The 57,671-nt window shown below is 38.8% G+C and carries 50 protein-coding genes and 2 pseudogenes (2 of these 52 only partly in view); 24 read left to right on the forward strand and 28 right to left on the reverse strand.

Features of this window, described 5'->3' with window-relative positions:
* Positions 1 to 1,022 carry the 5' portion of an NAD(P)/FAD-dependent oxidoreductase gene (locus ACSVDJ_RS18190; RefSeq protein WP_439167794.1) on the reverse strand. The gene continues 28 nt to the left of window position 1, outside the view, so 1,022 of the gene's 1,050 nt are visible here — the first part of the coding sequence; the start codon lies at positions 1,020 to 1,022; its stop codon lies beyond the left edge, outside the window.
* Positions 1,023 to 1,232: 210 nt separating this feature from the next.
* Between ACSVDJ_RS18190 and ACSVDJ_RS18195 the strand changes: the two genes are divergently transcribed.
* The gene (locus ACSVDJ_RS18195) at positions 1,233 to 2,075 is read left to right on the forward strand and encodes an ABC transporter ATP-binding protein (protein WP_439167796.1); all 843 of its coding nucleotides are present in this window, start codon (positions 1,233 to 1,235) and stop codon (positions 2,073 to 2,075) included.
* A gap of 94 nt (positions 2,076 to 2,169) precedes the next feature.
* Here ACSVDJ_RS18195 and ACSVDJ_RS18200 read toward each other — a convergent pair whose 3' ends face one another.
* From ACSVDJ_RS18200 to ACSVDJ_RS18215, 4 genes and pseudogenes are all read right to left on the reverse strand, one after another.
* The gene (locus ACSVDJ_RS18200; RefSeq protein ID WP_439167798.1) at positions 2,170 to 3,243 is read right to left on the reverse strand and encodes a diguanylate cyclase; all 1,074 of its coding nucleotides are present in this window, start codon (positions 3,241 to 3,243) and stop codon (positions 2,170 to 2,172) included.
* A 478-nt stretch (positions 3,244 to 3,721) separates the two neighbouring features.
* Entirely contained in the window at positions 3,722 to 5,173 is a 1,452-nt protein-coding gene (locus ACSVDJ_RS18205; protein WP_439167799.1) for an RNA-guided endonuclease TnpB family protein, read from the reverse strand.
* A gap of 5 nt (positions 5,174 to 5,178) precedes the next feature.
* A pseudogene (tnpA, locus tag ACSVDJ_RS18210) lies at positions 5,179 to 5,388 on the reverse strand (IS200/IS605 family transposase); the annotation flags it as partial.
* Position 5,389: 1 nt separating this feature from the next.
* A complete protein-coding gene (locus tag ACSVDJ_RS18215) occupies positions 5,390 to 5,764 on the reverse strand; it encodes a transposase (RefSeq protein WP_439167801.1) in 375 nt (124 codons plus the stop codon).
* A 472-nt stretch (positions 5,765 to 6,236) separates the two neighbouring features.
* Between ACSVDJ_RS18215 and ACSVDJ_RS18220 the strand changes: the two genes are divergently transcribed.
* A complete protein-coding gene (locus ACSVDJ_RS18220) occupies positions 6,237 to 7,442 on the forward strand; it encodes an MFS transporter (protein ID WP_439167802.1) in 1,206 nt (401 codons plus the stop codon).
* A 231-nt stretch (positions 7,443 to 7,673) separates the two neighbouring features.
* On the opposite strand, the gene ACSVDJ_RS18225 is transcribed toward ACSVDJ_RS18220, so the two are convergent.
* A complete protein-coding gene (locus ACSVDJ_RS18225; RefSeq protein ID WP_439167804.1) occupies positions 7,674 to 8,501 on the reverse strand; it encodes a CPBP family intramembrane glutamic endopeptidase in 828 nt (275 codons plus the stop codon).
* A 322-nt stretch (positions 8,502 to 8,823) separates the two neighbouring features.
* Entirely contained in the window at positions 8,824 to 9,618 is a 795-nt protein-coding gene (locus tag ACSVDJ_RS18230) for a MerR family transcriptional regulator (protein ID WP_439167806.1), read from the reverse strand.
* Positions 9,619 to 9,910: 292 nt separating this feature from the next.
* Between ACSVDJ_RS18230 and ACSVDJ_RS18235 the strand changes: the two genes are divergently transcribed.
* A complete protein-coding gene (locus tag ACSVDJ_RS18235; protein ID WP_439167808.1) occupies positions 9,911 to 10,066 on the forward strand; it encodes a YflJ family protein in 156 nt (51 codons plus the stop codon).
* 80 nt (positions 10,067 to 10,146) lie between these two features.
* Here the strand turns inward: ACSVDJ_RS18235 and ACSVDJ_RS18240 are convergent, their stop codons facing one another.
* The 6 genes from ACSVDJ_RS18240 to ACSVDJ_RS18265 all read right to left on the reverse strand — a co-directional run bounded on the left by ACSVDJ_RS18240 (position 10,147) and on the right by ACSVDJ_RS18265 (position 16,280).
* Entirely contained in the window at positions 10,147 to 11,832 is a 1,686-nt protein-coding gene (locus ACSVDJ_RS18240) for a methyl-accepting chemotaxis protein (RefSeq protein WP_439167809.1), read from the reverse strand.
* A gap of 224 nt (positions 11,833 to 12,056) precedes the next feature.
* The gene (locus tag ACSVDJ_RS18245; RefSeq protein ID WP_518620708.1) at positions 12,057 to 12,971 is read right to left on the reverse strand and encodes a DUF3427 domain-containing protein; all 915 of its coding nucleotides are present in this window, start codon (positions 12,969 to 12,971) and stop codon (positions 12,057 to 12,059) included.
* A gap of 227 nt (positions 12,972 to 13,198) precedes the next feature.
* Positions 13,199 to 14,389: an RNA-guided endonuclease InsQ/TnpB family protein gene (locus ACSVDJ_RS18250; protein WP_439167811.1), complete on the reverse strand. Its 1,191-nt coding sequence runs from the start codon at positions 14,387 to 14,389 to the stop codon at positions 13,199 to 13,201.
* Positions 14,390 to 14,557: 168 nt separating this feature from the next.
* Positions 14,558 to 14,953, reverse strand: a complete 396-nt coding sequence (locus ACSVDJ_RS18255) for a (deoxy)nucleoside triphosphate pyrophosphohydrolase (RefSeq protein WP_439167813.1) — start codon at positions 14,951 to 14,953, stop codon at positions 14,558 to 14,560.
* Positions 14,954 to 14,992: 39 nt separating this feature from the next.
* Complete coding sequence (locus ACSVDJ_RS18260) at positions 14,993 to 15,601, reverse strand: methyltransferase (RefSeq protein ID WP_439167956.1); 609 nt, start codon at positions 15,599 to 15,601, stop codon at positions 14,993 to 14,995.
* Between the two features lie 91 nt (positions 15,602 to 15,692).
* The gene (locus ACSVDJ_RS18265) at positions 15,693 to 16,280 is read right to left on the reverse strand and encodes an NAD(P)H-dependent oxidoreductase (RefSeq protein WP_439167815.1); all 588 of its coding nucleotides are present in this window, start codon (positions 16,278 to 16,280) and stop codon (positions 15,693 to 15,695) included.
* Positions 16,281 to 16,401: 121 nt separating this feature from the next.
* On the opposite strand from ACSVDJ_RS18265, the gene ACSVDJ_RS18270 reads away from it, so the two are divergent.
* Entirely contained in the window at positions 16,402 to 16,830 is a 429-nt protein-coding gene (locus ACSVDJ_RS18270) for a MarR family winged helix-turn-helix transcriptional regulator (protein WP_439167817.1), read from the forward strand.
* Positions 16,831 to 16,880: 50 nt separating this feature from the next.
* On the opposite strand, the gene msrB is transcribed toward ACSVDJ_RS18270, so the two are convergent.
* Complete coding sequence (msrB, locus tag ACSVDJ_RS18275) at positions 16,881 to 17,330, reverse strand: peptide-methionine (R)-S-oxide reductase MsrB (protein ID WP_439167957.1); 450 nt, start codon at positions 17,328 to 17,330, stop codon at positions 16,881 to 16,883.
* Positions 17,316 to 17,837: pseudogene (msrA, locus tag ACSVDJ_RS18280) on the reverse strand (peptide-methionine (S)-S-oxide reductase MsrA); the annotation flags it as partial. The gene msrB and the pseudogene msrA, both read right to left, overlap by 15 nt.
* 195 nt (positions 17,838 to 18,032) lie before the next feature.
* Here msrA and ACSVDJ_RS18285 point away from each other — a divergent pair.
* From ACSVDJ_RS18285 to ACSVDJ_RS18320, 8 genes are all read left to right on the forward strand, one after another.
* Complete coding sequence (locus ACSVDJ_RS18285) at positions 18,033 to 19,391, forward strand: cytochrome ubiquinol oxidase subunit I (RefSeq protein WP_439167819.1); 1,359 nt, start codon at positions 18,033 to 18,035, stop codon at positions 19,389 to 19,391.
* Positions 19,392 to 19,403: 12 nt separating this feature from the next.
* Positions 19,404 to 20,444, forward strand: a complete 1,041-nt coding sequence (locus ACSVDJ_RS18290) for a cytochrome d ubiquinol oxidase subunit II (RefSeq protein WP_439167821.1) — start codon at positions 19,404 to 19,406, stop codon at positions 20,442 to 20,444.
* Positions 20,445 to 20,529: 85 nt separating this feature from the next.
* On the forward strand, positions 20,530 to 21,213 hold the full coding sequence (locus ACSVDJ_RS18295; protein WP_439167959.1) for a response regulator transcription factor: 684 nt from the start codon (positions 20,530 to 20,532) through the stop codon (positions 21,211 to 21,213).
* A gap of 4 nt (positions 21,214 to 21,217) precedes the next feature.
* Positions 21,218 to 22,222, forward strand: coding sequence for a sensor histidine kinase (locus tag ACSVDJ_RS18300; RefSeq protein WP_439167822.1), 1,005 nt, complete (start codon positions 21,218 to 21,220; stop codon positions 22,220 to 22,222).
* A 115-nt stretch (positions 22,223 to 22,337) separates the two neighbouring features.
* On the forward strand, positions 22,338 to 23,099 hold the full coding sequence (locus tag ACSVDJ_RS18305) for an ABC transporter ATP-binding protein (protein ID WP_439167824.1): 762 nt from the start codon (positions 22,338 to 22,340) through the stop codon (positions 23,097 to 23,099).
* The gene (locus ACSVDJ_RS18310) at positions 23,089 to 25,035 is read left to right on the forward strand and encodes an FtsX-like permease family protein (RefSeq protein WP_439167826.1); all 1,947 of its coding nucleotides are present in this window, start codon (positions 23,089 to 23,091) and stop codon (positions 25,033 to 25,035) included. Before ACSVDJ_RS18305 ends, ACSVDJ_RS18310 begins: the two co-directional genes overlap by 11 nt.
* A gap of 269 nt (positions 25,036 to 25,304) precedes the next feature.
* The gene (locus ACSVDJ_RS18315) at positions 25,305 to 26,237 is read left to right on the forward strand and encodes an L-lactate dehydrogenase (RefSeq protein WP_439167828.1); all 933 of its coding nucleotides are present in this window, start codon (positions 25,305 to 25,307) and stop codon (positions 26,235 to 26,237) included.
* A gap of 27 nt (positions 26,238 to 26,264) precedes the next feature.
* On the forward strand, positions 26,265 to 27,836 hold the full coding sequence (locus ACSVDJ_RS18320) for an L-lactate permease (protein ID WP_439167829.1): 1,572 nt from the start codon (positions 26,265 to 26,267) through the stop codon (positions 27,834 to 27,836).
* Between the two features lie 115 nt (positions 27,837 to 27,951).
* Here ACSVDJ_RS18320 and ACSVDJ_RS18325 read toward each other — a convergent pair whose 3' ends face one another.
* On the reverse strand, positions 27,952 to 28,386 hold the full coding sequence (locus ACSVDJ_RS18325) for a DUF6526 family protein (protein ID WP_439167831.1): 435 nt from the start codon (positions 28,384 to 28,386) through the stop codon (positions 27,952 to 27,954).
* A gap of 76 nt (positions 28,387 to 28,462) precedes the next feature.
* Entirely contained in the window at positions 28,463 to 29,374 is a 912-nt protein-coding gene (locus tag ACSVDJ_RS18330; protein ID WP_439167833.1) for a LysR family transcriptional regulator, read from the reverse strand.
* Positions 29,375 to 29,498: 124 nt separating this feature from the next.
* On the opposite strand from ACSVDJ_RS18330, the gene ACSVDJ_RS18335 reads away from it, so the two are divergent.
* Positions 29,499 to 30,545, forward strand: coding sequence for a 2,3-butanediol dehydrogenase (locus ACSVDJ_RS18335; protein WP_439167835.1), 1,047 nt, complete (start codon positions 29,499 to 29,501; stop codon positions 30,543 to 30,545).
* 82 nt (positions 30,546 to 30,627) lie between these two features.
* Positions 30,628 to 31,521: a 3-hydroxyacyl-CoA dehydrogenase gene (locus ACSVDJ_RS18340; RefSeq protein ID WP_439167837.1), complete on the forward strand. Its 894-nt coding sequence runs from the start codon at positions 30,628 to 30,630 to the stop codon at positions 31,519 to 31,521.
* Between the two features lie 144 nt (positions 31,522 to 31,665).
* Here the strand turns inward: ACSVDJ_RS18340 and ACSVDJ_RS18345 are convergent, their stop codons facing one another.
* Entirely contained in the window at positions 31,666 to 33,024 is a 1,359-nt protein-coding gene (locus ACSVDJ_RS18345) for an MATE family efflux transporter (RefSeq protein WP_439167838.1), read from the reverse strand.
* Positions 33,025 to 33,555: 531 nt separating this feature from the next.
* On the opposite strand from ACSVDJ_RS18345, the gene ACSVDJ_RS18350 reads away from it, so the two are divergent.
* Positions 33,556 to 34,488, forward strand: coding sequence for a helix-turn-helix domain-containing protein (locus ACSVDJ_RS18350; protein ID WP_439167839.1), 933 nt, complete (start codon positions 33,556 to 33,558; stop codon positions 34,486 to 34,488).
* 29 nt (positions 34,489 to 34,517) lie between these two features.
* Positions 34,518 to 35,480 carry a helix-turn-helix domain-containing protein gene (locus ACSVDJ_RS18355; protein ID WP_439167840.1) on the forward strand — a complete coding sequence of 321 codons (963 nt, stop codon included), beginning with the start codon at positions 34,518 to 34,520 and terminating at the stop codon, positions 35,478 to 35,480.
* Between the two features lie 64 nt (positions 35,481 to 35,544).
* On the opposite strand, the gene cydC is transcribed toward ACSVDJ_RS18355, so the two are convergent.
* Genes cydC through ACSVDJ_RS18375 form a run of 4 tightly spaced genes read right to left on the reverse strand, consistent with a single transcriptional unit; the run spans position 35,545 to position 41,415 of the window.
* Positions 35,545 to 37,287, reverse strand: coding sequence for a thiol reductant ABC exporter subunit CydC (gene cydC, locus ACSVDJ_RS18360; protein ID WP_439167841.1), 1,743 nt, complete (start codon positions 37,285 to 37,287; stop codon positions 35,545 to 35,547).
* On the reverse strand, positions 37,284 to 39,005 hold the full coding sequence (cydD, locus tag ACSVDJ_RS18365; protein ID WP_439167842.1) for a thiol reductant ABC exporter subunit CydD: 1,722 nt from the start codon (positions 39,003 to 39,005) through the stop codon (positions 37,284 to 37,286). The genes cydC and cydD overlap by 4 nt, the downstream gene beginning before the upstream one ends.
* Positions 39,005 to 40,015 carry a cytochrome d ubiquinol oxidase subunit II gene (gene cydB / locus ACSVDJ_RS18370; protein ID WP_439167843.1) on the reverse strand — a complete coding sequence of 337 codons (1,011 nt, stop codon included), beginning with the start codon at positions 40,013 to 40,015 and terminating at the stop codon, positions 39,005 to 39,007. The genes cydD and cydB overlap by 1 nt, the downstream gene beginning before the upstream one ends.
* On the reverse strand, positions 40,015 to 41,415 hold the full coding sequence (locus ACSVDJ_RS18375; protein WP_439167844.1) for a cytochrome ubiquinol oxidase subunit I: 1,401 nt from the start codon (positions 41,413 to 41,415) through the stop codon (positions 40,015 to 40,017). The genes cydB and ACSVDJ_RS18375 overlap by 1 nt, the downstream gene beginning before the upstream one ends.
* Before the next feature lie 550 nt (positions 41,416 to 41,965).
* Between ACSVDJ_RS18375 and ACSVDJ_RS18380 the strand changes: the two genes are divergently transcribed.
* From ACSVDJ_RS18380 to ACSVDJ_RS18390, 3 genes are read left to right on the forward strand one after another with little or no spacing between them, the layout of a single operon-like run.
* Positions 41,966 to 42,991: a FecCD family ABC transporter permease gene (locus ACSVDJ_RS18380; RefSeq protein ID WP_439167845.1), complete on the forward strand. Its 1,026-nt coding sequence runs from the start codon at positions 41,966 to 41,968 to the stop codon at positions 42,989 to 42,991.
* A complete protein-coding gene (locus tag ACSVDJ_RS18385) occupies positions 42,988 to 43,794 on the forward strand; it encodes an ABC transporter ATP-binding protein (RefSeq protein ID WP_439167846.1) in 807 nt (268 codons plus the stop codon). The genes ACSVDJ_RS18380 and ACSVDJ_RS18385 overlap by 4 nt, the downstream gene beginning before the upstream one ends.
* Positions 43,791 to 44,927, forward strand: coding sequence for an ABC transporter substrate-binding protein (locus ACSVDJ_RS18390; RefSeq protein WP_439167848.1), 1,137 nt, complete (start codon positions 43,791 to 43,793; stop codon positions 44,925 to 44,927). Before ACSVDJ_RS18385 ends, ACSVDJ_RS18390 begins: the two co-directional genes overlap by 4 nt.
* Here the strand turns inward: ACSVDJ_RS18390 and ACSVDJ_RS18395 are convergent.
* Entirely contained in the window at positions 44,924 to 45,796 is an 873-nt protein-coding gene (locus ACSVDJ_RS18395; protein WP_439167850.1) for a LysR family transcriptional regulator, read from the reverse strand. The two genes, ACSVDJ_RS18390 and ACSVDJ_RS18395, sit on opposite strands and share 4 nt — an antisense overlap.
* A 170-nt stretch (positions 45,797 to 45,966) precedes the next feature.
* A complete protein-coding gene (locus tag ACSVDJ_RS18400) occupies positions 45,967 to 47,004 on the reverse strand; it encodes a YeiH family protein (RefSeq protein ID WP_439167851.1) in 1,038 nt (345 codons plus the stop codon).
* Positions 47,005 to 47,129: 125 nt separating this feature from the next.
* On the opposite strand from ACSVDJ_RS18400, the gene ACSVDJ_RS18405 reads away from it, so the two are divergent.
* Positions 47,130 to 48,014: a LysR family transcriptional regulator gene (locus tag ACSVDJ_RS18405; RefSeq protein WP_439167853.1), complete on the forward strand. Its 885-nt coding sequence runs from the start codon at positions 47,130 to 47,132 to the stop codon at positions 48,012 to 48,014.
* Positions 48,015 to 48,118: 104 nt separating this feature from the next.
* On the opposite strand, the gene ACSVDJ_RS18410 is transcribed toward ACSVDJ_RS18405, so the two are convergent.
* Both ACSVDJ_RS18410 and ACSVDJ_RS18415 read right to left on the reverse strand, forming a co-directional pair.
* Positions 48,119 to 48,451: a carboxymuconolactone decarboxylase family protein gene (locus ACSVDJ_RS18410; RefSeq protein WP_439167854.1), complete on the reverse strand. Its 333-nt coding sequence runs from the start codon at positions 48,449 to 48,451 to the stop codon at positions 48,119 to 48,121.
* Entirely contained in the window at positions 48,444 to 48,863 is a 420-nt protein-coding gene (locus ACSVDJ_RS18415) for a tautomerase family protein (RefSeq protein ID WP_439167855.1), read from the reverse strand. Before ACSVDJ_RS18415 ends, ACSVDJ_RS18410 begins: the two co-directional genes overlap by 8 nt.
* A gap of 110 nt (positions 48,864 to 48,973) precedes the next feature.
* On the opposite strand from ACSVDJ_RS18415, the gene ACSVDJ_RS18420 reads away from it, so the two are divergent.
* A complete protein-coding gene (locus ACSVDJ_RS18420) occupies positions 48,974 to 49,849 on the forward strand; it encodes a LysR family transcriptional regulator (RefSeq protein WP_439167856.1) in 876 nt (291 codons plus the stop codon).
* 128 nt (positions 49,850 to 49,977) lie between these two features.
* On the opposite strand, the gene ACSVDJ_RS18425 is transcribed toward ACSVDJ_RS18420, so the two are convergent.
* Positions 49,978 to 50,811: a TetR/AcrR family transcriptional regulator gene (locus ACSVDJ_RS18425; protein WP_439167857.1), complete on the reverse strand. Its 834-nt coding sequence runs from the start codon at positions 50,809 to 50,811 to the stop codon at positions 49,978 to 49,980.
* A gap of 95 nt (positions 50,812 to 50,906) precedes the next feature.
* Here ACSVDJ_RS18425 and ACSVDJ_RS18430 point away from each other — a divergent pair, with 95 nt between their 5' ends.
* Positions 50,907 to 53,990, forward strand: coding sequence for an efflux RND transporter permease subunit (locus ACSVDJ_RS18430; protein ID WP_439167858.1), 3,084 nt, complete (start codon positions 50,907 to 50,909; stop codon positions 53,988 to 53,990).
* A gap of 51 nt (positions 53,991 to 54,041) precedes the next feature.
* Here the strand turns inward: ACSVDJ_RS18430 and ACSVDJ_RS18435 are convergent, their stop codons facing one another.
* Positions 54,042 to 55,508: a protein adenylyltransferase SelO gene (locus ACSVDJ_RS18435; protein WP_439167961.1), complete on the reverse strand. Its 1,467-nt coding sequence runs from the start codon at positions 55,506 to 55,508 to the stop codon at positions 54,042 to 54,044.
* Positions 55,509 to 55,957: 449 nt separating this feature from the next.
* On the opposite strand from ACSVDJ_RS18435, the gene ahpC reads away from it, so the two are divergent.
* Both ahpC and ahpF read left to right on the forward strand, forming a co-directional pair.
* Positions 55,958 to 56,521, forward strand: a complete 564-nt coding sequence (gene ahpC, locus ACSVDJ_RS18440) for an alkyl hydroperoxide reductase subunit C (RefSeq protein WP_439167860.1) — start codon at positions 55,958 to 55,960, stop codon at positions 56,519 to 56,521.
* 13 nt (positions 56,522 to 56,534) lie between these two features.
* On the forward strand, positions 56,535 to 57,671 hold the 5' portion of the coding sequence (gene ahpF / locus ACSVDJ_RS18445; RefSeq protein WP_439167862.1) for an alkyl hydroperoxide reductase subunit F. It continues 393 nt past the right edge of the window; 1,137 of the gene's 1,530 nt are visible here — the first part of the coding sequence; the start codon lies at positions 56,535 to 56,537; its stop codon lies beyond the right edge, outside the window.

A 57,671-nucleotide genomic window follows, 5' to 3' on the forward strand; every position in this document is an offset into this window, starting at 1 on the left:
CTATTCCGCTTTTTAAAAATGTCATTATGTGAAGATACCATGCCTGACTTATTAGCCTCAGGCTCAATCAATTGTTTCGCTTTGTTCACAGCATTCGCCGCATCTTGGAATGCTCCAGCAATTAAATGTAGCTTGCCATCATGCTTCAAAATATCTCCGGCTGCATACAAACCTTCGATCGACGATTCACTGCTCGCATTACCAGCGATAAAATAATTGTCAATTCTTTCAATATCGATTTCACTTTGGTCGAGCAAAGTCGTGTCGCGTTCATATCCATGATTGATAATGACCTCATCAACCGGTAGCAAGACCGTCTCTCCTGTTTGATGATTCGTCAACTCTACCTTTTCAATGACTTCGTGGTTTTCACTAGCGATCAGCTTTGTAATAGCTGTTTGGAAGAAACAAATAGCCGAGCTGTCCATCAGCTGCTTCACTTGCGCCTCATGGCCTGATAACACTTCTTTTCGATAAGTGATATATACTTTTTTAGCGATAGGCTCTAATTCATTGGCCCAATCAATGGCTGAGTTTCCCCCGCCAGAAATGATTACGGTCTTATCTTTAAAACGTTGGAGTGATTTAACCGTATAATTTAAATTGGATACTTCAAACCGCTCTGCGCCTTCTATTTCAAGTTTTTGTGGGTTCAATATTCCTCCACCGACTGCTACAATCACTGTTTTTGAATAATGTTTTTGTCCAGAAGCTGCATGCAATACGAAGATGCCATCCTCATTTTTAGTGATCGACTCTACCTTTTCATTTAACACGATTTCAGGATCAAAAGTTAATCCTTGCTGTACGAGTTGCTCAATCAATTGAGCTCCTGGAATAGGTGTCACCCCGCCCACATCCCAAATCATCTTCTCAGGATACACATGAACTTTTCCACCTAATTGAGGTTGATATTCGATTAACTTCGTCTTCATTTCTCGCAACCCACTGTAAAATGCCGAATACAGTCCAGCAGGCCCTCCACCAATCACCGTTACATCAAATAATTGTTGTTGATCCATTTATATCTGCTCCTTATCATCTAAACGTAATTGATTATCATTATCAACAATAATACTCTTTTCCCTTCTTTTTTACAACTAATATCACTTATCTGAATAAATTTTCTAAAAAAATAAGATTGACACTGATAAATGAGAGAATTATAGTATAAAAAGAAGTGACACTGAAAATCATTATCAAAAAACAATAAAATAAATGGAGGTTATCCAATGGTTCGTCTATATACAACGGACTTAAATATCGGCTATGGTGAACGTCTCATTGTCAAAGACCTTAGCGTAGAAATTCCTGATAAAAAAATTACAACGATCATCGGTTCAAATGGTTGTGGAAAATCAACGCTGTTAAAAGCGATCACTCGTATTATTTCCCATCAATCAGGAACTGTTATTTTAGATGGTGAAAATATAGCTAAAGGAAACACCAAAATCCTCGCCCAAAAAATGGCGATTCTTCCGCAAATGCAGGAAAGCGCTAGCGGATTAACAGTTGGTGAACTGATTTCTTACGGACGTTTCCCCTATCAAAAAGGCTTTGGTCGCCTAACGAAAAAAGATTATGAAGTGATCGATTGGGCACTGGAAGTAACAGGAACAACAGAGTTTAAATCTCGTCCCGTAGACGCCCTATCAGGAGGTCAACGTCAACGCGTTTGGATCGCCATGGCGCTTGCCCAAGAAACCGACATTATTTTTCTTGATGAACCAACCACTTATTTAGATATGGCCCACCAGCTAGAAGTGCTAGAGCTATTACAAAAACTAAATCTAGAACAAGAACGAACCATTATTATGGTGCTGCACGACTTAAACCAAGCGGCTCGATTCGCTGACTATATGATCGCCTTAAAGGACGGAGAAATCATCAAAGCTGGTCATTGTGAAGAAGTAATGAAACGAGACGTGCTTCAAAAAGTATTTAATATTGACGCAGAGATCGGACGCGACCCAAGAACAAGTAAACCAATGTGTATCACGTACAACTTAGTGAAGGATAACGAACGTGAACAAGCTGCTATTGCCGATCTTTCTACTGCTCGTCTTTATGGTTAGTGCTTGTAGCGAAGACTCAAAAAAAACAGCAAATAGAAAACAACAAAAAGTCATTTGAGTCCCGGTGAATAAAGGATTCAAATGACTTTTTGTTTTAAGATACGCATACTAGATTCCGTCCAGTCTGTTTCGCTTCATACAAAGCCTCATCTGCTTGTTTAATCAAATAATCAACATCCGCAGTCGTTTCTGGATAATTAGATAATCCGATAGATATCGTAATAAAGATACTAGATTGATTAGGCAAAACAATCGGCGTTCTTTCTACGGCTAAACGAATTTTTTCTGCAATTTCTTTTGCTTGAAATAACGGACAATCGAGAAGTAAGACAGAGAATTCCTCCCCACCATTGCGATACACTTGATCAAATGATCGAGCATTTTCTTGTAAAACGATCGCCAACTGTTTAAGAACCTCATCTCCCGCTGCATGACCGTACGTATCATTTACTTTTTTGAAGAAGTCAACATCTATGAATAAAACGGATAATCGCTCTCCCTTTGCTACACCGTTTGTCTTGAATTGATTCAAAGTTAAGTCAAATTGACGCACATTATTTAAGCCTGTTAAGTAGTCCATTTTATTCTCTTTCTCCATGTTTTGCACCATCTCATTATATCGATTTAAATACAGGTTAAGAGCGACAATTAATAAGCCCACAGGAATCGAAATACTAGAATGATAGGCCATAATTTTTAAAGCATAAGATAAGTCCGATAAACAAGAAATAGTTAAATATATCATACATAAGGCTGCCACATTCATGACAAAGCTTTTCACATATATACTGTTCCATTTCAGTTTAGTCATCGCAGCAAGCATCACGCCTGTCATTAGTATATTCACCGAGGGGACAATTGCCGCTTCACTTACACCAAATAAAAACAAGCGCCCAACAGCCATCACCACACTTGCCCAAACGGCTGAAATCGGTCCTCCAAACAAAGCAGCAATCATAATAAATAAGTGCCTCAAATCAATAATGATCTCGTTTGAAATGTGAATGGAATAATACATAAGTATAATCCCCATCACCCCCGTTCTATTTCCAACAAATATTTGTTGAACGAGTGGTGAGCGTTGTTTCCTATCCTTTCGCCCTACTAAAAAACCAATAATAAACAAATAAGATATGATAAGCGATGCGTGGAAAACAAGATCCTTCACGATTACACCCCCTTTGTTTCCTTTTGTAAATATAAAATACTATATATCTATTCTATAACAAAACCATATCCTTTTTCCGACAATATTAAACAAATTTCGTCATAATCCAACATTGAGATTTCAACACAAAAAAATGGATGAACCCATTATATCGCTTGGGCTCATCCACTTTCTTTCAAGCTATAGCTTTTATCCCATTTGTCCAATATCAAGAACTTCTATATCCTTCTCTTCGCAATAATTATAATAAAGTTGCAAAGCTTCACGCCAGTTTAACATATACCTGACACTCCCACGAATAAATCCGTGGGGTTCTTGAATACGTGAGATTTCTTAACTACTCTCCCTTCAACCGATGTTGCTGGTTGGGTACAACATAGAAACATGATCTCGTTTCTTCAAGACTTTGACGAACAAGACGACCATTGCCATCCTTAACGTTCGCATCGGCTCATGCCTAAACCGTTGAGTTTTTAACTTATTTCAATCCCATACTTTTAAGAGTGTGGGATTGTTTTTGCAGTTCATTCATGGTTCTTTTGTGATTTTCTAAAAACATATCGAATTCTTTTATACATCTCTCTCTGTCTATTTTTTCTAGCTTCTTATCATCAACCATATTCATTAATAGGAAGGCTGAATATAGATCGCGTTGTACTTTCATACCACCAAGATCATTCCATCTCTTCGCCAGAGGCTTTTTCGTGTAGGTATGATCGAGATGATTGTATTGACTAGCTTTTACTTTCGCTGTATTTACTTTTTTTAATTTCAAGCCATTGTATGCTAACTTTCTTTCCAAACAACTTAAAAACATGGACGGCGCACGATTTGAAAGGGTCCTTCCGAATCTTTTCTTTCTTTTGAATATCCCTTCGCCGTTCTTTTCTGTTTTTTTACTTCTTTTTTGCAACCCTTTAAACGACATGGTTTCCACGAAAAAGGTGTCACCCAAAGCTAATAATTGGTTGGACATGGTTTCATGGTCTTGCTTCCGAATCATTCTGTTCTTGCGATGTAGTTCTCGGTAGGTGTTTCTTAGTTTTCTATATCGCTTAGAGAACACCCATTTTTCTTTATTTCCTTTTTTAATTGTACCGTCGGCATTGAATTTGTGAGGATTCATCACTCGTTTGCTTCTATCCATTTTCCGTTGAATAAGATAGATGTTCCTTTCATAATCAACAACACTTGGAGCTAAAATGGTTAACATCGTTTCTTTTTTTGAACTAACCGCAACCGTAGATGTTCCAATATCAATACCAACACGCCCCACTCCTACTTGTTGTTTTAATCCATTGGAATGATAAGATTGCGGCGGAATGCCTTCTAATACAAGTTGAGCATAGTAGACATATCTCCCTTTGATCATTTCACGTGTAATGCGAACATATTTCACTCGATCTTGTAGTGCTAAATGTGCGTACACATCCCGATTACGAATAATGACAGGAATAGATAACCCTTTCCAAATAATCCTATTTTCCACGAAACGGATACCTGTTTTATTTGATTTCCCTTCTACGGATTTCATTTCACCATACCGCTTAAAATATACTTTTTTCGCTTCTCCAAGCATCACTTTCTTAAATGCTCGAAAAGCTCTTGTGCCTAGTTTTTGACCAGCTTGCGAATCTATATTAGTAGAAAAACGCTGATTCATAGGTGTTAAAAAAGCATGGATGGAATACTCTGTCAAACCAAACAGCGTATTCAACTCAGCGAATAAAACGTTGCGTTCCTTTCCTTTTTTCATCTTTTTGACTTTCTGGTATTTCTTCGATTGTTGCATCGTTCGATAACGCTTATATAATTCATTGACACAAGCGTTGTACATCTTACGAGAAATCTCAAATCGCTGATCTAACGCATCTTCTTGAAACGGTTCTGTTTTTAATCGTAGAGTTAATACATAGCTTGATTTCGCCATCGTATTCACCCCCTTGTTTTTTGACTTTCAACATAATGTCTGATCGTTTCGCTCGATACATTTCTGGCAGTAGAGACAAAATAAGAACGTGTCCACAAGCTTGGCAAATGTTGAAGATGTGGAAATTCCTCTCTCAACTTTTTAGACGTCACTCCTTTAATTTTAGCCATAATATCCGCAGGACTAAGCGTTGGCAAAGCATTTAAAAACATATTGCTATCTTCCTAAGCTAAGTATCAGTTTCCGTCCTTCTAACACGAAGGATTTGTCGACCCATTTAGGAGGAAACACGAATTTTTCTTTGTATGGATATCGGATGGATTTATTTGTTTTTCGCACTTGGCGAACTCCTTCTCGGGCACGCAAAAATTTATGACATACCGCTTGGATCGTCTGACTATGAAGAGGATACAAGCCTTTTAGTTCAGCTTGAAGGTCACTTTTGTTGATCCACTTGTCATAGATCCGGTAATAATATCGAGCCAGTTGCACACAGTCATTCCAAATCGTTCCGCAGATCCGACATATGTGAAATAACTGTTGAAGCGTGGACTGTGGCGCTGAAAAGCCCGTTTTCAATGTTCGATACATGAGATCCCCTTCCTTTGTCATCACTATAAAACGAACGTTTGTTCCTGTCAAGAGCAAATGGAAACTTTCATCCTTTTTTCTTTCGACAAAGTTCGAGGGCAATCAACCAAACGCTTTTCGGCTGTGCCGAACCGAGATTCATCCCCTCTCTACTCGCTGGGCTGTGCCCTTCACGCTCCTTGAGGAAGAGGACTTCTCTCGGGTTATGTTAAAATATGAGCACACTCTGTTAAATGGAGAAAGCGCAAGCGTTCTTATAGACAGCATAGATATCCCCCCCATTCGATTCGGAGTGATTCATAAAAAAGAATTCATTCTTCCTCCTATCTATCATAAGTTTTTAGAAAAATTCAAAACAGAATTGCTAGGAAATTCTTCTTAAACAACGAAAATAATAATCATTTTCAATTAATCCATTTTATAGTATATTTAGATAGGCGAAATAATATATACAGAACGTGAGGACATCACTATGTGGAAAAATAAAAATGTTTGGATTTTATTATGCGGTGAGTTTGTAGCAGGTTTAGGTCTGTGGCTTGGTATTATCGGGAACCTTGAGTTTATGCAAGAGCGAGTCCCTTCTGATTTCTTAAAATCTATTATTTTAGCTGTTGGTCTTCTTGCGGGAATTGCCGTTGGACCGCTGGCTGGCAAAGTCACTGATCAAATTAGCAAAAAGACGGTGATGCTTGTTTCTGGATTTGTTCGTACGATAAGCGTCATTTTCATGTTAATTGCTATTGAAACTGGCTCCGTCTGGTGGATGATCACTTTTTTAGTTTGCACCCAAATTTCCGCCGCTTTCTTCTTCCCAGCACTACAGGCTGCTATTCCTTTAGTCGTAGAAGAAAAGGACTTATTACGACTGAACGGGGTGTATATGAATGTATCTACCCTTTCGAGAATTATAGGAACAGCCGTAGCAGGAATTTTATTAGCGATTATGTCGCTTTCAATGGTATATATCTCTTCCCTCATTGCTTATTTGTTATTATTTGCGTTAACTTTCCTTTTAACATTGGACGAATCGAAAACGGAACAAGGTAGTGTCAAAGAAGAACAGGCGACAGGATCAGGATTTAAAGATGTATTTCCGATCATTAAAGGGCTTCCACTTGTCTTTATGACTCTTATTTTAACGCTCGTTCCTCTCTTATTCGTTGGCGCATTTAATTTAATGGTTATCAATATTAGTGAGATCCAAGATAGCTCTACCATTAAAAGTTGGATTTATACAGCTGAAGGTATCGCCTTTATGCTCGGAGCGTTCTTCGTCAAACAAATTAGTCAGAAGCTGTCACCCTATATGATTCTATTTGTCTTTTCATTTATCATTGGGTTATCACAAATGTTACTGTACTTTGCCCATGTTCCCTTTCTATCCGTGTTGGCCTTTGTTCTATTTGGTTTTGCTGTTGGCTGCTTCTTCCCAACCTCTGCAACCATTTTCCAAACAAGGGTTCCAAAGGACTTCCACGGCAGATTCTTTTCCTTCCGTGGCATGCTCGAACGGGTCATTTTTCAAATTGTCTTACTAATGACAGGATTTCTATTGGACACAATCGGCCTTGAACATATGGTAGTCATCTTCGGTCTATTCTCATTTGCCATGACGACATTCTTTTATATGAGATTTAAACAGATGAAAATAGAGTCACCAGTGGAAAATAACTAAATACAGCTTAATTAAATTATTACTAATAACCTTGATACAAAAATAAGTCTACAGAGCATGTTTTGAAAAAAGATTGATCAAAACATGCTCTTATTTCATGTAATCGATCTATTTATAAAAAATTTGAATAGTTTTATTAAACCTTATTCAACTAACACTTCTGATAGTGGCCGTACTATAGCTGTACAAACCACCACTAAATTATGTACTACTCTCTATTTTTTTAATTGTTCACTGAAGATTATAATCAATAATGTCTATACCTTCCTGTCCATACAATACTTTCTTTGGATTTATAACGATGATTAAGACCGCTACTACTAAATAAAAAGCTGCGTTATACATGATTAAGTCAATTAAATTTCCGTTTATTATGCCAATAAAAAAATTAAAAAATTGATGGATGATGATTGGGATAATTAAATTCTGATTCAAGTTATAAAATGCTGTCATGACGATCTTAGTGGATATAATTGCAATCATAAAGAATAGAATAAATTTGATTAAATCAATACCCAGATACCCGTAAGTAAACCATATAGGTAGATGCCACATCCCCCACCAAAATCCTATGATTATCGAAGCTTTTAATGGCGAATGCTTCTTTTGAAGCTCAATTTGAGCGAAACCTCTCCACCCTAATTCTTCTCCTAGTGGTCCTGCAAGTAAGGTTTTAAAAAAGAAATAGATCAACATTCCCCATGAAGATATAGAAAAAATGGAGTCTACTTCACTATTATTAAATACGAGAAATAAAATCCCTAAAAATAGGAAGGTTTGAATCATAATAGAAGTAAGAATCACAGACAGTTTAAGTTTATTCTTGAATTTATCTTTCACAAATTGGATAAAACTCTGTCCAGGATAGATTTTTTTAAATAATGCTGCAAAAGCAAAGGTTGAGGACCAAGCTGATACACAGAACATTACATCAACGACCCATGCGGGAAATCCTAACATGCTTACGGCTCCTACAAGAAAAAAAAGTGGCAAAAAAATGATATTGGTTAGTACAATAAAACTTGCTACTGGTTTTTTTAGTTGCGTTTCTCTATTCATGTACAATCCCCTCTTCAAACTAAGTATTTCGTAAATATAATAACGCTCAATATTTACTAACACCTTCAGCTTAAACCTAGGGGTTACTCACAGGTCAATACACACCTTCATTATTTTATCCCGCATTAACAGGCTTGTAAGCCCCCTACCTCAACCATGGCAGAAGGAGCACAAACATGTAGGTGGGGGCAACAGCCTATAAACGTCCGATTGGTTCGGACCTACACAATGCCGGTTACAAAGGCGCTGCAACAGGACGTTGCGATTTTAGCCTTTGTTCCTCTCTTCATCCGTGGAGATGAAGCCCCAACGAATTGAAGGTTCACTTTATAGGTGCATAAATTTCTAAAAACACACGTTCAAGCCCATCTTCATAAGTAGTGAGTAATAGATTTATATAAACTAGCCCCAATAGTTCATATCCTTTTTCTATTGCTATTTTTCTCAAATTAGCTTCCACGTTATGATCAATATTTTTTCCGCCAGTTGACCACCTTCCATCCTCAATAACTGTATAAATACATTTTGGATGAGATAGAATTTCACCTTCTATTGCTTGATCATAACCTTCTACTTTTCTTACAATGATGAATTTGTCTTCTAGAATACCTTCTTCATTGAAACATATGACTCTTCTTAAAGATGTGAGAGTCACTGCTTTTTTTAAACTGTCTGTGCTTTCTTTTAGAGTGTCATATGTTTCATATGCAGTAAAATGCTCTATTTCTCCCTTTATTTCTAAGGGCTTCATTTCTTTTACTGTGTATTCTCCTAAGAATTGTTTAATTTTTTCACAATCTTCTTTTACTATCTGAAGCTTTTTTAAAAGACGTTTTTTATATTCTATTTCCTCCAAAACCTCTTGTTCTTTCTCTTCTAATACTGATTTTATTCCCTCTATACTCTTACTTTTTCTTAATTCCTGGATTTTTTTAATTTCAATATCAATTTCTCTATAGAAATTTACCGTTGTTATATCATATATATCAAAATGATTATATTTTCTATACCCATTCTCAATATTTTGTCTAGGCTTCACTAATTCCTTTTCTTCATAAAATTTCAAAGTATCTCTAGATACATCCAAAAATTTCGCAACTTGTCCAATTGTATACATTACACCCTCCTTTATCGTTACTACATAATTCTTTAATCACCACAATCATTATACCAATAAATAGTAGAAACCTCCTTTTTCTTCTCTTTTTTAGATTGTGTATCAGCTAGCAAAAGATCATTGATTTGTCATCCACCTCTTCTAATCCATTTATACAGCAAAGAAACAGGAATCTACGAAGGATCAATTGAAAAAATATATGTAGAGAAATAATCAAATCATCAGCACTTCTTTTATAGCTCCTCCATATATTGTTGTTAACCTGAATGATGGAGGAGGCTTCTACTCACTCATGGCCCATTTATATTCTAAAGGCTGGTTCATCCAACAATTAAAGCAAGCCAATATCACAAAATTAGAAGGTCGTAAACTTGAACAGTACAAAACGCATGTGCTACGCAATCTGTATCTTCAACTAATTGAACAAAATGAAACCAAAACGAAATAAATCCCAAGCACCGTCTAAACTGAAGATGGTGCTTGGGATTTGAGCTTTATGTACACTTTCTTTAGCTTTCTAGTTACTTCTTACACCTTGAATTTACTAACTAACCGTTGTAAATTCTCCGCTCGACTAGACAACGCTTGAGAAGAAGCGGTTATCTCTTCTATTGATGCAAGTTGCTCTTCTGCCGCAGATGCTACTGTTTGTGAATGCATCGACGTCTCACTTGAGATCCCAGTCATGCCCTGCACCGTCGCTGATACCTCTTCAGTGCTTGCTGATACTTCCTGCGCTGTAGCGGCCATTTGTTCAATCTGATCCGCCAACTCATCCATCAATTGCAAAATCTCTTGAAAGTTTACTTCTGTACGCTGAACAATATGTAAACCACCTTTTACCTCTACAGTTACTTGTTCCATCGATTGTTGAGATTGCACCATATCTTTTTGAATATCGATAATTAAATTAGAAATTTGTGCAGACGATTGTTGAGATTGCTCCGCTAGCTTGCGTACTTCCTCCGCTACTACTGCAAAGCCTTTTCCGTGTTCGCCAGCTCTTGCTGCTTCAATTGCCGCATTTAATGCTAGTAAATTGGTTTGCTCTGCAATATCATTAATTGCTTTTGTAATATCTCCAATTTGCTTTGAACGCTCATCTAATGATTGGATAATGTCGCCACTTTCATTGACAGATCGATTAATTGTCTTCATTTGTTCGACAGTCTGACTAACAAGCCCTCCGCCTTCTTTGGCCTTTTGAGCCGTTTGAGAACTTACCTCTGAAATAAAGGAAGCATTCTCTGCAATCGATTGCACTCCTTTACTCACCTCTTCTAAGGCAACAGAGCTTTCTTGAACACTATTCATTGAATGTTCAGCCCCATCAGCCACTTGTTGAATGGACTCAACAATGTTCTCTGTAGCTTTACTCGTTTGCTCTGCACTAGCTGTTAACTGCTCCGATGAAGACGCAAGATGCTCGGAAGTCATCATCACTTCATTCGTCATCTTTTTAAGATTGGCCACCATTTGATTAAAGCTAATGGAGAGACTACTCAATTCATCACCAGCTGCATCATGAACCTCCGCGGTAAAATCACCGCTGCCCGCTTGTTCAAGCGCCACAGTCAAATTGTTCAACCTCGTTTTTATTCTTTTCGTAAACCAATAAGCCACTCCACAGGACAGTATGATCACAACAACTAAGACTGTGGAAAATGCTGTTAAAAATTGAGCTAACACTTCATCAATAATTTGTTGTGAGGCTCCCATATATAAAATACCGACCACTTCATTATTTATATTCTTGAGGGGCATATAAGCCGTTTGATATGTATGTCCAGTTACTTTCGCCGCACCATAATACTCTTCCCCTTGTTTAAGAACCTTCTCGATGACTTCAGGAGTAGCTTTCGTTCCAATGACACGATTGTCTCCATCCATCACATTCGTCGATACGCGTGTATCACCTTGAAAAATTGTAACCGTATCTCCCGTATCTTCACCTATCGGATCAATGACTTCATAATTTTCATTGATCAGTGTCGCTCCTTTATACAACTGATTATTCTTAATTTCCCACTCACCAGTGTACTTGTCATCAATATATCTATAAGCGAGATTTAAATCGCTTTTTGCCTTTTCAACAGCAAACTTTTCAATCCCTTTCGTAATTTGCTGTTTAACAACTATACCCATAACGACTGATAAAGCAAGAATAATTCCAATAATCATCAAGTTAATCTTAGTGCCAAACTTCAACTTCATGTTACAAACCTCCTTAATTACGTGTCCATTCATCAATCAAATAATTAACAATATATTCTTGTACCACATTATACATGAGTATATAAACACTTATACCTAGTTCAAAAGTAATTTTACAAAAATAAAACAATTGAATTCGACAACTATTTTTCAAATATAAAAGAAGCCATCAAAAAGGAATTTCTTCCTCTCTGATGGCTTCTTTACTGGATGTTGTTTCTATTTTATTGCTCCCCACTCTTAATATAATGATAAAGTTGATGTGGCACAGGCTGCTCCAGCACTAAATTCATATGAACGACTGGAATCTCTTTATCGTGCTTATCTTTCATTTTTGTCTGTTCAATGCTTGATGGCTCTGGAATTGCTTTCCCTAAATAATAAAAATCTCGCCCTTCGTCATTATCCTTTTTGACAAACATATGAATATCAATGCCATTTTTCTCTGCTTCTATAATCGTTTGCACTTCTTTTGACTGTAGCGTCCGGTTACTCCTTGTATACCACTTAAACAGATCAGGACTTAAAAACTCGTCTCCATACTTGACACTTGCCTCAATCTCATCCTGCTTATGATACGTAACGAATATAATGCAAGACTGATACTTCGTTTTATAGCCATACACTGTAGAACTTTCGTCGTTTTCCCAGCTTAATAACTTACAAGCATCTTTTCGGGAATACTTTTCATACAAGGTGAATGCTTCCTCACTGCGGTACTTTTTAGTATTTTCCAGTCCACACTTAATAATATCTTTAACCATTTCCTCGAAAAAAATATTTTTTCTTAAACTAGATTTTATATTTGAGTGAAAAAGGTATTTTTGATCGGCTGTGAGTTCAACAATCGGTTGCGCTCCATATTTCTTCTGTTGGCTTTGTGTAAAAAAAGATAAATCAAATAAACGATGAACCGAACGAATCACATCTTCGTCTGTTGAACACTGATATTCTTGCAAACGAGAGAAATAAGCTTCACCCTCTACCTCTTCCTCATCCATCAGCATGTCTAATAAAATCAACTCATGTCTCCGCTTACCATCCAACACTTCCTGCGACAGCATCGTTAACACATTGTTTTCATCAACCGATATAACAGGGACATCCTCTTTTATTTTCGATGAACCTCCCCCACCTATCGCCTTCGCACTTGAGGTAGGGGTTTCTTGTCGATCCCCTCGATATCAGAAGCTGGACGATGTCCATAGGTGTACACGACACCCTCGTCTTTCTCGGGGACTGACGCTCCCATATGGAAGCAGTGGTCTTGACGCAAGAAGTCTCTCGACAGCTTGCTGCCACCGTAAGCAACAGAGAGAGAATCGAAGACACGGTCATCTCCCTCTGGGGCGGTTCTGCCCATCTACTACGCCTGTACAGGACGTAGATACGTGATGTCAGTTAGCATCACTTCTCGAAACTTCCCATGCAAATACTGGGATAAGATATTCGCTGCACCGTGGATATCCCGATGCTGTTCATAACCGCAAGAACATCGATAGTTTCGTGAACGGACTTTATTCCGTTTTCCACAAGCAGGGCATGCTTGCGTCGTGTAGGCTTCGTTTTCTTTTGATAATGAGACACCTGTTGCTTCTAATTTATAGACCAACTGCTTGGTTAGTTTTCCAAAGCTCCAGTTGCTGAGTTTTTGGTTCACTTGTTTGGAACGGAGGCGTTTTCGTTTTTTGTTTCGTTTGCTTGTGTGCCGCTGAACGCCTTCCACATCGCCAAGAGCGACATGCCCGACTTTTTGTTCCACACACCAGTTCACAAAGGCTCGGGTCGTCTTATGCAGGAGATCTCCTAGCTGCCGTTCGCTTTTGGAGAGAATGTACTTCTTCGCCCGGTTGTATTGGCGCCATTTCCTGGACCCTTTTTGACACCGACTCATGAGCATTTGCAACTCTCTCACTTTTTTATTTCGCAATCGGTGAACACTGCGCATCTTCCTGCCCGAAATCACAAGCGCTTGTCCATTTGTACTGACGGCGGCAATCGTATGAATCTCACCTGGATCAATCGCAGCTGTATGACCGTCTTGAATCGCTACAGGGTTAATGCCGTCTTCATACGACAAACAGGCATGCCATCGGCCGTCATAGACGAGTTCTACTTCTTTGATCACGCCAGTCGGAACCGAGGCAAGCGACAACACGAGTGGTGTCTGTTGTTTTCCTTGCCACCTACCTAAGCTGAGCGTTAGCTTGCGCCCTTTTAGTGCGAAAGATTTGTCCACCCATTTAGGGTGAAACACGAATTTTTCTTTGTATGGATATCGGATGGATTTATTTGTTTTTCGCGCTTGGCGAACTCCTTCTCGGGCACGCAAAAACTTATGACATACCGCTTGGATCGTCTGGCTGTGAAGAGGATATAAGCCTTTTAGTTCAGCTTGAAGGTCACTTTTGTTGATCCACTTGCCATAGATCCGATAATAATACCGAGCCAACTGCACGCAGTCATTCCAAATCGTTCCGCAGATCCGACGTAGGTGAAATAACTGTTGAAGCGTGGACTGTGGCGCTGAAAAGCCCGTTTTCAACGTTCGATACATGAGATCTCCTCCTTTGTCATCATTATAAATAGAATGTATGTTCCTATCAAGAGTAGATGGAAATTTTCATCCTTTTTTCTTTCGACAAAGTTCGGGAGGTCATCAACGAAACGCTTTTCGGCTGTGCCCTTCACTCTCCTTGAGGAAGAGGACTTCTCTCGGATTGTGTTAAATTCTCACCTTACTTAACCTCTCAATCGCCGGAACATCCGCTGGTGCCCAGTCTAATGAGGTTAACTCATGTGGTGCTAACCACTTCACAGCGACATGCTCCGTTAACACAGGTTCTCCTTCTACAATTCGGCAGAGAAATGTCGTTAAGTGAACAATACCAAAATCATATTCATATACGGTATGCTCGACTTGTTCGCCGATCTCAATTTGGCAGTGCATCTCTTCTTCGATCTCGCGACGCAATGCTTCCTGCGGAGATTCGCCTTGTTCAATTTTCCCCCCTGGAAACTCCCATTTTAATGATAAGGTTTTTCCTTCTCCTCGTTGAGCGCATAAAATTTTCCCTTCTTCCACGATCACTGCTCCGACAACATATATGTTTTTTTTCATAATAATCCTCCTCAAAAATTCGTTCCACGTGAAACAATTTCACGCATCATGTCGAAAAATCAAAAATCGCTCATTCTCATCTTTTTCATAAAGCTCAGGAACCTCGATCTGTTGGATGAGTTCAAACGGCGTCTGTTGTTCTAGAAAATGAATATACTCAATTGTTGGGTAATAAAGAATAATGTCAACAGACCGTTTATTCTGCTCCACCGAAAGCAAAATATTATGAACCACTTTCATGAAAATCTGAATTGAAAACGGGTTAAAAAAGTAAAATCGATTGTCCGTTGGCTCCACTTTATACTTCTCAGCTGGGCCGCATACAAAACGAAGGGTGCTCTTTTTTGAACCGCTCGTCTTCATATAACTCGCCTTGTTATGCAACGCTTCTTCATATAGCTGTTTATTCACTTCAATCCCTGTCACAGACAATTGAAAATGGTGATGGATATAAAAAGATAATCGACCTTTACCGCAGCCCACATCGACCACACCATCTGTACGGTTCAACTCATACGAACGAAACAGCTCGTCCAATGCCGCATACGGTGTCGCTTCATAACGATTATAATGAACCAATTGTAGCGGGAATTCCTTCAGACCAATGGTGTCAATCCCTAGCATCTGATCATACGCTTGTTCTGTCATAATATCTCTCCATTTAAAAATAACAGACACTTCTTCGAGGAAATGTCTGTTTTCATACATTATATAACAAAAGAACAATAAACGCTGCGGATCAATTTGCGACTGTTTTAAAATAACGATAGATTCTATCTAATTTTTCCTTCTGTTTTCCCTTTGGACTTTCCATATGGCCAAATTCGAAAAATTTCACCTTTTTAATTCCTACAAAATTAAATACCGCTTTCTTCATTAAGGCTTTATGAGCATTGTTCAATAACAGCAATGGATAATTCGTAGGTCCTTTCATAGTAGAAATGCACACGACCGATTTCCCTTTTAAAAGTCCCTCTGGCAATAGTCTCCCTTCCTCTCTATAAGCGAAATTCGACGCAAATATTTGATCGATATATCCCATTAACATCGCTGGTGGCCTTCCCCACCAGATAGGATAGACAAAGACGATCTTATCCGCCCACATAATTTGCTTTCTATACTGTTCAAAGGTAGGATCACTATGCATATCACGTCTTCGTTTATTTTCATTAAATACAAGAAGTGGATCAAAGGCCTCTTCGTATAAATCTAATACTTGTAATTCCTTTATATTCGGGTTCTCACGACTTCCTTTGATCACTTCCTGCAAAAAAGCATAACTTAAACTTTGATGATTCGGATGTGTGTAAATAGTCAATACTTTCATTCATTGCACCTCTTTTATTTATCAAATGATAACTAAAAGATAGCACCCTCTCACTTAGTTGTCAAATGATAATTGTTTTTCGATAACATCTTTGTTACCTTGTCAATAAGAGGTGAGTATTTTGAACAAAGAAGATTTATTTAATAAATTTGTGGCCTTTTCATCTTCCTTTCATCGTGTAACGCATGAATTAACGAAAGAGGCTAGATCTAATACCATCACGCCCGTTCAATATAGTATTTTGGAATACATCGCTGTTAGCGAGTCCGTTACTCCTAGTGACATTAGTGATTGTCAGCATATGTCTATGCCGAATACAAGCCGTGAGCTTAAAAAATTAACTGAAAAAAATTTAATCGAAAGAATCGCCGATACTGAAGATCGCAGAAAGCACTATATTCGTCTGTCAAAAGACGGTGAAATGATGATGAAGGAAGCTTTTCAATATATAGAAGCTAAGTTCCTTGATCGAATAAAAGATGCTTCTAAAGAAGATCTGGAAGAAATTGAACAGGCACTCGACCTTCTTCAAAGAAAGCTATTTTATTAAGACATAACAAAACACACTTCCAGGCCATTTGACCGGAAGTGTGTTTTACTTTATTCAAATAAACTCAAAAACTCGCCATATCCTTCTTCAATGAGCTTGCTTTTGGGCACAAATCGCAGGGCCGCTGAATTGATACAGTAACGGGCACCATCTGGACCAGGACCATCATCAAACACATGGCCGAGATGAGCATCGGATGTTTTCGTTCGAACCTCAATTCGTCTCATCCCGTGGGAAGTGTCTAACTTCTCAGCGATTTCCATGCGGCGCAACGGCTGTGTAAAGCTTGGCCAACCACAGCCCGCATCATATTTATCGAGCGAGCTAAAGAGTGGCTCGCCAGAAATGATGTCGACATAAATGCCCTCTTCTGTATGATTCCAAAATTCATTGTGAAACGGCGGCTCTGTCGCATTATTTCTTGTGACTTCATATTGAAGCGGCGTTAATTCCTTACGTAGTTGCTCGTCGCTTTTTACTTTTTTCCAATGCTCGCGAATGAATGGCGCTCGCCCGGAGCCTTCTTTGTACATATTGTAATGGAATGCGTTCTTTTTATAGTAACCTTGATGCTTTTCTTCGGCTTGATAAAACGGGCTTGCTGGTAAAATCTCCGTCACGATCGGCTTTTGAAAGCGGCCACTAGCGGCTAGTTCCGCTTTAGAGGCTTCTGCTTGCTGCTTTTGTTCCTCGTTATGATAGAAAATCGCCGTTCGATACGATAATCCGCGGTCATTGAATTGACCACCGGCATCGGTTGGATCAATTTGCTGCCAAAACAGCTCCAATAATTTTTCATATGGAAATACATTCGGATCAAACGTAATTTGGACCGCTTCATAATGTCCTGTAGTATCAGAACATACCTCTTCATACGTCGGATTGACTGTGTGACCTCCTGTATATCCAGAAATCACTTCTTTAATTCCCGGCTGCTCATCAAATGGGGCCACCATACACCAAAAACAACCCCCTGCAAATGTCGCCAATTGTAATGATTCAGACATCGTGATTCCTCCCCTTTACATGAATTGTTACAAAAATCACTAATTTTAGTATAACAATGATTGCTTTCATAATGAATTTTGAGCACCTTGATTATGTGCTATCGTCAATAACCTTTCACACCCTTGATACATATCCTTTCCGACATTGGAAAAGATATGACGGATGAGGAAAAAGAGGAAAGGACGTAATAGGTTATGGATGATTTATTTATTGCCCGTTCCTTATTTGGAACGACGATGGCCTTCCATATTATTTTTGCTACGATTGGGGTCGGGTTGCCATTAATGATTTTAATAGCGGAATTGTTGTATCAAAAAACGAAGGATTTAGATTATGTCGTCATGGCGAAGCGCTGGACGAAAACATTTGCGGTGTTATTAGGGGTCGGGATTCCGACTGGGACGATTGCCGGCGTGCAATTATCACTGTTATGGCCTGGCTTCATGGAAGTGATTGGTCGCGTCATGCCCCTTCCGTTCCAAATCGAAATTTATGCTTTTTTTGTTGAAGCATTATTTATGTCTATTTATGTGTATGCCGCTGAACGAATTGCTCCGTGGATGAGAATCGTTAGTTTAGTTTTCGTTGCCTTAGGAGCGTTGGCATCCGCTGTCTTAATCACGAATGTTCATGCCTTTCAAGGAACCCCCGCCGGTTTCCGCTATGAAAATGGACAATTCGTTGACATTGATCCTTGGGCGGCATTTTTTAACCCTAGCTTCTTTGTCACCGCAGGTCATGTAGCTTTATCGGCTTACGTCGTTGGCGCATTTGTGGTCGCTTCTGTTGCCGCTTATAAAATGATGAAAAATAAACGGGGATCGAAAGTGTATCTTTTTCACCAAAAAGCTTTAATGGTTAGTCTCGTTGTTGGAGGAATCTTCTCTTTTTTAACAGCGATCAACGGCCATGAATCCGCCCAATATTTACACGAATATCAGCCGGAAAAACTAGCGGCGGCGGAAGGCTTATTCGAAACGCAATCACACGCCCCTTTAGCTATTGGCGGATTCACCGATCGCGAAACCCAAACGGTCAAAGGAGCAATTGAAATTCCGTGGGTGCTTAGCTTTTTATCAGGGAATAGCTTTGATACGGTCGTCGTCGGCTTGAACGATTTCCCAGAAGAGTATTGGCCACCGCTTTTTATCCATACGCTCTTTAATGCGATGGTCATGATTGGCTCCCTTCTCATTCTGGTAGCCATCATCGGACTTCTCTGGAAAAAATTCAGTAAAAAAGGACATTTCCCGAAACCGTTGCTCTGGATATTCGTATCGTGTGGCCCACTTGCTGTTATTGCGATCGAATGTGGCTGGATTTTCGCTTGTACGGGTAGACAGCCTTGGGTCATTTATCGTGTACTCCAAACCGCCGATTCCGTCACATCCGTTCCTAATTTAATGATTCTCTTTATTTTATTCTTGATCGTATACGTGATTTTAAGCATCGCTGTCGTTTCGGTGCTTCGATACTTCTTTAGAAAAAATACGGAATTAGATGATTTGAAAAAAGCAAAAGAAAAATACATAGGAGCTCATTCAAATGGATAGGAGAGAATGCCAATGACTGATGCGTTAATTGCCATTACCGTGCTTTGGGGATTTGTGTTTATTTATTCCGTCATGGCCACGATGGATTTCGGAGCCGGCTTTTGGTCGATGATTTATATTAATCGAGAACAAACGAGAGCCACTAATGTCGCCAATCGTTATTTATCCCCTACATGGGAAGTCACAAATACGTTTATTGTCGCTTTAGTCGTGGCTGTTTATAGTCTGTTTCCTACCGCTGCTTATGTGTTAGGAACGATCCTGCTTATTCCGGGAAGCGCCATTTTGCTGTTGTTGGCACTTAGAAGTAGCTTCCTCGTGTTTTCAAATATCGCCACCGAATACAAAAAACCGTTAACTTATGTGTCAGGGATCACTGGAATCCTCATTCCTGGTTTATTAATTAGTGTGCTCCCCATCACTCATGGTACATTTATCGATTACACGAACGGATCACCTTCGTTAAATTTACAAAAATTATTTACGAGCCCGAATGAATACGCCTTTATCGGCTTTGCAATCAGCAGTACGCTCTTTCTCTCTTCTTTATTGCTAGCGGACTACTCGAAAGCTTCTCATGAGAAAGAAGCGTATGAAACGTATGTGCGTGATGCTCGTATTCTTGGACCGATTTCGTTAGCGATGGCTTTTCTCATTATGTGGACGTTGAAAACAGAGGCCCCTTGGCTTTACGAACGAATGATGGAAGACCTTCCCCTATTATTTCTTTCGATCGGCTTCTTTTTGATTGGAGGAATTGGGCTTTTCGTCCCATCGATTCAAGATAAAAATGTTCGCGGAATGCCAAGACTCGCCGTTGTCGCCGTCGCCATTCAATACTTGATTGCTAGCTACGTCTATGGAAAAGCTCATTTGCCTTACATCGTTTATCCGAATGTGACGATTCAATCGGCCTTTACTGATCCAAATTCATTTAGAGCCGTATTTGTCACTTATATCGTTGGATTTGCGATCCTATTTCCGGGCTTCTTCTACTTTTGGCGTTTATTTATGAATGATAAAAAATATTTACGACAAAAAGCCCGTGAATAAACGCTGGCTTTTTCATTGTTCGTGGCATTCGACAAGATTTTCCTATACAATTTAAGAAATAATTACAAATTGTGTGGTGAATCCGTTGTTTAAATTATTATTAATTGAAGATGATGCTTCCTTATTTCACGAAATTAAAGATCGCTTATCGCAATGGTCGTATGATGTATATGGAATTACTGACTTCGCTCAAGTGCTTCAAGAATTCACAGCCATCAAACCGGACTTAGTCATTATCGATATCCAGTTACCGAAATTTGATGGCTTTCATTGGTGCCGAATGATTCGCTCTCATTCTAATATACCGATTATTTTCTTATCCTCTCGCGATCATCCGACCGATATGGTGATGTCGATGCAGCTTGGGGCTGATGATTTTGTTCAAAAACCATTTCATTTCGATGTGCTTATCGCCAAAATCCAAGCGATTCTTCGTCGTGTATATAATTACAATACCGAACCAATTGAACTAAAAACATGGTGCAAAGCAACCGTTGATTACGAAAAGAATACCGTCACAAATGATGCAGGTTCAATCGAGCTAACGAAGAATGAAATCTTTATTTTAAAACAGCTCATTGAACAAAAAAATAAAATTATCAGCCGTGAAGCGTTGATTAATAGTTTATGGGATGACCAACGCTTCGTTAGCGATAATACGTTAACCGTTAACGTCAATCGTTTGCGCAAAAAGCTCGATGAACTTGCTCTCGGAAGCTACATTGTGACAAAGGTCGGTCAAGGATATATGGCGAAGGAAGAGGATTGATTTCATGATTAAAACATATATACTCGAACGGCTTAGCTGGATCATCCTATTTTTATGTTTACAATTATTGGTCGTTCTTGTCGTTTTTATCGATCCATCTATTCCTATTGAGGCAGGTTTTTATATTGTCTTGCTATCAATGCTCATTTTTTCGACCTTTTTGGTCATTCGCTACCATAAAGAAACGAAATTTTATCAAAGCTTGCAAGAACGCGATCATGACCTTGATATCACAAACCTTCCTGTACCAGAAAGTCCTTTTGAACAAATCATCGCTACGAGCATGACGAAGCAAACAACAGCATTGAAGCAGCAAGCGACCGAAAATCGCGTGCTGCTTGAGCAGGAAAAGGATGAATTATTAGCTTGGGTTCATGAAGTGAAGACTCCGCTAACAGCCATGCACTTAATGATTGATCGCCTAGAGGATGATAAATTGAAAGCGGCTATGACGTATGAATGGCTGCGAATTCACCTGTTATTGGATCAGCAGCTTCATCAAAAACGAATTCCTTTTATGGAAAATGATTTATACATTGAAAAAACGAGTTTAGAAGACATCATCTTTCAAGAAATTAAGACATTGCGATCGTGGTGTATGCAAAAGCAGATCGGCTTTGACGTTGATTTAGAGGTAGAAAACGTCTTAAGTGATACGAAATGGCTCGCCTTTATTATCCGACAACTGCTTACAAATGCGGTCAAATATAGTGAAGCATCCGATATTATCATTAAAAGTTATATCACGAATGAACAAACGGTACTTCAAGTGCAAGATTTCGGACGGGGCATTGACCCCAAGGACATCCCACGCCTCTTCGACAAAGGCTTTACGTCCACAACTGAGCATCAAAATAACGCAGCAACGGGCATGGGGCTGTATTTAACGAAAAAAATCGCCAAACCGTTATTGATCGACATCACCATTCAATCCGAACTTGGAGTAGGAACAACCGTTACACTCACCTTCCCGAAGCGAAACGACTTCGTTCGTACTATTAGCATGTGACAACAATGTCACATGCTTTCCTTTTTTGTTCGGTCATTCGAAGGAGAAACGTACCCAATCCTTTTATAATAAAGAAGAACATAAGCAAACAATCTTTCAAAAGGAGCGTGTTCAAATGACGATTTTAGAAGCAACGAAAATTCATAAAAGCTATGGAAATAAGTTTAATAAACAAGAAGTGTTAAAAGGCATTGATTTAAACATTGAAAAAGGCGAATTCGTCAGTATCATGGGGGCGTCTGGCTCAGGGAAAACAACGTTACTGAATGTCCTATCCTCCATCGATCAAGTGAGCCTAGGCAACATTAAAATTAACGGAAAAGAAATGACCAATATGAAAGAGAAGCAACTGGCGGAATTCCGTAAGCATCATTTAGGCTTTATCTTTCAAGACTACAATTTACTAGACACATTAACCGTAAAAGAAAATATTCTCTTGCCGTTATCAATCATGAAAGTATCGAAGCAAGAAGCTGATCAAAGATTTCAGGCGCTAGCGATGGAGTTAGGCATTCAAGAGCTAAAAGATAAATACCCAAGTGAAATTTCTGGCGGTCAAAAGCAGCGAACATCCGCAGCTAGAGCGTTCATTCATCATCCTAGCATTATTTTCGCCGATGAACCGACTGGCGCCCTTGATTCAAAATCGGCTTCTGATTTATTAAATAAACTAAGCGAACTAAATCAAAAACGACAAGCTACAATTATTATGGTCACACATGATCCGGTTGCCGCAAGCTATTGCAGCCGAGTGATTTTTATTAAAGATGGACAAATCTACACGCAGTTAAATAAAGGAAATGAAGATCGACAAGCATTCTTTCAAGACATCATGAAAACACAAGGTGTGCTAGGTGGGGTGCAGCATGAGCGTTAATCAACTCATCCTCCGAAATTTGAAAAAAAATATAAAGAACTACTATCTTTATATTTTCGCTTTAGTGTTTAGTGTCGCCCTTTATTTCGCCTTTGTGACGTTGCAATATGATCCGTCCATGGATGCAGCAAAAGGATCTATTAAGGGAGCCGCTGCTATTGGAACAGCATCCATTTTACTCGTAGCAATCGTGGCGATTTTCCTGTTATATGCGAACAAAATTTTTATGAAGCGACGCAGTAAAGAAATTGGCTTATTTCAATTAATCGGAATGACAAAAAACGAAATTTTTCGCCTGCTAAGCGTGGAGAGTTTTATTCTTTATTTCAGTTCATTAATGATCGGAACATTGGTAGGGTTCTCTATTTCGAAGCTAGTGATGATGATTTTATTTAAAATATTAGGCATTGAAGAAATAGCCAACCTGAATTTTTCTATGCAGGCATTTATTCAAACATTGATCGTGTTTGCGGTCATCTATCTCTTCATTTTACTAACGAATTACATCTTTATTAAACGACAAACGATTTTATCGTTATTTAAAGTGACATCAACAACAGAGAGTAAAGTGAAAAAGATTTCAATATTTGAAATCTTGCTTGGAATCACAGGAATTATCTCAATCATTGTTGGCTACTATACTTCATCGAAATTATTTGGCGGCGACTTTGTCTCAATGAAAGAACTGTTCATGGCCATGGTCTTTATTCTTGCCACAGTCATTATCGGTACATACCTTTTCTATAAAGGGTCGGTCCGTTTCATTGCCAACGTCATTCGAAAGAAGAAAAATGGTTACTTAAATATTAATGACGTGCTATCGCTGTCATCGATTATGTTTCGCATGAAATCAAACGCGCTGTTGTTAACGATCATTACAACCGTATCAGCGCTGGCAATTGGCTTACTATCACTTAGCTATATTTCCTATTACTCTGCGGAAAAAATGGCGGAAAACTATATACCACATGATCTTTCTATGACAAATGAACAAGAAGCAGCACAGTTCACAAAAGAATTAAAGGCTCAAAACATTTCATATAGTGAACACAAAATGGAGATCGTTCAAGCCCATGCAGATATCGCCCAAATACTAGCTTCAAAAACAGATAATGAAAATATGGACCTTGAAAACTCCCAGCTTCCAGTCATCAGTGACAAAGCAATAAAAGACATCGATCTATCGGCAGATGAAGCGATGTTCACTGGCTATAACGACTTATTTAAGAAGTTCATGCCTTTAAAAGATGATGGAAAGATTGGATTAAAAGGAAAAAATAATGTCATTACTCAAAATTATATCGGGTTAAATGAGGATTTTGTGGCATCCTTTTATTTCACTGCTGGTGGTTTACCTACCCTTATCGTTGACGACACAATTTTTGAACGCTTAAAGAAGGATCTTGATCCAACCATCCAAATGGAATCATCCATTTACATCGGCATTGATATTAAAGATAAAGAAAACATTAAGAAAGCAAACGATCTGTTCGAGACATTCTCTTCTAGTGAACAAGGAAGCAATCATTCTCAACTAGAAATGGCCTCGCAACAGAAATCAACTATGGGACTTGCCATGTTTATCGTCGGCTTCTTAGGCCTTACGTTCCTCATCACCTCTGGCTGTATTCTGTACTTTAAGCAAATGGATGAGAGCGAAGAAGAGAGAAGCAATTACACGATCTTAAGAAAACTCGGCTACACACAAGGCGATCTATTAAAAGGAATCCAAATTAAACAGCTCTTTAATTTTGGTATCCCATTAGTCGTCGGCTTACTACACAGCTACTTTGCCGTCCAATCCGGTTGGTTCCTATTCGGTACCGAAGTTTGGACGCCGATGATCATTGTCATGGTCATCTACACTGGCCTATACTCCATCTTCGGCCTATTATCCGTGCTTTACTACAAAAAAGTAATTAAAGAAGCATTGTAATCACACTTTATTATAGTAAAATAGACTCATCATCACCAAAAGTGATGATGAGTCTATTTTAGTTGTGGCTGACCTTTAATTGCTGAATCATATTCTCTACATAATAAAAATGATAATTATTGGACGAATTTCTTCCTTATAAATATGACAAACTAAACTTGTAAAATTTTTTTCACAAAATGGACTAGAAAAAAATCCGAAAATGTGGTATTTTTTATGTCGGTTTCTGAAATGTTTCACCAATCTGATTTAATTGGAGGGAATTTTCTTTGGAAATGACATTAGGAAATAAAGTGGTGTTAATTGGAACAGGTGCTGTCGGCTCAAGTTATGCATTTGCTTTAATGAATCAAGGAATTAGTAGTGAGCTCGTTCTTATTGATTTAAACGAAGGAAAGACGAAAGGCGATGTCATGGATTTGGATCACGGAGTTGTGTACGCGCCTAGTCCAATGAGTATCACTTTTGGTTCGTATGAAGATTGTAAGGATGCTGCAATCGTCGTCATTTGTGCAGGAGCAGCGCAAAAACCAGGGGAAACTAGATTAGATCTCGTCCAGAAGAATGTAAAGATTTTTGAATCAATTGTCGGCCAAGTGATGGATTCTGGATTTAATGGCATCTTTTTAGTTGCTACTAACCCCGTAGACATTTTAGCTTACGCCACATGGAAATACTCTGGTCTGCCGAAAGAGAGAGTTATTGGTTCAGGAACCGTATTGGATTCAGCCCGCTTCCGCTCTTTATTAGGTCAAGAGTTCAATACTGCACCTACAAGTGTGCACGCCTATATTATCGGTGAGCATGGCGATTCACAACTACCCGTTTGGAGCTCAGCCAATATTTCCAGTATCCCAGTCGCACCAAAGTTAACGGATGAAAGAAAAGCAGAAATCTCCATTCAAGTACGTGACGCAGCCTATAAAATTATTGAAGCAAAAGGTGCCACTTACTATGGAATTGCGATGGGATTAGCGAAAATAACGAAAGCCATCTTGCAAGATCATCAGATCACCTTACCAGTTGGTTCACTTTTAGAGGGTGAATATGGACATCATGATGTATACATCGGAGTACCTACTGTTTTAAATAGAACCGGTGCAAAAACCGTCTTAGAACTCTCGTTAAATGAACAGGAAAAGGCTCAATTCGATGGCTCCGTGAAAACATTGAAAGAGATTCAAGCACAGATTTGGACATAATTTGATTGACGAAGAGGAGTCTTAACTATGTTAGTAGAAACTTTTGATCCATTTAATCATCTTGGTATCTCAGCACTGGTTGCTGCGGTGCCAATCATCTTGTTCCTTTTATGTTTAACCGTGTTTAAAATGAAAGGACTGAATGCAGCACTACTTAATTTAGCCGTTACCTTCGCAATTACATTTTTCATATTTAAATTACCAGCAGGTGAATCGGTCGGTAGTGTGATTCAAGGATTGATTCAAGGTATTTTCCCGATTGGATATATCATTGTCATGGCTGTTTGGTTATACAAAATCTCAGTGAAATCTGGGCTATTTGACACTTTGCGTGGAAGTATTGCTAGTATTACACAAGATCAACGCCTTCAGCTTTTATTAATCGGCTTTTGCTTAAGTGCCTTTCTTGAAGGGGCTGCTGGCTTCGGTGTTCCGATTGCCATTTGTGCCGTATTATTAATTTCATTAGGCTTTCAACCGTTACAAGCAGCGATGCTTTGCTTAATTGCTAATGCGGCTGCTGGTGCGTTTGGAGCGATCGGTATTCCTGTAGGTATTATTGATACATTCGGTCTAGAAGGTGTCACAGCAATGGATGTATCTAAGATCAGTGCGTTCATTTTGCCAATTACAAACTTCATCATTCCATTTGTATTAATTTGGGTTCTTGATGGGTTCAAAGGTATTAAAGAAATATTCCCAGCTCTTTTAGTTACAGGCATCGTTTATTCAGCTACTCAAGCATTCATGACTGTATTCGTTGGTCCAGAGTTAGCTGACATTATACCAGCTTTAATCACGATGGGAGTTTTAACTATCTTCCTTAAAAAGTGGAAACCGAAAAATATTTTCACACTTAATGGGAAAGAAAATAAAGTTGAGACATACTCTATTGGCGAGGTTGTTAAAGCATGGTCTCCATTCTTATTGTTAACGGTTTATGTGTTAATTTGGAGCTCTGCGACTTTTAAAACCCTATTTGCTGAAGGTAACGTCCTTCACAATTCTATCATTAAGTTTGTAATTCCAGGATCTTCAATCAATATAAGCTTAGATTTTATTGGGGCAACTGGAACGGCTCTATTACTTGCTTGTGTAACAACAATCGCTATCACAAAAACGATCAATTTTGCAGAAGGATTCTCACTTCTGAAACAAACAGTTGTTGAGTTTTGGACACCAATCATCATGATCTGTGCCATTATCGGTATTGCCAAACTGATGACTTACGGTGGATTAACAAACGCGTTAGGAGAAGCAGTGGCAACGACTGGAAAGATCTTCCCGTTACTTTCTCCGATCTTAGGATGGATTGGCGTATTTATGACAGGATCTGTTGTCAACAACAACACACTATTTGCTCCAATTCAAGCAACGGCAGGTAACATCATTGGAACAAATCCAGCACTATTAGTTGCTGCTAACACAGCTGGAGGAGTTATGGCGAAAATCGTCTCTCCACAATCTATTGCTATCGCGACCGCAGCAGTTGGTGCTACTGGACAAGAGTCCACACTAACGAAAATGGCGATCCGATACAGCTTTGCCTTCCTATTCTTTGTATGTATTTGGACCTTTATTTTATCACTCTTTTTATAATTTTACCTTTAAAGGTCTGATGACCATATAGTATGATAAACAGTTGTTTTTGTTCATCATTAGCAAAAAACCTCCAGCCTCATGTGGGCTGGAGGTTTTTCGTATGAACTATTCATTACACGCGATACTCATCTGCGCGCCAATTGTTAATCGCCTTTTTGATCTCCTTAGGAGCCAACTGCTCTTGAGCGGCCTTTTCTGCCAATGCTGGATACTCTTCATCTGAAGCAAAACGAAGAGCGATCAATTGCGGAATCGTTAAGCATGGATCTAATCGCTTATTTGTTAAAATATAATAACGAAACTGCTCTTCTGTACGAATGAGCCGATCTTGCAAAGCAAGGCCATACATCCGTGCTAATATTCCAGCAAGAGCACTCAATATCGCTAATGCTAATAGAAGAAACGTATTTAAAGAAAACTCCCCGTTTTTAACGACTGAAAAAGTGTACACAATAGCTGAAATTAGTGTAATAGCAGCCAGTGGCATCCAAATAAAATGTTGCAACGGATTATAACGCGTATGATTCTCATAAGATTGCTTTTTCATAAAGATAATCCACCTCCTTCATAAACATTTCACATACCTATATCCGTATTATATATTTTCTTTGCCCGTAAAGGTATCAAAACGTATCCGATCTCGTTAAATCCTGCTTAAAAAATTGAATGATTTGCTTCGATAGGACAGAAAGCTGGTCATTTCGTTTGTTTAACCATCCAAAATAAACCTCCTGTTGAGGATAGGGCATAACTTCTAACGTAACCAATTCTCCACTCATAATTAGAGGGTGATTAGCAAATGAATAATCATGTCCAATCGTGACCGCCACATCTTCTATTAATGCTTTTTCAATCGCATAGCTATTATTTGTAGTGCATAATACTTGAGCATCTCCAAAACTTTTCGTTAACGCTTCCATGAATTGATCGACATAATCATCTTTATATAAGATAAATGTTTCTTTTATTAGCTCTTGAGGATGAATCTTTTTTCTGTTAGAGAGGGGGGATTTCTTCCCTACACAAACAACCATTTTCCCTTTAATAACCGCTTCAAAATCTACTCCAATTTTTTCTTGGAGCATTTCTTGAGTCAGAGCAACAAACCCCATATCGACCTTATTCTGTTTGAAATTCTCGATAATCTCAAACGAACCTTTTTCTGATATTTCGATGTTAAGACTAGGGTATTTCTTTTTCAAAAATGCCACTGTCCGCACTAAAGTAGGCATCACACCAGGCATGCCTTCAAAGCGTAAGTCTCCCGTTATGGCATGCGCTTGAAAATAAGCTTCTTCCTTTAATTCTCGAATCTTATTCAACGCCTCCACGGACTTCTTAATAATCTCTTTTCCTGAATCTGTAGGAATAGCTCCTGCCCTAGAGCGGTAAAATATTTTTAAATCTAATTCTTTTTCTAAAGCTGTAATCGATAAGCTAAGCCCTGATTGGGTAATATGGAGTATTTCAGCTGCCCTAGATATAGACTGATATTTCGCAACCTCAACGATATGCTCAAGCTGTTCAATATTCATGAACCTCACCTTTCCTTAAGTGAAACTTATGTATCCATTAATACTTTTAAATTTATTAAAACATAATGTGACAATATAATGAACATATAAGCCTTACATTAAATGTACTAAGGAGATGTAATATATGAAAGCAGCTGTATGGTATGGAAAACACGATGTGCGAGTGGAAACTAAAGAAGAACCTGTTATTCAACCAGGGAAGGTAAAAGTAAAGGTTGCCTTTGCTGGTATCTGTGGTAGTGATTTGCACGCTTATCATGGTGCAGGTGTTCAACAAGACGTTCCTCATCCTGTTTCCGGAGAGATGGCTCCGCTTACATTAGGTCATGAATTCGCTGGAACAGTTAGTGAAATCGGTGAAGGGGTAGAAGGTATCTCTATCGGTGATCGCGTAACTATTGAACCACTTATTTATTGCGGTAAATGTCAATATTGTAAACAAAATCATTATAACCAATGTGTAGATTTTGGTTTTATCGGGTTAAATGCCAACGGTGGATTTGCTGAATATGCTGTCGTTGAACAAAAAATGGTGCATAAACTTCCTGATTCCATGTCACTTGAAGAAGGAGCATTAGTCGAGCCAGCAGCAGTTACTGTACATGCTGTACGACACAGCCAACTAAAAGTAGGCGATAAAGTCGCTGTATTTGGAGTAGGACCTATCGGATTATTAACGATCATGGCGGCTCAAGCTGCTGGTGCATCAGAAATCTATGCAGTCGACGTTTCTCCAGAGAGATTAGAAAAAGCAAAAGAAATAGGAGCAACACATACGATCAATGCGATCGAGGAAAACTCTGTCGAGAAAATTCTTTCTCTATCCGCAGGCGGTGTTGATATAGCGTATGAAGTAGCCGGCGCTGAAGTAACATTAGCGAACGCTCTTTCTACTGTTAAGAAGAAAGGCGAAGTGGTGATTGTCTCTATCATCCCTGAACCTGTGAAAGTAGATATTCTTCAATTGACGATTAAAGAAGCAAATATGACTTCTGTATTAGCTTACCGCAACATTTTCCCTGAAGTCATCAACTTAATCGATTCAGGCAAGCTAGATGTCAAAAAAGTTATTACAAAGAAAATTGCTTTAGACGAAGTTGTTGAAGAAGGATTAGAGCTTCTTGGTAAAGATAAGAGTCAAGCGAAGATTTTAATCGATATTCAAAAATAACTCAATTACAAACGTCAAAAATGTTTCCAACCTTAAAAACTAAGTATGAACATTCCTGTTCAGAAGAGAGGGGCATAATTTTATGAATTTCAAACATGTTACGGTAGCTGGTGGAGGAGTATTAGGGAGCCAAATTGCATTCCAATCTGCTTTTAAAGGCTTCGAAGTTTCTGTTTATGATATTAATGAAGAAGCACTGAAAATGACGGATTCTCGATTTAAAAATTATATGGAAATATATAAACAGGATGTAGGTGCAACCCAAGAGGAAGTGGAAGCAGCATATACCCGCTTAAGTACGTATACAGATTTAGCAAAAGCCGTGGAAAATGCCGATATCGTAATTGAAGCTGTCCCAGAAGTAGTCGCAATTAAAGAAGATTTCTATACGAGATTAGGACAAGTTGCTCCTGAAAAAACGATATTCTGTTCGAACACATCAACATTTATGCCAAGTCAATTTGCACCAATTTCAGGTCGTCCAGAAAAATTCTTAACTTTGCATTTTGCAACGGAAGTTTGGAAGCACAATATGGGTGAAGTAATGGGTCATCCTGGAACAGATAAAAAATATTTCGAAGAAGTGTTAGCATTCGCAAAAGCGATTGGAATGGTACCTATTCCTATTCATAAAGAACAACCTGGTTATGTCTTAAACAGTATGCTTGTTCCTTATTTTGTTTCAGCTTTAAATCTTGTTGTAAATGAAGTAGCATCCCCTGAAGACGTGGATAAAACGTGGATGATTGCTTCTGGTGCTCCTTTTGGACCATTTGCTTGGATTGACTTAGTTGGTCTACAAACAGCTTACTCTATCACTAACGGTCTTGGTGAACAAGGCGATGAAAATTGCGCAAAAATTGCTGAATACATTAAGACGAATTTCATTGAGACAGGCAAATTAGGAAAACAAGCAGGCGAAGGGTTTTATAAATATCCAAACCCTAACTACTTGAATGAAGACTTTTTAAAATAAGTCTAGCCTACAAATAGACAAAAAAAGGTGGAGAAAACGACTCATTTTTCTCCACCTTTTTATTTTAGGTACTTATTGGACAGTCCCGCTCACGATAACAAGTTAACTGATTTTTAACTTAATATTTCTTGTTCTATTTCACATTCAGATGTTTTGCGCTCTAAGCAAATTGAATTCTTTTTTCACCATCCAAACGAGCCACAAGGTAATCACTACGTCAATCGCTAATGAGCCATAATAAACCCCAGCTACACCGAAGAATTTTGGTACAATGATCATCGTCGGTATATAAAACACAACTTGTCTGGCGATACCGATCATCGCAGCTGGCTTTCCTTTATCAATCGATGGGAATAACGTCATCCCCATAAAAATAAGAGAACACAGCGGCAAAATGGCAAGATATACACGAAAATATAATAAATCTGCACTCGTAAATACAGTATCCGTTAACATGAAGCTTAAAACTGTAATCGGGTCAATCATCGCCCATATCCAAACGGGTAATGTTAACGCCATTGACGTTACGGTAAATACTTTATACGCATGAATCACTCTTTCATATTGATTCGCACCATAATTAATCCCAATCACCGGCTGCAACGCACGCATAAGCCCGAATATCGGAGTAAGCAAAAATGTAAAGACACGATACACTACTCCATAGAAAGCGATATCTGCTACTGTGCCGTACTTCGATAACACATTAAAGACAATGACTGCTTGCACTAAATTCATTACCACCATAATTAATGAAGCCATCCCTAATCGAATAATCGATCGAACCGCTTCTGAATCTCGATGAATGCGGAGCAATTTCGTTGGAAATGAGGCATACCCTTTCCCAAAGTAAATCCAGCCGAGCAACGTATACACAAACATTGCGATGTTCGTTCCCCAAGCTGCTCCTTCCACACCGAAATGTAACACACCCATAAACACGTAGTTTACAATCACATTAACGACTAAGCCTAATCCCATCATCCAGGCAGCGGTTTTCATTCTTCCTTCTGCTCGAATCATCATATTAGCTGCTAAGCCATACACCCAAAAGAAAGCGCCTATCACCGTAATACGGAAATAATCATCTCCTAGCGATAACGCCTCTCCCTTTCCCCCCATCGCTTCGATGAGTTGCGTCGAGAATAACAAACCGAGTATCATATAAATCACGGTCGTCACAATCGTAAGCCAGTTCACATTTCCCAATAATCGCTCTTGGGTTTGCCGATCTTTTGCTCCAATAGAAATACTCAACATAGCTCCAGCACCGACACCGATGAGCGAGCCGAAAGCAACACTTATTTGCGAAAGTGGGTAGGCAACCGATACACCAGCCAATGCCGCTTCACCGACATAATAGCCAACAAACACAGCATCTAATACGGCATTCAACCCATATAACACCATCGCAATAATAGCTGGCCAAGATAGCTTCCACATAACACTCCACATGTTACCTTGTAAAATCAATTGCTTTTCTTGTATCGCCGCTTTTGTCATACAACCCCTGCTTCCTTCATATGATTTTTTAAATTTTTTAATGAGAATTATTTTCAATTGTATAAAATGTAAAGATAACAAACAATCAAGTTTGAATATATATGGCATAGAGCCGAAGAAGTTTGTGTTTTAACTGAAATCAATCAGTGAGAGATGCCTCCTACTGATTGAAGTATCCCTTTATTATTGTTTAAGCTGCCAACCACTAACTAAAGAAAAGAAGCATGCAAGGGCAAGAAGCCATTTACGTTGACCAGCAAAACTGAGTATCGTCTTCAATGCTTCAGACATAAGTATAAAGTCCTCTCTTTATTGATTTTGAGCAATTTTTCTTTGAAGTAATACCTTAACGAATAAAACAAACATCCCCCCCTGTTTCTATATATTTAGGAAATAATTTGGTAGAATGAAAATGAGAATCTTTATCGTCTATTTAACTTAATGGATTGATCTAGCTCTATCAATGATCTGGTAGTGATTAAGTCTAATCACGATAGCAGTTCGTCTAATCAATATTTAGGTGGGATGAAATTGAAATGTGTATTAACTGAAGTTCATAAGCCTTGTTTATCGAAGCTATATTTTTATGAATGTAAAAATAGTGGATTATATAACAATGAAGGTCATTTATATAAATTACGAAAAGAATTTGGAGAAGGATATTATTGGGTGTATAGTTATCGAAATCTTTTCTCTATCAGTATTTGTGATCTTCGTATTCATAAAGACTTTCACTTTCATCATGTGCATTCGAAATTTTTCTCTATAAATTATTATGATTTCATTCAAATTGACGAGATTTCTCATAATCGAACACTATCATCTAACAACAATTACACCTATTTAAGTAACGATACACCTTACCATACCCGTTATTATAAAAATAATCGTGTACTAGGAATCGGTATTCAAGTTACTCCCGATTTCCTCGTAGAAAAATATGATTATAGTTATCCGGATGCCATCGCTCTTTTCAATAAAATGACTAGTTACTGCTACCCAGAATTATCGCCTTTATTGATGGAGATTAAAGATTTTCGAGGGATGGGCATCGGTGCAAAAATATTTTATGAAGCGAGAGTATACGAAGCTTTATCTATTATTTTTAATAAAGTACATTCCCAAAATCCAGAATATAAAGGTTTAACAAAAGAAGATTTATCCAATATCATTCTCGTTACTCAATATATAGACGATCACTTTACAGAACAAATTAGATTGAAAGATTTGGAACACATTTCATACATGGGAAGTACGAAACTGAAAAAGACATTTAAACAAGTTCATCAATGTACAATCACGGAGTACATTCAAAGAAAAAGAATAAACTACGGGGAACAATTGCTAAAGGTCCACTCATTAACTATCAAAATCATTGCGAAAAAATGTGGATACAATAATCCAACGCGTTTCACTGAATTATTTTATAAATACACTGGTCAATTACCGAGTGAAGTTAGATAACATCGGGATAAAGAAAGGAGGAAAAATCATTGGCAACTATTTTACAAACGTTATACGAACCGCATTTATCGAAGTTTGGATTATACCCATTGAAAGATGAAAATAATATAAAAAATTGTGGTTTGACTTATATGCTCGATCCTCATATCGGAAAAGGATATTATTGGATTTATCCTGTAGGTAACTTATATGCGATCACGATTCATGAATTATTTTTTACACATGATGTAGCGTTTCAATGCGAACATCCATCGTTTGTAAACGTAGGCATTTACGAATCGTCAATTGCACGGATGATGTTCGGCAGTACCGTCTCACATCCAGAAAATTTGTTGGGGTATGTCAGTGAAGGGGGCACTTATGAACAGATGATACGGAAAAATGTGCCGGTTCGATGCGTAGGGGTTTCTTTCATGCCGGAGTTTTACAAAGAACACTTAGCGAAGCAGTTCTCTGAGGATTTCGATGAATTGGCAACCATCTTTTCTAAGTTGAATGGCGATGATACCATTCCAGAAGTGATGATGGTGTTGAAACAAATTCGCACTTTTCAACCATCTAAGAAAATAGCAAAAATGTATTATGACAGTAAAGTACAGGAAATCATTTCACTCGTCATGCAATGGGGAGAAGATCGGTTATCATTTTCAGAGACAAAGCAGGTGCCGGACTGGGAAATACCATCTCTTGAGCAGGTATCCGATTACTTAGAGAAAAATTATGCGAAACGACTATCGTTAAATACGTTAGCGAATATCGCTTGCATGAGCCGAACTAAATTGACCTCCTCCTTCAAAAAACTCCATGGTCTAACTATCACGGAATACACACAATCGCTTCGTATAGAAAAAGCGAAAGAGCTTTTGTTGAATTCAAACTGGAAGATACAAAGAATTGCTCATGCAGTAGGCTATAAAAACCACGGCAGTTTTTCTGAAATGTTTAAGCACGCCACTGGATTCACGCCAAATGAGTTTAGAAAGCAACCATGATAAAAATAAAAAAAGTGGTAAGAAATGAATCTTAACCACTTTCCTAATAAAATGATCTATGCTTTCACGTTGTTAGATCAAACGGGCGATCTAACACGTAAAGTCGCTGATAACGCTCATTTGTCTTCAATAAATGTTCATGCTCACCTTGTAAGGCAATTTCTCCTTGGTCAAGGAATAACACACGATCCGCTTTATGAATAAACGCTAAATGATGTGTGATCCATAAGACAGATTTTCCTTTTAACACATCAAACATCGTCGTAAGTAGCTCTTTCTCTGTTAACGGATCAAGTCCAATTGTAGGTTCATCTAAAATTACAATCGGCACATCCTGCAATAGAATACGAGCAAGAGCAATCCGCTGACGCTCCCCTCCAGAAAATCGACTTCCCATCTCGTGCACTTGCGTTTCATATCCATTCGGCAAAGATTCAATTAAATCATGAATTTTCACTTGTTTCGCCGCTTCGTACACTTCTTCGTCCGTCGCCTCTGGACGTCCAAGACGAATATTGTTTAAAATCGTCGTATCAAACAGATGAGGATGTTGATTTAATACAGCAACCCATTGAGAAATACTAGCGCTCATCCCATGAGTAGCTACTCCGTTCAACGTAATCGAGCCATTCGTTGGAGGAACGACGCCTTCGATTAATTTAAGAATCGTTGACTTTCCTGCCCCACTCGGTCCGAGCAAAGCCACTTTTTCACCTTGCGTAATAGAAAAACTAACATCATCTAGCACACGGCGATACTCATCATATTGGAAAGAGACATGCTGCAATTCAAGAACAGCTGGCTCACCGTTTGGCACGATCTGGTGCTCATCCTGCTTATCAGCCGCTTGCTTATCACCTAGCTCAAGCCCTGACAACCGATCAATCGAATCTTGATAAGACGGGATCTCACTAACAGCGTCTGATAGCGGTAAGAACGCTTCTGTTAGTGGAAACAACACTAGCACGAACGCTGCAATAAGCGTATAGTCAATGGCACCAATCGAGCTTTCATTCGCTGTCCACGCTAACATTGAAACAACCATAATCGCAATAACAACTTGCGCCATAGAGTTTCTCCATCTAACGAAACGATTTCGCTTTTGTTCTAGCAATAGCAACTGATGCTCCTGACGTTCATATTCCTCAATAAATTCCATCTGACGACCACTGTACTGCCAGTCACTTACACCCATGACCGCATCTGTTAATCGTCCGTAAAGAACATGACGTCCTTGTTTAATTTGTTGTACTTTCGCTTTCATCACAAGCAAAGAAACAAACGGAAACAAAAATACTAAAACACCAGCATAAATCGCCATTAATAAAGCAAACGGCCATGAAAAGAACCCAAGAGCTATCACGGCAAGTAAATAAAGAAATAAGCTGACTAAGCTAGGAAATACTGTTTTTAAATAAATGTCCTGAAGCCGTTCCACATCATCTGCCAGTATCCCTAACACATCCCCTGTCTTTAACTTCGAACGTGGATGTAACACTTGTGGTTCAACTAACTGATACACTTTTAAGCGCATTTTTGACAGGATTCTCAACACGACTCCATGGCCAACTAATCGCTCAATATAGCGTGAGACCGCTCGTCCAATTCCGAAAGTACGAACACCGACAATCGGAATGTAGACCATCAATAAATTTTCTGGTCTTGTTGCTGACTTAGAAATTAAGTATCCAGATGTGTACATTAAAGAGGATGCTGCAAAAACAGTTAAAAACCCTAATAAAACAACAAATATTAATAAGCGTTTGTTCTCTTTTAAGTAAGGGAGAACCCAACCTTTATCGTTCATGCCTCATCCCCCATTTGTATTTTCACCATCTGATAGTACTGGCCTTTCTTCTTCATAAGCTCCTCATGTGTACCTTCTTCTACTACTCTTCCTTGATGCAAGAAATAAATATAATCCATATCCACCATCCAATGAAGTCGATGCGTTGCTAATAAGACCAACTTCTCTTCGAACAAGTTAACAAATCTTTCTTTCAAGTCATATTCTGTTTCAATATCTAAATGAGCTGTCGGTTCATCTAATAGCAATATTGGACGTTTTTCAAGAAAAGCTCTAGCAATGGCTACCCTTTGTGCTTGTCCACCACTTAATGTACGCCCGCCTTCACCAATCTTCTCATCTAACCCGTTCGGAAACTCTTGAAGTAACTGTGATAACCCCGCTTGATCGGCCGCCCACCGTACTTCTTCTAAAGTCGCATTCGGATGATAAAACGCAATATTATTGAACAGAGTATCCTGAAATAAATAAGGATGCTGGGGAATATAGATGAGCTGTTCTTGCCATTCCTTCCTTTGCAAGTGGGTAAATGATTGTCCGTCGACCTTGAGGCTACCCGAATTCGTCTCAATAAAGCCACCAATCAAATCAATGAATGTTGACTTTCCTGCCCCACTCTCCCCAACAATACCGATTTTACGATACCCTTTGATAGAAAGTGATACATCAGCAAGAGATGGCTTCCCTTCGATTTCATGTTGAACAGTCACAGAAGATAGTTCGATATTCGTTTTCTCATTAACACGGTCCATTGGTCGTCTTTCCTCTGCTTTAAATTGAGGAAGAGAAGCAATTTCCTTCAATTTCTTTCCCGCTTCTTGTCCATTTAACGTCGCATGATAATCTGCACCAATCTCCCGTATCGGCAAGAAATATTCTGGCGCCAAAATTAAAATCGTCAAAGCAGGCTGTAGCAACAACTCTCCTTCAATTAAGCGTAAGCCCAAGAAAACAGCTACTGTAGCAACTGATAGCGTCGTGAAAAAGTCCATAGCAAAAGATGATAAAAAGGCAAATCTCAACGTTCCCATCGTCGTTTTGCGATAGCGGTCGCTGACTAGTTCAATCTTTTGACTATGGGATCGACTTAAACCTAAATACTTCAGTGTTTCTAGTCCTCTTAATGAGTCCACAAAGTGATTGGAAAGGACGCGATACATGTCCCACTGCTTATCTGCTTTCTTCTGAGCAGCCCAACCGAGCAGAATCATAAAAGCAACTAAAATCGGTACAACAACAATTAAAATAACGGCTGATGTACGATCCTGAAGCAGCACATACACGACAATCATCGCTGGAATAATCATCATATTTACCATCTTAGGAGTAAACAAGACGATATATTGCTTAAACTGCGAGATTCCATCTAGCAGTAACGTAACGATATTTCCTGTTCCAATTTTCTTCGCCGCCCGCGGCCCTTGGTGAAATAAACTATCTAGCACCTCCGCGCGTAATTTTGCGCCTATATCCGCTGAATAGCGATCCATCATTTTATTCTTTATATGCTGAATGCCATAGCGAGTAAGGAAGCTAAGCACAAAATAAAGCGTTTCCGTATATACCTCTTGAAAAGCGCCGGAATTAAAAAGATGAGTGACCACTTCTGCAAGCATAATTGCTTGCAGAAGAATGGACACTCCTTGTAACACTGTCAATATCGTAAGAGACGCTAATAATTTTTTCATACCTTCATATTGAAGTAATTGTTTATCCATTAATAAACCATGTCCTTCCCATCAACACGTTTACGGAATACATAGTAGTTCCAAATTTGGTAACCAAGAACGAATGGTAGTAAAGTAAGTGAAACAATCGTCATCACTTTTAATGAATAGGCACCTGATGCCGCATTATAAACCGTTAAATCATAAGCACTGCTAATTGAACTAATCATCACACGAGGGAATAGAGCAACAAAAATCGTTGAAATCGTTAAAACAATTCCCATGCCGCTGAAGAAGAAGCTCCAGCCATCTCTTTTCTTCTTCAACATCACAATTGTCGCTACGTAACAAACAACGATTAAAGCGATCATTGGGATCGTTACATTGCCTCGATACGTAAATAAATCTGTGTATTTATAAGAAAGCGCAACGAAAGCAACTAGTGAAATAAGAACTGGAAAGACCACTTTTTGTGCCATTTTACGAGCGCGCACTTGCAAATCTCCCACTGTGCGTAACGTTAAAAATACTAATCCATGCATTAAGCATAGTAATGTCACAACAATTCCACCAGTGACAGAATACGGGTTCACATAATCAGTGAATCCTGCGTGTAACGTCATTGTTTCATCAATTGGCATTCCTTTTAAAAGGCTAGTAAATGCTACTCCGAATAAAAATGGAGGTACGATACTTCCGACAAGAATAGCCAAATCCCATGTATTTGTCCACTTCTTACTATCGACTTTCCCTCTAAATTCAAACGACACACCACGAACGATTAAAGCAAGTAAAATAAACACAAACGGAATGTAATAACCGCTAAACATTGTTGCATACCAGTGAGGGAAAGCAGCGAACATCGCTCCCCCTGCTGTTAATAGCCATACTTCATTGGCATCCCAGAAAGGCCCAATCGTATTAATCATAATGCGACGTTCAAGATCATTTTGCCCTATAAGTCTTCCAGCCATTCCTACACCGAAATCGAATCCTTCAAGGAAGAAGAAACCGACAAACAGAATAGCTACAAGAAGAAACCATAATTCACTTAATTCCATTATTGGTAAGCCTCCTTATCGAAAGGATCAATGTTGTCATGTACATCTTGAGAGTCTTGTCCATGATGTTCCGTGCCTTTTTTAATTTCTTGTACAAATAAGTAAACTAACACAATTCCAAGGATTAAATAGATCGTTGTAAAGGAAATGAACGAGAACAATAGTTCATTATATGAAACGTTAGGCGAGATCGAAGCGGATGTCGTCATCAAGCCAAATACAGTCCACGGCTGACGACCAATCTCTGTCATAATCCAACCAGCTGAGTTCGCAATGAATGGGAATGAAATTAATCCCACCATCACTTTTAATAACCATTTTTGATTCATTAATGTCTTTCTATATTGGAACCATAAACCTAATGCGGCAGCGAAGATCATCACCATACCAGCAACAACCATGACTCTAAAGCTCCAGAATGTTGTTTTGACTGGTGGAATATAATCCCCAGGGCCATATTTTTCTTCATATTCTTTTTGTAATGTCAGCATTCCTGGTACAGAACCAGAGAATTTCTCGTAAGTTAAGTAACTCAATGCATATGGAATATGAATTTCAGCAGAGTTTTCTTGTTTCTCCACGTCGATATTCGCGAATAACGTCCATGGAGCAGGGTCTGCACTATCTTCCCATAACCCTTCACTCGCTGCCATTTTCATTGGCTGTGAAAACATTAAATGCTGCGCTTGAGCGTGACCGCTGAAAGCAATCCCTAATCCTGAAATCAGTGCTACAACCATTGCCATATTGAAAGACTTAGTAAAAAATTCAACTTCTTTTTTCTTCAATAGTTTATAAGCACTCACACCACCAATGAAGAACGCTCCCGTTGCAAGTGCACCGAAGATTACGTGTGGGAATTCCACCCATAATTGAGGGTTCATCAATAGGGCAAAGAAATCATTCATCTCAGCACGACCATTATTCATCGCAAAACCTACTGGTTCTTGCATAAAAGCGTTAGCTGCTAAAATCCAAAGAGCTGATAACATTGTTCCAATCGATACGAGCCAAATACACATTAAATGCACTTTCTTCGATAAGCGATCCCAACCGAAAATCCACAATCCAATAAACGTGGATTCCATAAAGAACGCAAGCAACGCTTCAATCGCAAGCGGTGCACCGAAAACATCTCCGACAAATCGTGAGTATTCAGACCAGTTCATTCCGAATTGGAATTCCTGAATAATCCCCGTTACAACCCCCACTACGAAGTTAAGAAGGAATAAGTGTCCCCAAAACTTCGCCATCTTCTTGTAAATTTCTTGCTTTTTCACTACATAGAATGTTTCCATTAACGCTACCATGAACACAAGTCCGATAGATAATGGCACAAACAAGAAGTGAAAAATCGTCGTAGAGCCAAACTGAAGTCTAGCTAGTAATAACTCATCCATCTGTTGTTTCCCCTCCAAATTTTCTACGTTTTGTACGCTAGAGTTGATCTTGTTCACAGCTTCACATTTTTATCTAACATAGTTACTATTGTAGACCAGATGTATGGGGAATTTATGATACCTTTTTAAACAACTTGTGATAGATTTGCGTATAATTTGTGACAAGCTTCACGTAAATTTATGACTGTTTCTTGTATCTTATGACTTACATAGTTGACAAAATAAAGGGAAAATCGAAACATAATGCTTTTTCATCCTGCATCGCCAAAAAAGCTCTAAAGTAAAATAGGCGGAGAAAAAATCAATCATTTTTCTCCGCCTATTTTTGTCGATTTCATCTTTTCCGAAGAGGCCATAACAAAACTAGTTTTCCCTATATAACATTTGCTTATAGTGTTATTCGATAATCCAATTGATAAAATGGTAGCTTTAATCTTATAATCGAAAATGATAATTATTATCAAGTAGATAGGGTGAGAATATTACCGGAAGGAGATCAATAACTAATACTTGCTCTAATGACCATTTAAATCACTCAGGAGGGAAACACGTGGAAGCAACCTTTCATTCCAGACATCGATTGCTTTCTTCAATTGGCTTCATTGTTTTGCCGATTGTTTTACTTTTCATCTCACTCTGTCTTGGACGATATTTCATTTCGCCAACGACAGTCTATCAAATATTATTATCGAAAGTCATGCCTATAGAACAGACATGGAGTGCCATGGAGGAAACCGTCGTCCTAACAGTTCGGCTACCACGCACCATTTTAGCGATGATGATCGGAGCAGGGCTATCGATATCCGGGGCATCCTTCCAAGGAATGTTTGGAAACCCTCTAGTAAGCCCACATATACTTGGCGTATCATCCGGAGCCGGATTTGGAGCTGCTCTCTCTATTGTGTTGTTCGGCAGTAGTACTATTACGATCATATTTGCCATAGCTTTTGGGATCGTGGCCATGTTAGTCACGTTTTCTATTAGTAAAGTAAGAAAGAAAAGTCCTTTATTTGTACTCATTTTAGCTGGTGTCATCACCTCTGCCATGTTTGAAGCCGCTCTCTCGCTCATACAATATGTTGCTGATCCACAAGATGAATTGCCGACTATTGTATTTTGGCTGATGGGCAGTCTTGCTGGCACGTCTTATGCATCATTGATCATCGGAGTTCCTTTAATACTAATAGGCATTATTATTCTATGGTTACTGCGCTGGCGAATAAATATTATGTCTCTATCAGAAACAGAAGCGAAGTCACTTGGAACGAATGTACATAAAATGCGATGGGGAATTATTGTAGCCTCAACTCTTATTACAGCTACTGCCGTCTCCCTTAGCGGAATCATCGGATGGGTAGGGCTAATCATCCCTCACATTGCACGAATGATTGTCGGTAGTAACCACCAAATATTGATTCCTGTTTCTATCTCTATTGGTGCGATGTATTTGCTTGTCATTGATAATGTCGCTCGTACATTAACCGCCGCTGAAATTCCATTGTCCATTCTAACTGCTATCTTTGGAGTTCCTTTCTTTGCTTACCTATTAAGGAAAACAAAAGGAGGATGGACATGAGTATCACCGTTAAAGAAGGAACCTACTCTTACGTTGCAGGACAACCGTTATTTACTGATATTAGTTTCTCATTAACCCCTGGTCAAATCATGGCGATCCTCGGTCCTAACGGTGTTGGAAAAACAACGTTACTTAACTGCATTACAGGTTTGCTACAGTGGGAAAAGGGAGAAACCTTGCTTAACGAGCAACCTCTGGTACAAATGACTGAGCGGGATATTTGGAAACAAATTGGTTATGTCCCGCAAGCTCGATCTAATGCGTTTTCTTATACTGTACTTGATATGGTGCTCTTAGGAAGATCCACTCATTTAGGATTGTTCGAAACGCCTAGCCAAGAAGATGCTGATCGTGCACTTGAAATACTAGAATTACTTGAGATTGCACACCTCGCTAGTCATTCTTGTAATGAAATAAGCGGTGGAGAATTGCAACTCGTGTTTATTGCTCGCGCCTTGATTGCAGGTCCGAACATTTTAGTTTTGGATGAGCCTGAGTCTCATCTTGATTTCAAAAAACAAATGATTATCTTGAATGTAATAGAAAAGCTCGCTCATGAGCAAGGTATTTCATGCATCATGAATACTCACTTTCCTAATAATGCTTTAAGAATAGCCGATCGAGTACTTATGCTTGGAAAACACCAGCCTTGTCTATTCGGACCAGTGGAAGACGTATTGAACGAAAGTAATTTAAGAGAGTATTTCGAAGTACAAGTGAAAATGATAACAGTGGACAGTGAAAAACGTACATTCAAAAATATCTGTCCAATAGATATAGTCGAAAGGGGTTCATCATCATGAAAACTAGAAAAATCAAAAAATATTTAGTTTCTTCCGTCTTACTATCTGCTTTATTCGTACAAAGTGCCTGCTCTATGCCGGAAAAAGAGAATGCAAAAGAAACGGCTGATAAAAAGACGACAAAAGAGAAAACAGAAATTGTCGATCACGGTGGCAGAACTGTACAACTCCCGGAGAATAGGGACCGAATCGCTATCGGTTATCACATGCCATTACCATCCGCCTATTTCATCGCAACAGGATCGACCGATGAAATAGCGGGAATTTCTCCAGGGTCACTGGAACTGGCGAAAAACTCTATGTTAGGCAAAATTGACCCAGGTATATTAGATGCCAGCACGAAATTCATGGAAAGTGGCGAAATCAACGCTGAAGAGTTGTTGAAACTAAATCCAGACTTGTTCTTTTCAATGAATGATACAGAAGAAACGGAAATGGTGGAGAAGTTGGATATACCTACCGTTGCATTCGGTACATTAGAAATAGCCGATGGAAATGTATTTGAAACATTTTATGGTTGGATGGAATTGATTGGACAGGTCGCAAATAAGACGGAACGTTCAGAAGAAATTATTTCATATGCGAAAGACACAATGAAAGACACGCAAGATCATTTAAAAAATATAAGTGAAGAAGACAAACCTAATGCGCTGTTCTTCTCCGTTTTAGAGGAGAAAAGCTTAAATGTGAATGGGAAAGGCCACTTTGGACATTTTTGGTTAACATCAACGGGTACTAATAATCTAGCTGCTCCCGAATTAAGTGGAAACCCTAGTGTAAATATGGAACAGGTGTACAAATGGAATCCAGAAGTCATCTATATCAGCAACTTTTCAGCAACCACTCCAGAAGACCTTTATGAAAATCGCGTAAAAGGTCAAGACTGGAGCAAAGTGGACGCTGTTAAAAACAAGCGTGTATATAAAGTACCTGAAGGAATATTCATGTGGTACCCGCCTAGTGCTGATGCACCGTTAATGATGAAATGGATGGCTCAGAAAAACCATCCTAACACGTTCAACTACTATAAGATAGAAGACGAAATTCGTGATTACTATAAACGCTTCTATGATTATTCTTTAACAGACGAAGAAATCAATCAGATTCTAAATCCTATTCCACCAAGCAGCTAAGCTAATATTTTTATAAAATTAGATAGCATCGGAAGGACCTTGTGTTGAGAACGATGAACAAAATAATACTTCTTCTTCAACACGTTCTTAAACATTTGAATGGATGTTAAATTCCCTTCAGCTAATTCTTGATCAATAATCGATTTAGGTAAAAAAGCAACACCTTGCTGCGTTAATACGTTCTGTTTAACCATATCAATATGATTAAATTCAACATAATTGCGCAGCAAGAGATTTTGTTTATGAAATTCAGTTTTTATCTCGTTTCGTAAAGGGCAGCCACAATCCGTCAACAATAGACATTTATCGGCAACATCAACCATCTCTATTGATTGATTATTATTATGTTGACCACTTACTACTGCTAAAAATTCATCTTCATAAACAAAATGCTTATCAAAGCGATCGTCAATCGCACCCTCATTTAAAACAATAGCTTCTCCAATTGTTCCTTCTTCCAACCGTTTAATTAATTGGTCATTTGACTGAAAAATGATTTGGAGTGAGCATTGAGGGTTACGCCGCTTAAATTCCGCTTGGGCATCAAGAATAATATGGGAATTGAGACAAGTCGTCACAAATAATTGAACCGTTTGATATTCTTCTGTTTGTTGTTGTGTAAGCATTCTTGAAGAATGATGGAAAAGCCGACACATTTCTTTTGCATAAGGAAGGTATTGTTCACCGCAAGGAGTCAAAATAACTTGTTTGCCTTTACGAAAAAACAACTGTGTATTCAGTTGTTCTTCTAGTGAACGGATTTTCATGCTTAATGCAGGTTGGGAACAATAAAGTATTTCAGCTGCTTTAGAAAAAGTTCCGTGTTCCGCTACAGCAACAAAAGCAGCGAGTTTTTCAAAAGATTTCATCGTGTAAACCTCCAAAAAGCGATCTTAATTATTGATATTGAAAATCATTATCAATAAAGAGTATAAGGAATCAACTATAGAAAAGCAACATATTTATCATAATAAGGAAAGAGAGCTTCACGGCTAGTCCTAATGAAGCTCTCTTTCGTGTTTTCATCATTTCACTATTATTAGATAAGAAAGAAAGCGATCGTAGACAGCAATAACGATGTAATCGTCATAGCGATAAGTGGGCGTAGAGCTTTTGTCCGCAAATGAATGAAACTTATATTTAACCCAAGCCCAACCATTGCTGCAGTTAATAGCCATGTTGTAAAGCTGGAAATGGCGCTTTTCCCACTTTCAGACATAGCGATAGAATCGGCAAATACGTAACTTCCTAACATACTCAACAGAATAAAACCAACAAGGAACCATGGATACTCCATTTTTGTAGCTAGTTCTTTCGAGTCTTTATGTTTCCGCTTTGTTACATATATAAATATGAAACAAAGCGGAATAAGCAGGAAGACACGTCCTAGTTTAGCTAATAACGACATCGTTAGCGCCTCTTCTCCTGCAGGTTCAGCAGCTAACACGACATGAGCAATTTCATGTAGACTCATGCCGGACCAAATTCCATATTGAGTAGCATCTAAAGGGACAAAGGGAAATAAAAGTGTATAAGCAATAGAAAATATTGTCCCCACTAACGCGATAATCCCCACACTGATTGCTGTATCCTCGTCCTTTGATCGGATGATCGGCGCGACTGCCGCTATGGCAGCTGCACCGCACACGCCAGTTCCGACCCCTAGTAGCAAAGAAATCGACTTATCAGCTTTCAGCCATTTGGCTAGCCAACTAGTCAACAAGATGGCAAAAATAATAATGAAAACATCACGAAGTAAAATCCCTATCCCCTCACTAAGAACGACCGCCATGTTCAATTTAAGACCATACAAAATAATAGCAATCCGTAGCAGCCTCTTTGATGAAAAATTAATGCCCAATCGAAGAAATTCAGGATATCCAAAAACGTGGCGATAAACAATAGCAATAATAATTGCACAAGCCAATTGACCAATATAATTAAATCCGGGAACTAATGCCAATAAATATCCTAATAAGGCAATAAAAAATGTAAAGATAACCCCACCTATCCACGCTACTGGTGCAGAAACTTTCTTATCTTTCTGCTCGATCACATATACCTTTTCTAAAGCCATAAAAAACACCCCCTTACTTCACTATAACGGGATAGTTATTATAAGAAAAATAAGTATTCATTATGATGATAATAAGTAAATTGATATGATGAACGTAAAAAGTTTTATGATGGAGGGAAACCGATATGGATATCCATTTACAAGTCTTTGTAACAGTGGTCGAAAAAAAGAATTTTTCAAAGGCGGCCGAAGAGTTACACATGACGCAGCCGGCAGTGAGTCAATATATTCGTAAATTAGAGGAAAGCGTTGGTGTCAGATTGCTAGAACGAACGAATAAATATGTGCGACTAAACAAAGCAGGCGAAATTGTTTTTCATCATGCAAAAGAAATTACGGGATTGTATAAAAAGATGCAACACTTAGTGGATGATTTAGCCAACGAGGCGAGCGGACCTCTTTCGATTGGAGCAAGTTACACATTTGGAGAGTATATCCTCCCTCACCTTGTCGCAAACATGCAACAAAACTATCCAAACATTCAGCCAACCGTGACGATCGGCAATACGGCGGACATATCTAACTTAGTAATAAGTCACCAACTTGATGTCGGCATTGTCGAGGGGCATTTCAAAACTGAACAACCATTACAGACAGAAGAAATTGCCAAAGACTCCATGGTTATCATCGCCTCTCCTGCTCACCCGCTATCGAATAAAGATGGAGAAGTGACGACTAAAGACTTAGAACAACAAACGTGGATTTTGCGCGAATCCGGTTCAGGAACAAGAGAGGCCGCGGAACATGCTTTTCAACGATTACATATCTCTCCTGCTCATATCGTGAACTTCGGCAGTACTCAAGCTATTAAAGAAGCCGTTGAAGCCGGATTAGGTATTAGCTTATTGTCTCAGTTGGCCATCCAAAAAGAACTCCGTTATGGACACTTACAAATAATTAACATAGACAAGCTACCTTTTACAAGACAGTTTTCAATCATTACAACATCACCATTTCAAACGAAAGCACTTCAAGTCTTTATTGATTTACTGCGCCAGAATAAGCAGTGAAAGAAGTACCGCCAAAAAAACCACGCTAAGCAAATTGAGATGAGAAAAGAGCCGGATTTTATCCTGTTAAGAGGAAATCGGCTCTTTAATAGTTATCTAAGTGATTATTTAGATACCGCATTTTCATTTTGATTCAATATCATATTTAACATTGCAGCCGCTTTAGGCCATCCAACGTAAAAGGCCATATGCGTTATTAAAGCAATTATTTCCTTTTCTTTAACTCCATTCTTTTCTGCTAATTGTAGGTGAAATGGTAGCTGTTCCGTATTACCAATACTAATTAAAGCAGACAGCGTAATCAAACTTCTTTCTTTTGATGATAAAGTAGAATCTCTCCATACTTTTTCGAATAATATGTTTTCAGCGTAATTAACAAAATCGGGAGCAATATCTCTCATTTTCTCTGGAATATTAGATTCGATACGATTATTCACTACTTTTTTCCTCCATTATATTAACCATTTGTGCGATTCCTTGACCAAATGACCAATTTTCAATAGCTGTCTCGTTTAATGTAATAAAAATATTAGTTGTCGGGATGTTTAAATGAGTATAAAAAGCTTCCGATATTGATCGATACAAATCTCTTTTCTGATTTATCGTTCTTCCTGGTCCACATGTAATGGAAACATGTATCATTTTGTCTGTTCTCTTTTTCTCCCCTTCTAGGAGATAATGTCGATCGTAAAAAAATTGATTAGATGGGTAAGGTAAAAACATTTGAAAGTAATCATTTTCTGGAATTTCGAAATGTTCAATCAATGAATGATGAATACTATCGCTTACCGTTTTTAGGTCTTCTTTATTCAATTGACCATCTGGATAATAAACATTAACAAACGGCATACTTTCACTCCCTTTCTTAATGCCCTTATTTTACTTCCATTATCTCCATTTGTATAATTGAAAATAAATCATATAATTATCAATAAAACCGATGAAGACGAGGTGTGAAAATGGAGATAAAAGAGTTAAATACATTTAAGAGGATTGTCGAAGAAGGAACTTTTTCACTGGCAGCAAAAAAATTAAACTACGCTCAATCAACCGTAACAACACATATAAAAAAACTAGAGAATGAACTTGGCTTCCTTCTATTTGAACGAGGGTGGGATGCCAGGTTAACAAAGGAAGGTGTTTTATTTGCTGAGGAGGTAGATAATCTGTTAATGCATTGGGATTATTCAATATCCCAAGCACAACGTATAAGTAATGAGGAAAAAGGAACATTGAAGATAGGACTAACAGAATCTGTTGCTGAAAAGTTAATTCCATCTATATTAAACTATTTAGATAAGGAGAAACCATATATACATTGTGATTTTGTTGTAGGGAACACAGCACTTTTATCACAAATATTAGAACAAAATAAAATTGATTTTGCCGTTTGCGGAAACAACAAAAATAGTTCCGATATGAATTTCTCTCCACTTTACAATGAACAAATCGAATTTATTGTCAATAACCCCCATCATCCAATATTACATAAAGAATCAATTGAAATATTCGATATCATTAATTACCCTGTTTTAATTGGAGAGAATAGTTGTTATTATTCTCAATCTGTCAATGCTTTCTTATCAGAAAATAATTTATCTTTTAAAAGAGTTTACAATTGCAGTGCATTACATCTTATTCCACAATTGGTTTTTGGAAATGCAATAGGTATTATTCCGAAGGGAACTATTTTAAACAAAGGTAATATATCATTTAAGGTTAAAGGATTTGATCCCCAAATGCCTATAGGATTATTAATTTCCTCTAAAAACAGAAACTATTTGAGCCAAACAAAGCAACAACTGATGAAATTGATCGAATCGTTATTGTTATAAAGTGAAACTTTAATCAGTCGAGGTTTTCTTCATCCCCCTCTTCTTACTTGAAGAAGCTCAAACAAAACAGAGCGATCACCAGCAAGGCAGCATACGTAAAAACTAAAGTATGCTGCCTTTCTGATGCTTTAAAGTTGATAATGCCTCTGAAGTAAATAAGAAACCCATTTACAATGAGGATGATTTCGAATGTTTTCGAGTAGCCCTTTTACGATAGCAAGGGGAAAAGTCGGCTCAATTAACTGTTGCTTCAACAGAATTAACGATTCTTTCGCAATCGATTCTTCCATTTCCTCTAATTTCTGTTCAATAATTATAATAATTTGCTCTTTCGTCACTTCTTCACTCAATGGCTGCTTCATAATTTGGAAAAGATCTTGTGAAATAAACGGAGTGGTCGTGTGTCTTGCTAATACATTTGTTTTTTCCACAAGCGATTGAGACAGTACATTCAAGTCCAACGGTACATTATAGAATAAAAGCAACTCTGAATAAGTCTTCATAAAACCTTTAATACAATACATCAAATCATATTTCGTACGCTCGACTTCTTGACTGTATAAACGTTCAATCATAGATAGAATCGTATGCTGAAGCGAAGTATCATAATTGCGCATTTTTATCATAAATTCCTCATTAAACGATTGTGTCTGCTCTTTAATGAGAATTTTGGTGAATTCAGAATGATTTTGAAAAGAATGAAACGTGGTGTAATAAAATTGATAGAGAAGCTCTCTATCATCATGAACGTTTCTGACCACATAGTCAATATCCGAGGTTATTTGCATCATAAAATGATCAATTAAAGCTAAGATCAATTCGTCTTTTGATTTGAATGATAAGTAGAAAGCACCTTTAGAAATACCACATCTTTCTGTAATTTGTTGAATAGACGTCGCTTCAAAGCCTTGTTTTGCAAACAATTCCAGCGCACTTTCCATAATCAATTGTTTTTTAACCATTGTATCTTCTCCGCTCCTATATTATTGACAATTGACCGATTAGTCATTACTATAAATAATTGAATGAAATTAGTCAATTTTAGGGTGGTGTTTAAGTGAAAGGATTAGTTAATTTCGTCCTTAAGAATAAACTGGCAGTATGGTTACTTACCATTATCATCACTGTATCAGGAATCTATTCCGGGACACGAATGAACAAGGAGATGATTCCCGATATTTCGATTCCGTATTTAATGGTCATGGACGTGTATCCTGGGGCAACTCCTGAAAAAGTAATGAACGAGGTATCCATACCATTAGAAAAAGCCATCGACGGACTTGAAGACGTAAAAGCCGTTTATTCAAATTCCTATTCTAACATGGCCAATATTCAAGTGGAATACGAGTATGGCACCGATATGGATGAAGCCAATCGTGCCTTACAATCGGCGATCAGCAAAGTGTCGTTGCCAGAGGGTGCACAAGAGCCAGATGTTACGGCTATTAGTATGAACATGATGCCTGTCGCTGCGCTAAGTGTAAGTAGCGAAAAAGAAGATATTGTTGAGTTAACGTCCACAGTAGAAGATATGATTCTTCCAAAAATCGAAAAGCTCGACGGTGTCGCATCGGCTACGATGACAGGTCAACATATTGAAGAAGTACAACTTACGTATAACGAAGAAAAGATGGCGAAACTTGGCTTAACCGAAGAGACTGTCAAACAAACGATTCAAGCAAGTGACCAAGCTATCTCATTAGGTCTTTATGAATTTAAAAAAGGCGAACAAGCAGTAGCCGTAGATGGAAAATTCATGACCGCTGAAGAATTACAGGACATGTTAATTCCTGTTACACCATCTGCTACACAACCAACTCCATTCGTGAAGCTTAGTGATATCGCTACCATTGAAACGGTGGGCAAAGTTCAATCCGTTTCACGTACAAATGGTGAAAATGCGATCGCTATTCAAATTGTGAAAGAGCAGCAAGCTAACACAGTAGAAGTCGTTAACAGCGTGAAAGAGTTAGCTAAAGAAGAAAAGGAAAAAATCGACGGACTAGTAATTGATATCTCTCTAGACCAAGGAAAACCGATTGAAGATTCAGTCGCAACGATGATGGAAAAAGCTATATTTGGTGGTTTAATAGCAATATTAATTATCTTGCTATTCCTGCGTGATTTTAAATCAACCATTATTTCCATTGTTTCTATTCCGGTTTCAATCTTCATGGCCTTCCTATTGCTACATTGGATGGATATCACGCTCAATGTTATTACACTTGGAGCCGTGACCGTCGCCATTGGTCGTGTCATTGATGACTCCATCGTCGTCGTTGAAAATATTTATCGACGTCTACATTTAAAGGAAGAAAAATTAACCGGTCGTGCTCTCATACGTGAAGCAACGATTGAAATGTTCAAACCGATTCTGTCCTCAACATTAGTAACGGTAGCGGTATTCGCACCATTGATTTTCGTTGGCGGGATGGTCGGTGAGATGTTCATGCCGTTCGCATTAACGATGACTTTTGCACTCGGCGGATCATTGCTTGTGGCGATTACGATCGTTCCAGCGCTATCTCACTTTTTATTTAAGAAAAAGCTATATAGCGAGAAAACAGAAAGCCAGCATAAAGAATCTGGTAAATTAGCTACTTGGTATAAAGGCGTTCTTCAATGGACACTAAACCATAAAGTCATTACCTCACTTGTTTCTGTTGCTCTATTAGTTGGTAGCTTAGCATTAACACCGCTCATCGGTTTTAGTTTCATGGGTAGTGAAGAAGAAAAAGTCATGTATTTAACTTATACGCCAGAAACAGGCGAGCTTAAGGAAGATACATTGGCGAACGTGGAAGTAGTAGAAAAAGAAATGCTTAAACGTGATGATATTGATATCGTTCAATTATCGGTCACAGAGAGCGGAGACACGACAGCTGCCATGATGGGTGGCGGAGATGGTGGCGCATTAATGTACCTCATCTTTGACCCAGAAATGGAGGATTTCCCAGGCGCTCGTGAAGAAGTGGAAGATTATATCTCCAACGTTGAACAATCTGGTGAATGGAAAACTCAAAACTTCCAATCCACTCCAACATCTACAAATGAAGTCAGTTATACCTTCTACAGTGAAGATTTAAATAAGTTAAACGAAGCTGTCAAAATGGTAGAGGATGTAATGAATGAAAACGATCGACTAGAAGATGTCTCTTCAAGTGCAGAAGATGCCTACGTCGAACATACATTTAAAGTCGAACAAGACAAATTATTACCGTACGGTTTAACGACCGCACAAATCGCTATGATGTTAAACCCAACGACAACAGAGGATGTATTAACAACAGTAGAGAAAGACGGCGATACATTAGAAGTTATCGTTCAACAAAAACAAAATAAGCAACTAGAATCGATCGACGACCTTTTAGCGACAGAAGTTCCAACTGCAACAGGACAAAAAATGCCGCTTTCTGAACTCGTTACTGTTGAAGAAGGCACAACATTAAATACACTAGCCCGCAGTAAAGGCGAGTACTATGCGACTGTATCAGGAACGGTCATTGGTGATGATATTTCAAAAGTAACAGCTGACATTAAAAAGTCCATCGATGAATTAGACTTACCTAAAGGGGTTAACGTCGGCGTTGCTGGAGTAGCAGCTGATATGAATGAAACATTCACACAGCTTGGTGTTGCTATGCTTGCGGCCATTGCGATTGTATACTTCATTCTTGTGGTTACCTTCCGTGAAGGTGTCGCTCCATTTGCGATTCTCTTCTCGTTACCATTCGCTGTCATCGGCTCATTCGTTGGTCTACTAATTGTAGATGAAACGATCTCTGTCTCCGTCATGATGGGGCTATTAATGTTAATCGGTATCGTCGTCACGAACGCCATCGTTCTCGTCGACCGTATTATTCATATGGAACGTGATGGTTTAAGTATGCGTGAAGCTGTTTTAGAAGCTGGGGCCACACGCCTTCGTCCAATCTTAATGACAGCTATTGCGACAATCGGTGCATTAATCCCATTAGCCATTGGTTCTGGCGGTGGCGGATTAATTTCGAAGGGACTTGCCGTAACCGTTATCGGTGGTTTAACAAGCTCAACGTTATTAACATTAATTGTCGTACCAATCGTATATGAAGTACTATCAAAACTATTTAAGAAAAACCGTAAAGAAGTAGAAGAAAACTAATAAATTAACCCTACAAGGTAATATTTTTCCTTGTAGGGTTTTTCGTTTTTATTATGTGCCACAAAACGTTCGATAAGGCTTTCCTGATGGAGCTGGCAACGTACAATATTCAACCTGTTCCGAAGAATACGCATACGGATCAGAAAGAACAGCTACAAGCCGTTCCATCACGCTATAATCTCCTTGCTCTACAGCTGCTTCAAGTGCTTCTTCCACTCGGTGATTCCTTGGAATAATAGCAGGGTTGCTACTACGCATCAATTCATTGGAGGCGGCTTTTAATTCTGGCTGTCGGGCTAACCTCTCCTGCCATTGCTGATGCCACTCAGTAAATTCCGCAGCTCCAAATAAAACCGTATCTTCCGGCTGATTTAAAGTGAATGCACGGAACGTATTCGTATAATCCGCTCGATGCTCCTGCATCATCTTGAGGAGGTTATCAATTAGAGTCTTATCTTCTGTTTCTTCATTAAACAGCCCTAATTTCGCTCTCATGCCGGCAAGCCAATGATCATGAAACAGCTTCGGAAAATCAGACAGCTTTCCTTCCGCCAATTCGATCGCCTGCTCTTGATCTTCATGCAACAACGGCAATAGCGCTTCAGCAAGTCGCGTAAGATTCCACCCAGCCATGCTCGGTTGATTGCCATACGCATAGCGGCCTTGCCTATCAATGGAACTAAACACTGTCGCCAAATCGTACACATCGATGAAAGCGCAAGGTCCATAGTCAATCGTTTCGCCGCTAATCGTCATATTGTCCGTGTTCATTACTCCATGAACAAAGCCAACGAGCTGCCATTTAGCAACTAGCTCGGCTTGACGCTTGATCACTTCTTGAAGCAGAGCAAGAGCGTTATTCTCCTGCTCTTCCACCTCAGGAAAATGGCGCTTTAATGTATAATCAACTAACGTCTGAAGCTGCTCCACTGTGCCCCAATTCGCTACGTATTGAAACGTGCCGACACGTAAATGACTAGCAGCCACACGAGTCAACACCGCACCAGGCAATTCAGTTTCACGGAATACCGGCTCCCCCGTCGTCACTACAGCTAAACTACGAGTCGTCGGAATGCCAAGCGCATGCATTGCTTCACTAATAATATATTCCCGCAACATTGGCCCAAGTGCCGCTCGTCCGTCACCTCCACGAGAGTATGGCGTTCGACCAGAGCCCTTTAGCTGAATATCCACTCTCTCATCCTCAGGCGTGAGCTGCTCACCTAATAACACCGCTCGGCCATCCCCTAACATCGTAAAATGTCCAAACTGATGACCTGCATAAGCTTGAGCAAGCGGGGACGCCCCTTCTGGAATCTCATTTCCTGCAAACACGGCTACCCCTTCTTCACTTTGCAACGTCTGAACATTCAACCCAAGCGAGGATGCTAGCTGCTCATTGAAAATGACCAATTTCGGTGCACGTACCGGGTCTGGATTCGTACAAGAAAAAAATGATTTCGGCAAATGGGCGTAACTATTATCAAAGTTCCATCCTATTTCTTTATTATTTGTCATAAATGCTCCTTTTTTGTTTACTCTAATCATGACAGCCATGATCAGCATATAATCCTTTTTAATGTATACTTCTTCCAACTTATTATACACTGAATGTGTGGCCTTACGTATAGTAGGAACTGTCTAATGGCGAAGATGTTTAGTGAAGAATATTCTCTTTTATTGAAAGGGGTGATAGCCGAAAACTTCACTTGCATAAGCGACCCTAAGCAACGATTGATTGAGAAATCACAATTGTAATTGAAAATCAAACTTTTACCCTTCAAACCCATTTACAGCCCTTTTTTAACGACAGCAACAAGCTTAAATTCGCAACAACTATTAAATTAAAGATAAAATCGCTTGTTTTCCCTTGACAAATAATGCAGGATATATAATAATAAATTTGTAATTAGAATTATTATTAACAACTAATAAAAATTAAAAACATATTAGGAGGAACATTTATTATGTCTCTAATCGGAAAAGAAGTACAACCATTCAAAGCATCAGCTTTTCAAAACGGTCAATTTATCGATGTAACAGAAGAAAACTTTAAAGGAAAATGGAGCGTAGTTTGCTTCTACCCAGCAGATTTCACATTCGTTTGTCCTACAGAGCTTGAAGATCTTCAAAACCAATATTCAACTCTAAAAGAACTTGGAGTTGAAGTATACTCTGTTTCAACAGACACTCATTTCACACATAAAGCATGGCATGATCATTCAGAAGCCATCGGCAAAATCGAATACATTATGATCGGTGACCCATCTCAAAAAATCTCTCGCAACTTCGATGTACTAGACGAAGAAACAGGTCTTGCTGATCGCGGTACTTTCATCATCGATCCAGATGGTATCGTACAAGCTGTTGAAATTAACGCAGGTGGCATCGGCCGTGATGCAAGCACGCTTGTTGGCAAAATTAAAGCAGCACAATACGTTCGCAACAATCCAGGTGAAGTTTGCCCTGCTAAATGGCAAGAAGGCGGCGCAACACTTAAACCAAGCCTTGATCTTGTAGGTAAAATTTAAGGAGTCGAAACCCATGATACTAGAAGCAGATATTAAAGCACAATTAGAACAATACCTTCAACTGATGGAGGGGGATGTACTACTCAAAGTCAGCGCGGGAACGGATGACGTTTCTCGCGACATGGTGGCTCTAGTAGACGAATTAGCTACCATGTCCCCTAACATCAAAGTTGAAAAAGCGTCTTTAGAGAGAACACCTAGCTTTAGCGTGAACCGCATCGGAGAAGATACTGGCGTTACTTTCGCTGGTATCCCTCTCGGACACGAATTCACATCATTAGTATTAGCTTTGCTACAGGTGAGCGGCAGAGCGCCAAAAGTTGAACAAAGTGTCATTGATCAAGTGAAAAAGATCGAAGGCAACTATCATTTCGAATCTTATATTAGCTTGAGCTGTCACAACTGCCCTGACGTTGTACAAGCACTCAACTTAATGAGTGTTCTTAACCCTAGCATTACCCATACAATGGTTGACGGTGCGGCATTTAAAGAAGAAGTCGAAAGTAAAGACATCTTAGCTGTACCATCCGTTTACTTAAACGGTGAACCTTTCAGTAGCGGCCGTATGACGCTTGAAGAAATTCTTGCTCAGATGGGCAGTGGGCCAGATGCATCAGCGTTCGCTGACAAAGATCCATTTGATGTACTTGTTGTCGGCGGTGGACCAGCTGGTGCAAGTGCCGCTGTATACGCAGCACGTAAAGGCATTCGCACAGGCATTGTCGCTGAACGCTTCGGCGGTCAAATTATGGACACGATGAGTATCGAAAACTTCATTAGTGTGAAACAAACAGAAGGTCCAAAGCTTGCCGCAAGCCTGGAAGAACACGTCAAAGAATATGACGTAGATATCATGAACTTACAGCGTGCCAAGCGCTTAGAAAAGAAAGACCTAATTGAAATCGAACTAGAGAACGGTGCCGTACTAAAAAGTAAAGCTGTCATCCTTTCAACAGGTGCTCGCTGGCGCAACGTAGGCGTACCTGGTGAACAAGAGTTCAAAAATAAAGGTGTCGCTTACTGTCCACACTGTGATGGTCCGTTATTTGAAGGAAAACACGTGGCTGTCATCGGCGGTGGTAACTCTGGTATCGAAGCAGCGATCGACCTTGCGGGTATCGTTAAGCATGTAACCGTTCTTGAATTCATG

Source organism: Bacillus sp. Hm123, from assembly GCF_051842975.2.
GTDB lineage: Bacteria > Bacillota > Bacilli > Bacillales > Domibacillaceae > Bacillus_CE.

Bases quoted from the DNA above. Each gene is read 5' to 3' on its own strand.
- ACSVDJ_RS18195 (WP_439167796.1), top strand. From the start codon at position 1,233: ATGGTTCGTCTATATACAACGGACTTAAATATCGGCTATGGTGAACGT.
- ACSVDJ_RS18205 (WP_439167799.1), bottom strand. From the start codon at position 5,173: ATGGCGAAATCAAGCTATGTATTAACTCTACGATTAAAAACAGAACCG.
- ACSVDJ_RS18285 (WP_439167819.1), top strand. From the start codon at position 18,033: ATGGATGATTTATTTATTGCCCGTTCCTTATTTGGAACGACGATGGCC.
- ACSVDJ_RS18340 (WP_439167837.1), top strand. From the start codon at position 30,628: ATGAATTTCAAACATGTTACGGTAGCTGGTGGAGGAGTATTAGGGAGC.
- cydC (WP_439167841.1), bottom strand. From the start codon at position 37,287: ATGAACGATAAAGGTTGGGTTCTCCCTTACTTAAAAGAGAACAAACGC.
- ahpC (WP_439167860.1), top strand. From the start codon at position 55,958: ATGTCTCTAATCGGAAAAGAAGTACAACCATTCAAAGCATCAGCTTTT.
- ACSVDJ_RS18415 (WP_439167855.1), bottom strand. From the start codon at position 48,863: ATGCCGTTTGTTAATGTTTATTATCCAGATGGTCAATTGAATAAAGAA.
- ACSVDJ_RS18375 (WP_439167844.1), bottom strand. From the start codon at position 41,415: ATGGATGAGTTATTACTAGCTAGACTTCAGTTTGGCTCTACGACGATT.
- ACSVDJ_RS18265 (WP_439167815.1), bottom strand. From the start codon at position 16,280: ATGAAAGTATTGACTATTTACACACATCCGAATCATCAAAGTTTAAGT.
- ACSVDJ_RS18310 (WP_439167826.1), top strand. From the start codon at position 23,089: ATGAGCGTTAATCAACTCATCCTCCGAAATTTGAAAAAAAATATAAAG.
- ACSVDJ_RS18250 (WP_439167811.1), bottom strand. From the start codon at position 14,389: ATGTATCGAACGTTGAAAACGGGCTTTTCAGCGCCACAGTCCACGCTT.
- ACSVDJ_RS18260 (WP_439167956.1), bottom strand. From the start codon at position 15,601: ATGACAGAACAAGCGTATGATCAGATGCTAGGGATTGACACCATTGGT.
- ACSVDJ_RS18290 (WP_439167821.1), top strand. From the start codon at position 19,404: ATGACTGATGCGTTAATTGCCATTACCGTGCTTTGGGGATTTGTGTTT.
- ACSVDJ_RS18405 (WP_439167853.1), top strand. From the start codon at position 47,130: ATGGATATCCATTTACAAGTCTTTGTAACAGTGGTCGAAAAAAAGAAT.
- ACSVDJ_RS18230 (WP_439167806.1), bottom strand. From the start codon at position 9,618: ATGTATACAATTGGACAAGTTGCGAAATTTTTGGATGTATCTAGAGAT.
- ACSVDJ_RS18400 (WP_439167851.1), bottom strand. From the start codon at position 47,004: ATGGCTTTAGAAAAGGTATATGTGATCGAGCAGAAAGATAAGAAAGTT.
- ACSVDJ_RS18300 (WP_439167822.1), top strand. From the start codon at position 21,218: ATGATTAAAACATATATACTCGAACGGCTTAGCTGGATCATCCTATTT.
- ACSVDJ_RS18395 (WP_439167850.1), bottom strand. From the start codon at position 45,796: ATGAAATCTTTTGAAAAACTCGCTGCTTTTGTTGCTGTAGCGGAACAC.
- cydD (WP_439167842.1), bottom strand. From the start codon at position 39,005: ATGGATAAACAATTACTTCAATATGAAGGTATGAAAAAATTATTAGCG.
- ACSVDJ_RS18305 (WP_439167824.1), top strand. From the start codon at position 22,338: ATGACGATTTTAGAAGCAACGAAAATTCATAAAAGCTATGGAAATAAG.
- ACSVDJ_RS18425 (WP_439167857.1), bottom strand. From the start codon at position 50,811: ATGGTTAAAAAACAATTGATTATGGAAAGTGCGCTGGAATTGTTTGCA.
- ACSVDJ_RS18325 (WP_439167831.1), bottom strand. From the start codon at position 28,386: ATGAAAAAGCAATCTTATGAGAATCATACGCGTTATAATCCGTTGCAA.
- ACSVDJ_RS18335 (WP_439167835.1), top strand. From the start codon at position 29,499: ATGAAAGCAGCTGTATGGTATGGAAAACACGATGTGCGAGTGGAAACT.
- ACSVDJ_RS18385 (WP_439167846.1), top strand. From the start codon at position 42,988: ATGAGTATCACCGTTAAAGAAGGAACCTACTCTTACGTTGCAGGACAA.
- ACSVDJ_RS18435 (WP_439167961.1), bottom strand. From the start codon at position 55,508: ATGACAAATAATAAAGAAATAGGATGGAACTTTGATAATAGTTACGCC.
- ACSVDJ_RS18330 (WP_439167833.1), bottom strand. From the start codon at position 29,374: ATGAATATTGAACAGCTTGAGCATATCGTTGAGGTTGCGAAATATCAG.
- ACSVDJ_RS18215 (WP_439167801.1), bottom strand. From the start codon at position 5,764: ATGTATCGAACATTGAAAACGGGCTTTTCAGCGCCACAGTCCACGCTT.
- ACSVDJ_RS18225 (WP_439167804.1), bottom strand. From the start codon at position 8,501: ATGAATAGAGAAACGCAACTAAAAAAACCAGTAGCAAGTTTTATTGTA.
- ACSVDJ_RS18390 (WP_439167848.1), top strand. From the start codon at position 43,791: ATGAAAACTAGAAAAATCAAAAAATATTTAGTTTCTTCCGTCTTACTA.
- ACSVDJ_RS18255 (WP_439167813.1), bottom strand. From the start codon at position 14,953: ATGAAAAAAAACATATATGTTGTCGGAGCAGTGATCGTGGAAGAAGGG.
- ACSVDJ_RS18240 (WP_439167809.1), bottom strand. From the start codon at position 11,832: ATGAAGTTGAAGTTTGGCACTAAGATTAACTTGATGATTATTGGAATT.
- ACSVDJ_RS18420 (WP_439167856.1), top strand. From the start codon at position 48,974: ATGGAGATAAAAGAGTTAAATACATTTAAGAGGATTGTCGAAGAAGGA.
- ACSVDJ_RS18220 (WP_439167802.1), top strand. From the start codon at position 6,237: ATGTGGAAAAATAAAAATGTTTGGATTTTATTATGCGGTGAGTTTGTA.
- ACSVDJ_RS18345 (WP_439167838.1), bottom strand. From the start codon at position 33,024: ATGACAAAAGCGGCGATACAAGAAAAGCAATTGATTTTACAAGGTAAC.
- cydB (WP_439167843.1), bottom strand. From the start codon at position 40,015: ATGGAATTAAGTGAATTATGGTTTCTTCTTGTAGCTATTCTGTTTGTC.
- ACSVDJ_RS18320 (WP_439167829.1), top strand. From the start codon at position 26,265: ATGTTAGTAGAAACTTTTGATCCATTTAATCATCTTGGTATCTCAGCA.
- ACSVDJ_RS18235 (WP_439167808.1), top strand. From the start codon at position 9,911: ATGGCCCATTTATATTCTAAAGGCTGGTTCATCCAACAATTAAAGCAA.